Below are 54,121 nucleotides of genomic sequence, written 5' to 3'. Positions count from 1 at the left end.
CCGCCCAGAAGCTGCTGGGAGTCACCCCCCGGACCACAAGCCAGTGGCTGGCCGACATCGGCCTCTGACCACAACCGCTGTCAGCTCCGGCCAAGCCTTCAAGTACTACCGACCGCCCAGGCCGGGACCCGCCCTGACTTCAACACGCTGAACTTGACAGGGAAATCCCGTGGTTCCTGCTGGCCTGCGTTCTCCTGCGGTGGCGCCTGCGTACTCCCTGGAGGTGCGGTGCGGGGGCAGTGCCCGCACCGCACGGTCAGCGTCCGGGCCAGGGGTAGCGGCGGGCGAGGATCGTCCACTCCTCATCCGCCCGGCCCGGTACCAGGCGGCCGTCCGTCTCCCACTGCCCGGCAAGCGCGGTGAAGATGGGCTCCAGTTCGGGGCGCGGAACCGTTTCGCTGACCACCTGCCCGCCGCGTCGAGAACAGCTCAGCTCCCCTGCCGCGCCGCGCTCTGCGGCTGCGTGACGTCCTTGCGGGTCACCGCCAGGTAGACGACCAGGCCGAGGATGACCGCGAGGAACAGCGCGCTGGTGACGACGGTGCCGAGACCGAGGCCGCCGTCGCCGGTCGGCTGGGAGAGGTAGTCGCCGATCGAGGCCCCGAGCGGGCGGGTGAGGACGTAGGCGATCCAGAAGCTCCACACCGCGTCCAGGCCCAGCGTGAAGTGCGCGAGCGCGACGGCCGCGATGGCCAGGGCGAACAGGACGGCCGCGAGCCAATACCCGAGGTTCATACGCTCGGAGACCAGGTCGCCGGCCGCTGTGCCGAGGGCGAACGTGAACAGCACGGCCAGCCAGTAGAACGACTCACGGCTGGTGGTGTCGATGCTGTGGATGGACAGGGTCCGCTCACGCCGGTACCAGACGACGAAGACGACCGCGAGGAGGAGCGCGAAGACCGTGGTGGTCGTCTCCAGCGGTACGCCCATGTTGTCGGTGAGGTTGTCGCTGATCAGCGTGCCGACCACGCTGATCAGGGCGACCGCGAGCCAGTAGACGCCCGCGCGGTAGGCGGTCGTACGGAACTGCACGACAAGGACGACCGCGAGCAGCGCGCTCATCAGGACCGACACACCGGTCAGGCCCAGACCGGCCTTCTCGTTGAGCAGGTCCGCCGCGGTCTCGCCGACCGTCGTGCACAGCACCTTGATGATCCAGAAGTAGGCGGTGACCTCGGGGACCTTGTTCCAGCGCAGGCGGTGCGAAGGGCGGGCGGAGGCACTCGTGCCCGGTTCGGCCTCAGGTGTCTCAGAGAGTTCGTAGGTCATGGGGCGGGACACTGCCAGCGGCTGCCTGAACGCATCCTGACTGCCGCGCGGTTTTCCCGGGCCGCCGGGTCCGGCCTGATCACGATGGGCCGATGCACACCCGCGCCGCGTCCTGGCTGCGGCACCGGCTCGGCCGTGCCGTGGTTCTCGCCTATCTCCTCGCCCTGTTCCTGCCCGGACCCGGCCTGTGGCTGCGCCGACCCCATCTCCTACCGCTGACCCACCTGACGCTCCACACCGCACCGCTCCTGCTGTCCCTGGTGCTGTTCTCGGCCGGGCTCCAGGTGCCCGTCCGCGAGCTGGGCCGCCTGCTGCGGCACCCGAAGGCGCTGCTCGCCGGGCTCGTGCTGCACCTTGCGATCCCGCTGGCGGTCGTGCCGTTCGTCGCGTTCCTGCTGCGGCGCACCCCCGACTCCGACGGCGGCAGCGGGCTGCTCACCGCGATGATCCTCGTCGTGGCGATGCCCGTCGCCGCAGGGGCCACCGTGTGGACCGACAAGGGCGACGGCGACCAGCCGACGATGGTGGGCCTCGTCCTGGCCTCCACCCTCCTCAGCCCGCTCACCACCCCCTTGCTGCTGGAGACGCTGGCGCCGCTGCTGAGTGGCGGCTACGGGCAGGTACTCGTCGACACCGGCAGGCTGGCCCAGGGCGGGTTCGGCCTGGCCACCACCGTGGTCCTGCCCTGCGCGGCCGGCCGCCTGGGTGCTCTCGTCCTGCCCGCGCGGTGGCTGAGCCGTCTGCACAGGACGGTGCTGCCACTGGCCCTGACCGGCTCGCTGTTCCTGACCTACGTCAACGCCAGTGGCGCCCTCGGATCCGTCCTGACCCGGCCCCGCCCGCTGCTGTTCGCCGCCGCCCTGGCCGTGGCCGCCGTGGTCTGTCTGCTGTCCTTCGCTCTCGGCCGGGTCGCCGCCCGCGTCCTGCGGCTGGAGGCGGGTACCGCCTCCTCGCTGACGCTCGCCTGCGGCATGAACAACAGCAGCGCGAGTGCGGTCCTGATCACCGCGTCCCTGCCCGACAAACCGCACCTGCTGCTGCCGGTCCTCGCCTACGGGCTGCTGCAGAAGGCCGCCGCGAGCCGAATCGTCACCCGCCTCAGGCGCGACCGTGCTCCCACACCCACGGCAGGCCCCTGAGCGGGCCTCAGCCGAAGCCCTCTGGCCCGGTGTCCCAGTGTCCCGGCCGGGGCGGGCAGGCTGCCCCGGCCCTCCCAGCCGCAGCTCGTCGGTTCAGTCCACGCTGGGCCGGGCGAGGCCGTGGTCGTAGGCGAAGATCACGGCCTGGATGCGGTCGCGGGCGCCGATCTTGGTCAGGACGCGGCCGACGTGGGTCTTGACGGTGGACTCGGACAGGACGAACCGGGTGGCGATCTCTCCGTTGGTCCAGCCCTTGCCGACGGCGACGAGGATCTCGCGTTCGCGTTCGGTGAGGGAGCCCAGTCCCGGGTCCTCGGGGGAGTCCGCGCGGTGGGCGGGAACGTAGCGGGCGAACTCGTCCAGGAGTCGGCGGGTGAGAGCGGGTGCGATGACCGCGTCGCCGACGGCGACGGCACGGATGCCGGCGAGGAGCTCCTCGGGGCGCGCGTCCTTGAGGAGGAAGCCGCTGGCGCCTGCGCGGAGGGCGGCGTGGACGTATTCGTCGAGGTCGAAGGTGGTGAGCACGAGGACGCGGGAACGCTCCCCGGCGGCGACGATGCGGCGGGTGGCCTCGATGCCGTCCATGCCGGGCATACGGATGTCCATCAGGACGACGTCCGGGCGCAGTTCGGCTGTCTTGCGGACGGCTTCGGCGCCGTGGGCGGCCTCGCCGACGACATCGGTCTCGGGGACGGAGTCCAGGAGCAGGTGGAAGCCGTAGCGTTGCAGCGGCTGGTCGTCCACGATGAGCACGGTGGTCACCGGGCGCCGCCCTGGGGTGTGAGGTCGAGGACGGCCTCGACGCTCCATCCTCCGCCGGCCGCCGGTCCCGCATGGACGGTGCCGCCGTACAGAGCAGCTCTCTCCCGCATGCCCACCAGGCCGTGTCCTTCCTCGTTCGGTGGTCCGGACGGTGTGGCCGGGCCGGTGTCCTGGACCCGGACGGTCAGCCGGGTGTCCTTCTCGACGATCGCCAGACGCACCTGTGTGTCGGTGTCGGCGTGCTTCAGGGTGTTGGTGAGGGCTTCCTGGACGATGCGGTACACCGTCAACTGCACCCCGCTGTCCAGGGCGTCCACGTCACCGGAGGTCCGGTAGACGACCTCCAGCCCGGCGGTGCGCACCTTGGCACACAACGCTTCGATGTCCGCGATGCCTGGCTGCGGACTGAGCTCGGGCCCGCCCGGGGGAACGCCGGTGGCCTCGCGCAGCACGCCGAGCACGCGCCGCAGTTCGCCGAGGGCCTGTCGGCCGGTGTCGCCGATGAGCTGCAGGGCCTCCTTGCCGCGTTCGGGTGCGATGTCGGTGGCGTAGGAGCCGGCGTCGGCGAGCGTGATGATGACGGACAGGTTGTGGCCGACGATGTCGTGCATCTCGCGGGCGACCCGGGTGCGTTCGGTGGCCGTGGCCAGCCTGCTGCGCTGGTCGCGCTCTATCTCCAGCCGGGCTGCCCGTTCCCGCAGTCCGGCGAGCTGGGCCCGGCGGATTCGTACCATCAGGCCGAGCGCGAGGGCCGCGGTCGCCGTGCTCAGCAGGAAGAACAGCGCGTCCCAGACGGACACGGCCGAGGACGCGCGGACCGCGACCAGCGCCATGGCGCCCGCCGTGGTCGCGCAGGCCCACGGCAACTGCCGCAGCCGTCCGTGCAGGGCCAGGCTGTACAGGGCGACGAAGAGGGCGACGTCCGCGCGCAGCGCCGCGCCCAGGGACCACTGGAGGACGAACACCGCCGCGATGACGCCGAAGGCCGCCATCGGCTTGTGGCGCCGCCACAGCAGGGGCAGTACCAGCCCGGCCTGCAGTGCCAGCGTCCCCGCGAGGGGCAGCTGGGTGAAGGCGAGCCGGAACACGGGCGGGCCGTCGCCGTCGCCGTGGCTGTTGTCCACACCGTCGTGGAACAGGTCCGGCAGGCAGAACATCAGGAAGACCACGACGACGACCGCGGTGTCCAGCACCCACGGATGTGTCCGGTCGGCCTGCCTCAGCCGCTGGCCGCCCCGGGACAGACGGGCGACCAGCGGTCCCATTCCGCTGAGGTCATCGGTGGTCACGGGCGTCACCTGTCCATGGTGCGGGTGTCAGACGTCGGAGCGCGCGAGCCGGTACGCCGCGCCGCCCAGCGCCAGCGCCGTCCAGCAGACGAAGACCAGCAGTCCGGCGCCCGGCGACAGGGTCGTGGAGTCGTGGGTCAGCGCGAACATCGACTCCCCCGCACTGGACGGCAGGTAGGGGCTGATGTCGTCCCGCCAGGAGCTCGGCAGTAGGGAGATCAGTCCCGGGATCAGCATCAGGGCAGCCACCAGCACCGAGATCCCGCCGGCCACCGACCTCAGCAGCGCGCCCAGAGCGGTGCCGATCACCCCGACCAGGCCGAGATACAGCCCAGCGCCGAGCAGACTCCGTACGACACCCGCGTGCGAAAGGCCCATGGCCGCCGGCGTGCCCGAAACCATTCCGCTCCCGATCAGGAAGGCGACGAACCCGCCCAGCGTTCCCACGCCCAGCGCGACCAGCCCGAACACGGCCGCCTTGGACCACAGCACGGGCAGCCGTCTGGGCACCGCCGCGAGTGTCGATCGGATCATGCCGGTCGAGTACTCCCCCGCCGTGACCAGCACGCCGAGCACGCCCAGGGCCAGCTGGGCGAAGTTCGTACCGAAGAGGGACAGGCTGACGGCCGTGGACGTGGCGAAGTCCGGGTCCGTCTGGCCGGAGTTGATCCCCGACCTGTAGTGGTTCGCGGAGATCAGGCCGAAGGCCACCAGGAACAACAGGCCGAGGCCCAGGGTGATCCAGGTCGAGCGCAGGGACCACAGCTTGGCCCATTCCGACGAGAGCACGCGCCGACCGGTCAACCGGTAGGCGGGCCGGGCGGGGGTGGTGGTCCGGGGTTCCTCGACGGTTGTGGTGAGGGTGCTCATGCGGACTTCCCGAGGGTCTCGATACCGGTCGTGGAGCCGTGGTACTCCACGGCATCCCTGGTCAGGTCCATGAACGCCTCCTCCAGCGACACGGTCCGCGCGCTCAGCTCGAACAGCGCGATCCCGTGCTCCGCGGCTTTCAGCCCGATCTCGCGGGCGGTCAGCCCGGTCACCTGCAGCTCCTCGGAGCCGATCAGACCGGTGACGTCGACGCCCGGCCCCGCCAGCACGTCCCGCAGCCGCGCCGGGTCCTGCGCCGCCACCTTCACCGTGTCGCCGCCCGCCTCGCGGATCAGGTCTGCCACGGTCGTGTCGGCCAGCAGCCGGCCGCGCCCCACGATGATCAGGTGGTCCGCAACCAGAGCCATCTCGCTCATCAGGTGGGAGGACACGAACACCGTCCGTCCGTCGTCGGCGAGCCCCTTCAGCAGGTTGCGGATCCAGAGCACACCCTCCGGGTCCAGCCCGTTGACCGGCTCGTCCAGCATCACCGTCTGCGGATCGCCCAGCAAAGCCGCCGCGATGCCCAGCCGCTGGCCCATCCCGAGGGAGAAGGCGCCGGCCCGCTTCCTCGCCACGCTGCCCAGGCCGGCGAGGTCGATGACCTCGTCGACCCGGCGGCCCGGAATGCCGTGCGTCAACGCGAGGGATCTGAGGTGGTTGTACGCCGAGCGGCCCGGGTGGATGGACTTCGCCTCCAGCAGGGCACCGACCTCCTGCAGCGGTGCCTGGTGTCGGGCGTAGTGCCGGCCGTTCACGGTGACGGAGCCGCTCGTCGGCGCGTCGAGGCCGACGATCATGCGCATCGTCGTGGACTTGCCCGCGCCGTTGGGCCCCAGAAAGCCCGTCACGGTGCCCGGCTTCACGACGAAGTCCAGCCCGTCGACGGCCGTCTTGTCGCCGTACTTCTTGGTCAGCTGTTGTGCGTCGATCATTCGCGCTCTCCCTGTCGGGCTCCGGCGTGCGTCGCTTCCGACGCCTCACCGGCCACGCTAAGAGCCGAATCACCCCGATTCCGTGGTACCGGGAGGCTGAACCGCGCCGTGCGCGTAGTACCGCGGTACCACGCGACCACCTGCGGTTCCCTCCGTCTTCGTCGCCCCCAAGTCGTCGCAGCAGGCGCCCGGCCGCCGCCTGGGATGCGCTGCGCGCTCGGCACTCTCACCGCGTTGGGCGCCGCCGACGCCACCGGAGACCTGCTCCGGCTGCTGGAGCCCGTCCTCGCCCGATGATGATCACGCGGCGGGCAGGTTGTGGCCCGGGCAGTGGTCCGCCGGGATCAAACCGCTCAGGGACTCGCCTCGCCCTGCGCGATCTCGACCTCGTGGTGGAAGTCGACGACGCCGACTGTTCCGGCCGCGACGGACAGGACCGTGCAGGCCACGAGGAGCAGCGCGGCAGGGCGCGTGGCGCGTGAACACGCCGGGGAGGGGGCGAGGAGGGCGGCGACGCGTTGCGGAACCGGGCCGGTCGTCGCCGCGGGCGCGAAGTCCGGGCGGATGGAGGGAGAGGCGTGGCCGGCAAGGGCGGCGCGGGCGATGGCCGTGGCGATCAGGCGTCGGTCGCCGACGGCGGTGGCGGCGGTCTCGTCGGCGGCCCGTTCGGCGGCGAGCCGGATGGTGTCACGGACGGCGCGCAGGGCGGGGTGGCAGTGGGCGGCCAGTTCGGCGACGACCAGGAAGTAGTGGTGGCCGGCCCGGTTGTGGGCGCGTTCGTGGGCGAAGAGGGCCTCGCGCTCGGCGGGGCCGAGGCTGCGCAGCATCGCGGTGGTGACGACGATGCGGTGGGGCCGTCCGGGCAGGGCGTACGCGTCCGGGTGGGGCGAGTCGACGACGCACAGGTCACCGGCGGCGGGGCGGCGGTCGGCCTGTGTGCGGGCGGTACGAAAGGCGCGGGTCTGCCGGAAGGCCGAGCGCGCGAGGGTCAGCGCGCTGAGGGTGAGCACTCCGGTGGCCGCGGCGGCCACCGGGAGGACGAAGTAGTCCGAGGGGGTACGCAGGGGGTGGACGAGTTCACCGAGGGAGGCGAGGGCGGGGAGTTCGAGCAGTCCGGTCAGGACCAGGGCGCCGAGTGCGGCGACGCAGGTTCCGGCCAGCGCCAGGGCCGATGCGGTGAGGATCCACAGCGCGGTGGCGGGGGCCAGGCGGCCGAGGGTCCTGCGGGCAAGCGTCGGCGCAAGGAAGGGCAGGAGCAGAGGTACGAGCAGGAGGGCGGTCATAGCTCGTCGCCCTCCAGGAGGCGGCGCAGGAGCTGCTCGTCGCCGGGGTTGAGCTGGGCGACGAAGCGGGCCAGGACCGTCTGGCGGTCGGTGTCCCGGTCGAGCTCGGTGTGCATGCGCCGGGCGGTCAGGCCGGGAGCGTCCTGCACGGGGAAGTAGGCGTAGCCCCGGCCCTGCCGCTCACGGCTGACGACACCCTTCTCGTGCAGACGGGTCAGGATCGTCGTCACCGTCGTCCTGGCGAGGCCGGAGCCGAGCTCGATCTGCACGCGCCCCGCGCTGAGCGGCGCTCCGGCCGCCCACAGCGCGGCCATGACAGCGGCCTCCAGCTCACCGGCCGGCCGCCTCTCGTCCTTCGCGTCGGTCATGGAACCTTCCTCACCCCGCTATCGTCTACAGTTCAGTAGACCGTCTACAGAATTGTAGTCAGTCGTCGGGTGTGCCGTTGCGCCGCATCCGACGGTCCGGGAGAAGGATGAAGGATGAGGTGCTCTCGACGATGACCACAGCCGTGCACCTATCGTCGCAGCTCGCCGCCAACGTGCTGGATGCCCGGTCCCTGCTCTCCGCGTTCGGCGTGGTGGGCGTGGGTGTGGTGCTGTTCGCCGAGACCGGGCTGCTGATCGGTTTCTTCCTCCCGGGCGACTCGTTGCTGTTCACCGCAGGGCTGCTGTGCACCGGCGCCGCCGACCGCGGCCTGAAGCTGTCGCTCGCACCGCTCCTGGTCGCCGCGGCGGTCGGGGCACTGGCGGGCTCGCAGTGCGGATATCTCCTGGGCCGAAGAGCCGGCGGCGCCCTGCTCGCCCGCAGCCGTTCGGCCCGCCTGCACGAGGGCGCGAAACGTGCGGAGGAACTACTGGAACGCTACGGGTACGCGAAGGCGATCGTGCTGGCCCGCTTCGTTCCGGTGGTGCGCACAGTCCTGAACCCGATGGCGGGCGCCCTGGGGGTGCCGGTGCGGACATTCACCCTCTGGCAGGTGACCGGCGGGCTGGTGTGGAGCCTGGGTCTCACCCTCGCGGGATACGCGCTGGGCTCCTCCGTACCGAACGTGGACCGGTACCTGCTGCCGATCGTCGCGATCATCGTCGCCCTGTCGCTGATCCCGGTGGCCACCGAGGTGCACCGCTCGCGCCGGGACGCGAAGGCGAAGGCGGCGCGCGGATGATCCTCGCCCTCAACGGCTCGGTGGTCGACGGCCCGGCCTACATCGACGTGGTGCACCTGGCCGGGCACGCTCCCGCGTGGCTGAACGACACGGTGGCCGCGTGGTCGACGTACGGGCTCGCCATGTTCGCGGTGCTCATGACCGTCGGCTGGTGGCAGGCCCGGCGGGAGGGCGCCACCGCGTCGGTGACGGCCCTCGCCGCGCCGTTCGTCGTGGTCCTGGCGTACGGAGTGGACGCGGCGCTGAAACTGCTGGTGCGCGAGGACCGGCCCTGCCAGAGCCTGCGGGTGGCCACGCTGGAGGCGTGTCCGGCGTCCGGTGACTGGTCGTTCCCCAGCAACCACGCGGCCGTCGCCGCCGCCGCGGCCGTCGCCCTGTTGTTCGTCTCCCGCCGGCTCGGCACGGTCGCCGCGGTGGCCGCCGGTGCGATGGCGGCCTCGCGCGTCTGGGTCGGCGCGCACTACCCCCACGATGTGGTGGCGGGGGTCGTGGTGGGCGTTGTCACCGCGCTGCTCGCCGTGCCCGTACTGCGCGGGCGTACGGAAGCCCTGGCCCTGCGGCTCGCGGCCACCCGTCTGCGTCCGCTGCTGGTGGTGGCGTCATGAAGCGCGCCGACGTCGCGGAACTGGCCGGCAGCTGCGGCCTCGGCGCGTGGACCGCCTTCGGTGTCCTGACCATGGTCGTGGTGGGCCACGACGGCATACCGCTGTTCGCGGACGGCGACCTCCTCTCGTGGTCCGCCTCCCACCGGCCGGACGTGGCCCTGGCGTTCGCCCGTGGGCTCACCGCCACCGGGACGGGCGTCGTCCCGTTCGCGCTGGCCGCGCTGGCCGGAGTCATCGCGGGACGCACCCTCCGGCAGCGGGCGCTCGCCGTGGCCCTCTGTCTGGCCTGTCTGGGGGCGGGTCAGGGGCTGCGGTACGCGGTGATGGCGCTCATCGCCCGGCCGCGGCCACCCCTGACGGACTGGAAGACGCATGCCTCGGGATGGGCGTTCCCGTCCGGTCACACCACCACGGCGGCCCTCACCGCAGGGCTGCTGATCGTCGCCGTCCAGGTGCGCGACCCGCGTGGCAGGACAGCGTTCGCCCTGGTCATCGGCGGCTGGGGCGCGCTGGTCGGGCTGACCCGCGTCTACCTGGGAGTGCACTGGTTCACCGATGTCGTCGGCGGCTGGCTGTTCGCCCTCGGCTGGCTGGGCGCGTGTCTGTGCGCCGTGGCCTGCTGGCTGCCCGAGCGTTGGACCGCCGGCAAGAAGGACGCGGACAGGGCACGAGAACAGAGGGAGAACCATGACCATGCGCCAGACGATCCTGATCGTCGAGGACGATCACGCCCTGCGTGATGTGCTGCTGCGCGGGCTGCGCGACGAGGACTTCGACACCGTGCCCGCGCCGGACGGCGCCACCGCTCTGCGGCTGGCCACCGGCGACGTCGCCGCCGCTGTCCTCGACATCGGGCTGCCCGACGCCGACGGGCGGGACGTGTGCCAGGCGATGCGCGCGAACGGATTCCGCTCCCCCGTCATCTTCCTGACCGCCCATCACCGGCTGGCCGACCGGCTGTCCGGGTTCTCCGCCGGGGGCGACGACTACCTGCCCAAGCCGTTCCATCTCGCCGAACTCGCCGCCCGTCTGCGGGCAGCCCTCAAACGGATCGCCCCGCCGCCCGTCGCCACAGCGGGAGACCTGCTCCTGGACGCCGTCCGGCACCTGGTCAGCGTCCGGGGCGTAGGGGTCGATCTGACGCCGACCGAGTTCCGTCTCCTGGCCGCGCTCATGACAGCTTCCGGCGGTGTCGTGCGCCGCCGCGAGCTGGTCCGGGCGGGCTGGCACGAGGGCGCCCAGGTCCACGACAACACCCTCGACCAGTATCTGACCCGGCTGCGCCGCAAACTGCGCGAGGCGGGCAGCGACCGGACGATCGCCACCGCCCGCGGGATCGGCCACCGCCTGTCATGAGCGGCGTCCGCCACCGGCCGCGGCCCACCGTGACCGCCGTCCTCCACCGGCTGGCGCCCCGCACCCTGCGCGGCCGGCTCTCACTCGTGGCCCTCACCACGGCCGCGCTGCTGATGCTGGTCCTCACCGTCGCCTTCAACGCCGTGGCCCAGCGCCGCCTCCAGCACCAGGCGGACGACGAACTGCGCGCCCGCGCCGCCGCCGTCGCGACGACCGTCGACACCAGCGGCACGACCGTTCGCGTGCTGGAGACCTCCCACGACGACCTCCTCGACACCAACGTGTGGATCTACGCCGGCCGCCGACTGCTGGAAGAGCCACCGGCCGCCGGCCCGCTGACCCGCGTCGCCGACGCACTCGCCGGGCGCGGCGGACGACGGTGCGTCACCGCCGACGTCCATGGTCCCCTGCGTCTGTGCTCCCAGCCGGTGCCCGGCGACAGGAGCGAGGCCACGGTGGTCACCGCGCTCGACCTCTCCCCCTATCGCAGTTCGGCCGACACCCTCCTGCTGGGATCGCTCGCCCTGGACGCCGTGATGCTCGCCTGCACCTACGCCCTGACCCGGCTGGCGGTCGGCCGTGCGCTGCGCCCCGTCCGCACGATGACCGACCAGGCCATCCAGTGGAGCGCCGTCGCCTCCGAAGAACGCTTCGGGAGCACCGGGCACCCGGCCGAACTCGCCCGCCTCGGTACGTCGCTGGACGCCATGCTGGACCGCATCCGCACCTTGCTGCGCCACGAGCGGCAGCTCACCGGGGAACTCTCGCACGAGCTGCGTACGCCCCTGAGCCGGATCATCGCCGAACTCGACTGGTGGCAGACCCGCCCCCGCACCACCGGCCAGACCCGCGCCACCCACCGGGTCATCGCGGATGCCGCCGAGTCCATGCGCGCCATCTGCGACACCCTCCTGGACGACGCCCGGGGCGCCACCCTCACCGCACCGGGCACCGCCGAGGTTCTGCCCGCACTGCACCGCCTCACCGAACTCCTGGACGTGCCAAGCCACTTGGCGGTCACAGCGGGCGGCCCACGCCTACAGGCCGGCGTCCCGACCGCCCTCCTCGAACGCATCGTCAGCCCCCTCCTGGCCAACGCCTGCCGCTACGCCCGCACCGGCGTCACCGTCCACGCCTACCGCACACCCGACGGCGTACGCATCGACGTCACCGACGACGGACCCGGCGTACCGCCCCCGTTCGCCGCACGGCTCTTCGAGCCCGGGCAACGCGCGGATCCCGGCGACGGACACCACGGTGCGGGCCTGGGACTGCCGCTGGCGCGACGCCTGGCCCGCTCCGTCGGCGGCGAGGTGACCTACGACCCCGGGCACACGCCCGGAGCACGCTTCGTCGTCAGCCTGCCCGCCGGCTGACAGCAGCCCCGCTCGGCGGCACCCGCGCATCACTGCAAGCGGTCGCGCCGAATGTCCTTGCGAGAGGCGGCCAGATAGCCGACGAAGCCGAGGATGGCCACCGTCCAGGACAGCGTGACCGGCCCCAGGCCCAGGTCCAGCCCACCCCGCTCGTGGCCGACGGCCATCCAGTCGGCGACGGACGCACCGAGTGGGCGGGTGATGACGTACGCCGCCCAGAAAGCGACGACCGCGTTCAGGCCGCCCCAGCGGTGAGCGACAGCCGGAACAGCGATCGCGGCGGCGTACAGGACGGCGGAACCCAGATAACCGAAGCCGACCGTGGCGGTGAGGTCGCCCGCGGCGGTGCCCAGGGCGAAGGTGGCCAGGACGGCGGCCCAGTAGAAGGTCTCGCGGCGCCGGGTGTGGATGCTGTGGATGGACAGGGTGCCTTCGCTGCGGTACCAGAGGGCGAAGACGGCGGCCAGCGCGGCCATGAAGAAGGGGGTCGACAATGTGTACGGCACGCCGAGGCCGACGTGCAGGACATCGGCGGCCATCGTGCCGAACACGCTGACCATGACGATCGCCGTCCAGTAGATCCAGGCCACATACCGGCGGGCGGCGAACTGGACCACCAGGGCGACGACCAGGGCCATGCCACCGAGGCCGACCGCAGGGATCGGGCCGAACAGGCGGGCCAGCCAGTCGGAGGCCGTCTCACCCATACCGGTCGTCAGCACCTTGATGATCCAGAAGTAGACGGTCACCTCCGGCACCTTGCTTGCCACGTGTCGTGCGTGGCGCGGAGGCCGGTTGTCAGTGAGGTGATCTGTCGTCATGGCAGGCACGATGGCACGGGGTTCGGCGGTTGCCCCAGACCCCTTTGCCAGAGTTTTGGCGCTTCCGGTACCCGAGTTGCCCAAGGCCCGCCCGCGCCTGAACACAACCTGAACACAGTGGCCGATCGGCTGGTCAACGGCGCGCGACTGGTGATACCGGTGCTCTCCCGACGTTGCCACAACGGCCGAGAAGCAGGAACGCGACAGCCGACCGCCCGAATGTTCAGGGGGACAGGTGATCCTTCAGTGCGTGGCCGTGGCCTCGTACATCGGCGTCGCCGACTGGTTCACGTCCTCCACGTCCTTCGCCAACCCACACCACTCCACCAGGGATTCACCGGACATCGCATCGGCATGAGCGTCAGGGCCGGGCTCGCCTGGGGCGCCGACGGCCACCTCCCGCTGCTGATCTCCGGCGGCATCGTGTTGGTCCTCGGCGGTGTGCTGCCGGCCGCTGCCCGCTCGCGGACCGCAGCCCTCTGAACCGGCATCCCCGATGAAGGCGCGATGAACCGGTCGGCTTCCGGCCATAGGGAGTGACAGGTTCTAGTCAAAGGCTGTCCAAGTGGCGGACGCCTCCTGCCGCCGGTGGTCGGGTTCTGTGCGACGGCTGTACGACCACCCGTTACCCGTTCTTCGGAGGACCTGGTGTCAGCACCCACCCGTAAGAGACGATGGCTCACGATCTGTGCCATCACCGCATCCGCCGCACTCGTCGCGATACCCGCCGGCGCCGCGCCCGGCGGGAACAGTAGCCCCTTCGGCGCCCGCGCACTCGCCCAACTCGCCGCCGAACGCGCCCAGTCGGTGGGCGCCATCACCCCCAAGGCCAAGGCGGAGGACGATGGCGGCGGTGATGACGGCAACGAGGCCGACGAGATAGCCGAGGGCGCGGACCAGTACGCCGAGGCCCGCACCTCACCCGGCGTCGTCGCACCGGGCGCCTATGGCGCCGCCTGGACGAGTCTGACCAATCTGGCGAGCACCGGCGGCAGTTGGCGCAACATCACCGACCTGCCGTACAACTCCGATGATGCGCGCTACCGCGACTACGACTCCAACTCCAGCGGCGGCTCGGGCAATGTCACCGGCCGGATGGCCGCGATGGCCGCCGACGACGACGGGTACGTGTACGCGGGCAGCGCGGGCGGCGGAGTGTGGCGCTCCCGCACCGGCGGAGGTCACTGGCAGCCGATCAGCGACAGGCTGCCCGCGCAGTCCACCGGCGCCCTCGCCCTGGACGGCGGCGGCCGGCTGTGGCTGGGAACGGGCGAGGCGACCACCAACGCCGACGCCTACCTCGGCAGCGGCGTCTACGTCCTGTCCGACCCGCACCACGGCACGTTCTCCACGCGCAGCCGGGTCGGCGGCGACGAGCTGGAGTCCACCACCATCCGCCAGCTGCGCTTCGGCGGAGGCAAGGTGTGGGCGGCGACCAGCGAGGGGGTGTGGAGCCACTCCACGAAGAAGCTGAGCGGATCCTGGAAGCTGGAGTTCACGCCCAACCCCGACTACCTGCCCGGGGGTTCGAAGGCGAGCGACGCCTCGGCCGCGTACAAGAACATCACCAACGACATCGCCATCGACCCGAAGAACCCCTCCAAGGTGATCCTCGCGATCGGCTGGCGCAGCGGTGACGAATACAACGGCTTCTACACCAAGGTGAACGGCACCTGGACCCGGATCACCAGCGGCTTCGGCGACCTGCCGACCGACGCCGACAACGTCGGCACCGTCACCTTCGCCCGCTCCGCCGACGGCTCGCGCTACTACGCCATCGACGAGTCGCCCGCGCAGATGGCCGCCAACCCCGACAGCGGGCTGGCGGGCATCTACAGCGCCGGCTCGCCGTTCGGTCCCTGGACGAAGGTCGCCGACTACAAGCAACTGGCCGCCGACGGCTCGGCGCTGACCTCCAGCGGCTACATGCCGGGCGTCCAGTCCTGGTACAACCAGTTCCTGACCGTCGACCCGAACGACCCGCAGCACGTGTACGCGGGCCTGGAGGAGGTCCACGAGACCAAGGACGGCGGCGCCACCTGGTCGGCCGTCGGCCCGTACTGGAACTTCGGCTTCCCCTGCTGGAGCATCGACCCCACCAAGCAGACGGGTGACTGCAACCAGACCACCCACCCCGACCAGCACGGCGTCGCGATCGGCAGCTACCACGGCAGGAGTTTCGTCTACGTCGGCAACGACGGCGGCGTCTACAAGCGCCCGCTCCACGGCCGGCAGGACGCCTCCGGGCACGCCACCGACTGGACCTCGCTCAACGACGGCACCATCGACACTCTCCAGTACTACTCCGTGGGCGTCGGCAAGGACCTGACCTACGGCGGCGTCTCGGTCACCGGCGGCCTGCAGGACAACGGCCAGTCCATCCTGCGCAGCAACGACCGCGTGATGGGCTCCAACTTCGGCGGCGACGGCGGCGACACCCTCACCGACCCGGCCAACGGCTGCAACATCGCAGAGGAGTACGTCTACCTCGCCATCCAGGTGACCCAGAACTGCGCCGTCAACGACGGCAGCTGGGTCACCGACCCCAGCAAGATCACGTCGTACAACGTCGCCCCCGCCGACAACGCCACCGGTGAGGCCCGCTTCATCGCCCCGATCACGGCCGACGCCAAGAACAGCTCGACCTGGATCGCCGGCGGCCGCCACATCTGGGTCCAGACCCACGGCTACGCCATCCGCAGCGGCGACGAGTGGACCAACGTGTACGACCTCGGCGCCGGCCGCACCGCCACCGCTGTCGCAGCCTCGGGCGGCAAGGTCTACGCGGCCTGGTGCGGCCCCTGCAACAACCAGGGCTTCGCCCGCGGCATCTCCGTCGGCAACGCGGACGGCACCGGCTGGCACGACATCACGCTCCCCGCCACCGGCACGGACGGCACCGTGCCCAACCGCTACCTCAGCGGCTTCGCCATCGACCCCAAGAACGCCGACCACGTCTACCTCGCCGTCAACGGCTTCTCCCGGCACTGGACCGAAGGCCCCGGCGCCGGGATCGGCCATGTCTTCGAGTCCACCGACGGCGGCACCACCTGGAAGGACGTCTCGAAGAACCTCCCCGACGTACCGACCGACTCCGCGGTCGTCACACCGAACGGCGGCCTCGCCGTCGCCACCGACCTCGGCGTCGTCTACCGCGCGCCGGGCCGTACGACCTGGCAGCGCGTCGGGAACCTCCCGGCCGTCGCCGTCCTCCAGCTGAAACTGAGCCCCGACGGCAGGACGCTGTACGCGGCCACCCACGGCCGCGGCATCTACACGATCAACGTGCGCGACTGCCACTGACTCAGCGACATCGGATGGGGTGATCCCGGGATTTTCTCGGGATCACCCCTGCGACGTGTACGGCACCACACTCACGTCCAACGTGAACGCGACGCGCGCCGCGCCCGCCACATCCGGTGCCTTCGCGAGCGCGGTGATCTTGGCGGTACCGCCCCGGGTACCCGCGCAGCGCAGCGAAGCGCGGGCCGAGCCGTCCGCCGCCACCTCCCATCCGGACGCCAGGACGAAGACCGGCGCTGAACTCAGCACACCCGTCCACCGCTTGTCGTCGTTCCGCGGCCGGAGGACGAGAGACACCACCGTCCCGGGCCGAACACACAGGTCGTGAGCAGAGGCGTCTCCCGGACGGTGGGAGACGGTGGTGGAGCCCGCGACGCACCCTGGAGGCGTGGAGGCTGTCCCATGAGGGGCCGAGGCTCGTGTCGACGGCGTCGACAGGGACGTTGCCGACCTTGTCACCGAAGGGGTGCCGGTGGATGGACCGGCAGAAGGACGGGGCGGCACCGAGTCCGCCTCCGAATCGTCGCCATTGCCTCCGCAGGCGGTCAGAAGACAGGAGACAGCCACCAGGGCGGCCACGAGCAAGGTCCAGGATCCTCGACCCCGTCTGCAGTCCTCCATCATCATGACCACTCCCTTTACGCCACCGAACATCACTGCGACGCCCTCGGTCACAGTTCGGTTCCCGTCGCCAGAGGAGAAGCGGAGGGTCTCACCGTATGCCCGAGCCGACCCGAGCCGAAGGGGCTGGAGCTTGTCATACGCGTCGCCGACCGATCCGATGGATGCCGCGATGCCGTCTCGGTCCAGATGTTCGGCGAGCGTGAATGATGTGTATTTGCCCGGACTCACATCCGAGTGATGGACCGGTTCCCCGCGTCGCGGCGGAGTGCCCGTCCTGTCGCGCTGCCAGAGCGCCATCTCCAGGGCGGCCGGGACGAGTTCGGCGTGTTTGGTGGTTGCCGCGAACCAGCCGACGATGCGGCGGGAGAAGGTGTCCACGACGAAGGCGACGAAGGCGACGTAGACGACCGGAGGTGCGGTTTGGCGCGTCGGCCCGATCGGCTGAAGTGGGGTGCCCCGGCTGCGTCCGAGCCGGGGTTGGTCAGTCTTCGAGTTCGTGGCGGACGCGTCGGGACGGGCTGAACGTGTAGAGGTCGAGGATGCCGGGTGCCTCGGCGAGGCCGGGGCCGCCGTTTTTGACCCAGGTGGTGATGTCGGCAGCGGCTTCGGGGTCGTTGACCTGCCCGAGCCAGACCGGGCGTCCGCCGGCTCTGCGGCCTTCGGCGGAGGGCTGGATGACGATGACGTTGGCGCGCTCGCACGCGTCCAGACAGTCGGTACGCCGCACCATCGCGACTCCGGCCAGTTGGGTGCGCAGGTCGGTGAGCTGGGCTTCGTGGTCCAGCCGTGGAACCTTGGCAGGCGTGCCGCAGCAGCAGCCGCGGCAGACGGTGACGATGGGCCGGGGCGCTCCTGTTTCGGGGGTGGCCTTCTTGCTGTGGCGGCTCATCGCGTGTCCTGGGTGGTGCGGTTCCAGGCGGCGTCGCGCAGCAGGCGCAGGCCGTTGAGGCCGACGATGACGGTCGATCCCTCGTGCCCCAGTACGCCGAGGGGCAGCGGGAGATGACCGGCAAGGTCCCAGATGACCAGGCCGGAGATGAACACTCCGGCGATGACCAGGTTCTGCACCACCAGGCGGCGGGCCGCCCGCGAGAGGGCGATGAGCTTGGGGACGGTGGCGAGTTCGTCGCGGACGATGACGGCGTCGGCGGTTTCCAGGGCGAGGTCGGAGCCGGCGCGGCCCATGGCGATGCCGGTGTGGGCGGCGGCCAGCGCGGGGGCGTCGTTGACACCGTCGCCGATGACCAGCACCTTGCGGCCGCGGGCCTCCAGGCGGCGTACTGTCTCGACCTTGTCCTGGGGCAGGAGGCCGGCGTGGACGTCGTCCGCGGAGATGCCGGCCTCAGCGGCCAGGCGGGCGGCGGCGCGGGGGTTGTCGCCGGTGACCAGCATCGGGGTACTGCCGGTCAGCGCGGTCAGGGAAGCGACCGTGGTGGCGGCGTCGGGACGCAGCCGGTCGGCGATGCCCAGCACCCCGACCGGGATGCTGTCGCGCAGGACCAGGACGGCGGTGTGGCCGCCGTCCTCCAGGTCCGCCGCGGTCTCGGCGGCGCGGGCCCAGAGGGTGTGGTTGGTGTCGTCGTTGGCGTCGCGGAGGCGGGCGGGGGCACCGACCGCGACCGTGTGTCCGTCGACTGTGGCGGTGACGCCGATACCGGGGGCGGAGGTGAAGTCCCCTACGTCCGCGACGGCCAGGTGGCGGGCACGGGCAGCGTCGACGATCGCGCGGGCCAGGGGGTGTTCGCTGGGGTGCTCGGCGGCAGCCGCCAGCGCCAGCAGGGCGTCCTTTGCCAGGCCGGAGCCGGGCAGGGGGCGGATGCCGGTGACGCGAGGGGTGCCCTCGGTCAGGGTGCCCGTCTTGTCCAGGGCGACCGCGTCGACCTGCCCGAGACGCTCCATGACCACGGCGGACTTCACCAGGACGCCGTGGCGTCCGGCGTTGGCGATCGCCGACAGCAGCGGCGGCATCGTCGCCAGGACCACCGCGCACGGCGAGGCCACGATCATGAAGGTCATCGCCCGCAGCAGCGAGGCGGTCGGATCCCCGCCGAACGCGAGGGGGACCAGAAAAACGGCAAGGGTCGCGAAGACCATGCCCAGGCTGTAGCGCTGCTCGACCTTCTCGATGAACAGCTGGGTGGGTGCCTTGGTCCCGGAAGCCTCCTCGACCATGGCCACGATCCGGGCGATCACCGAGTGCGAGGCGTCCCGCCCGACCTTGACCCGCAGGGCACCGGTGCCGTTGAGAGTGCCGGCGAAGACCTCGTCACCGGTCTCCTTCGCGACCGGCAACGGCTCCCCGGTGATGGTGGCCTGGTCCACCTCGCTCGCCCCGTCCAGGACACGGCCGTCCGCGCCGACCCGCTCTCCGGGACGCACCAGGACGGTGTCCCCGACCACCAGGTCCTCGGTCGGGACCGTCGACTCGCCGCCGTCGGCGGCCAGCCGTGTGGCGGTGGCCGGGGCCAGGTCGAGCAGACCGCGGACCGCGTCCTGGGTACGGGCGGTCGCCAGAGCTTCCAAAGCGCCGGAAGTGGCGAAGATGACGATCAGCAGAGCGCCGTCCATCACCTGCCCGATCGAGGCCGCGCCGACCGCGGCCACGATCATCAGCAGGTCCACATCCAGCGTCTTGCCCCGCAGCGCCGTCAGCCCAGCCCAGGCCGGCTCCCACCCGCCGGTGACGTAGGCGGCGGCGTAGACAGGGCCCCACGACCAGGCGGGTGCGCCGGCCAGCTGGAGCGACAGCGCGATCAGGAACAGCATCAGCGCCGCAATGGCCCAGCGCGCCTCGGCCAGGGCGAACACGCGCGTACGGCGCACCCGCGTACGGCGCTTCGGCGCTGCGGGAGAGGCGGCCGGAGCTGCCCGTTCGGGCCGTGTGATCAGGTCGGAAGGCACGACGAAGCAACCCTTCAGGGCGGAAGACGGCGACACATCCCACCGTACATGAACATCTGAACAGGTCTTCATGTGTGACGGGTAGGATGGGCGTCATGGGTCACGGAGCCGCCGACGAGAACCACGCAACGCCCCGCGAGCGCCTGGACGCGGCGGGAGCCACCGACGTCGCCGCCACCCTCCAGGCCCTGGCCACCCCTTCGCGGCTGTACATCCTGGCCCGCCTCCAGGAAGGCCCCTGCGCGGTCGGCGACCTCGCCGAGGCCGTGGGAATGGAAGCCTCCGCCTGCTCCCACCAGCTCCGCCTGCTGCGCAATCTCGGGCTCGTCACCGGAGAACGCCGGGGCCGTTCCATCGTCTACGCCCTCTACGACAACCATGTCGCCGAGCTGCTGGAACAGGCCCTCTTCCACGTCGAACACCTGCGACTCGGCCTGCGCGACGCCCACGCCGCCGAAGCGGTACCGGCCGCGGTCCGGCGGTAGGTCACGTTCCACCTCTCGCAGGCACCAGAGTCGTCACCGTCCCGCCGAACGCCCCGCCGCTACAGCTCGAAACCGGATCCATAGGCGCGCAGGGTGGTGGTACAGCAACAGTTACGTGGTGGTGGCGACCCGTCAGGCGCCGCGCCGCGCCGGGGTGGCCCCGTCCGGGCGCTGGAGCAGTTTCGCGAGGAGCCCGTGGCGGGGAGCCAGGCACCAGGTGAGAACGAACAGGCCGGTGAGGACCACGACCACCGAGCCGCCTGCCGCGAGGTCGTAGGTGTACGAGACGTACAGACCCGCGATGCTGCCCGCGCAGCCGATGAGCGAGGCCAGGAGGGTCATGGCCCACAGCCGTTCGGTGAGCATGCGGGCGGTGGCGGCGGGGGTGATGAGCAGGGCGAGGACGAGGATGTTGCCGACCGCCTCCAGGGACATCACGATCGTCGTGGTGACGAGGACGTACAGGGTCAGATCGAGGCGGAACACCGGCAGACCCGCCGCGCGCGCCGTCTCGCGGTCGAGGCTGACGGCGACCAGTTCCTTGCCGATCGCCAGCACGACGAGGACGAGTACGGCGCCGATGGCGGCCACGGTCCACACGTCCGACGCGCTCACCGCCAGCACCTGGCCGAACAGGAAGGACGACAGGTCTGTCGTCCAGCTGTCCCTGGTGGAGACCAGGACGATGCCCAGACCGAAGGCGAAGGCGAAGAAGACGCCGATGACGGTGTCCTCCTTCAGCCGCCGGTTCTGGGAGACGAAGGCGATCAGCACGGCCGTGATGATGCCGGCCGTGGCTCCGCCGAGCAGGAGGTTGCCCTCGAAGGCGTAGGCGAGGGCGACGCCCGGGAAGGCCGAGTGGGCGACCGCGTCGCCGATGAACGCCATGCCGCGCAGCACGACGTACACGCCGACGACGCCGCATACCAGGCCGATGATCGCGGCGACGGCGAACGCCCTTTGCATGAAGGGCAGTTGCCAGGGGTCGGTGAAGAACTCGATCATGCTCCGGCTCCGATCGCGTGGTCGAGGCCGAAGGCCCGCAGCATCTGGTCGGGGTCGGCGAGGAGCTCGGGGCCGCCCTCGGCGACGACCGTACGGTTGATCAGCGCCACCCGGTGGCAGGTGCGGGCGGCGGCAGCGAGGTCGTGGGTGGTCATCAGGAGCGCCCTGCCTTCCGCCGCCAGCCGGCCGAACAGTTCGTTCAGCAGCTCCTGGGTGGGGACGTCGACGCCGGTGAACGGCTCGTCGAGGAGCAGGATGCGCGGGCCGGCGGCCAGGGCTCGGGCCACCAGGACCCGCTGCCGCTGGCCGCCGGACAGCTCGCCGATCGGGCGTCGGCGGAGCTGGGTGAGCCCGGTCAGCTCCAGCGTCTCGTCCACCGTCGCGCGGTCCACCGCGCCCGGGCGGCGTAGCCAGCCCAGCTGCCGGGTGCGGCCGGTGAGGACCGCGCCCGCGACGTCGATGGGGAAGTCCCAGGCGAACTCGTGCCGTTGGGGCACGTAGCCGATGCTTCGCCCGGCCGGCCGGCCGGTCCTGCCCTCGACGGCCACCTCGCCTCCGGCCAGCGGAACCAGGCCGACGAGGAACGTTTTACAGGCCCGTACCAGGGATGCGCGCCTCGTGATGGCTGGTCCGACGAGTTGCTGTGCCGCAGGACTGTTCGGCTCAGCGGTAGGCGGTGTCACCGCGGGGTGGGTCGGACAGCGCGATGCGGGCCGTGATGCGTTTGCCGACCGGTTCCCGCTCGATGAAAAGGTCCTCGGCGACGGCCTTGACGATCTCCAGGCCGTGCTGGCCGATCCTGCCGGGATCGGTGGTCCGGGCCGCAGGCGCGGTGGGCTCGCTGTCCCATACAACGACGTCCACGGCGTGGGCGTTGATGCGCAGCTCCATCAGAACGGGGCCGGGGGCGTACTTGAGGGCGTTGGTGACCAGCTCGCTGACCACCAGCTGGGTGAGATCCTTCGCGCGCTCGGACACCGGCAGGTGATGGTCGGTGCTGGCCTGGTCGAGGAAGGCGATGGCGTGGTGGCGGGCGTCAGCGATGCAGCCGTCCTCTCCGTCCAGGGCGTAGCCCGCGCGCATCAGATGCTCACTATTGTCACCATCGGCCTGGGACCCCACGCGTCGCCCTCACTCCCCCATTCACGCACGCAACTACCCGCGACAACATCATGCATGCCACAAGGACTGGCGTCCGCCAGCAGGTGCGTCCCCAGCCTGGCGGTGGGGCAGAATCGTTCTCGCACGGGGCAGGACCTAGTGTCCTGCGCCAGTAGTTGGCGAGCTGCGGTCTGGTGACTGTGAGTTGTGGTGTCCTGTACGGCGATACGTGCACGCCTTGGTGTTGGCTGGTGCCGTGAGACCACAGGTAGAGGCACGTATCCGGCGGACGTCCCTGATGGTCCTGCCGTGAGGCAAATGACAAAGTCACAGTCCGTATTGACTGGCTGGCGAACATGACGGCATGGCACAGGATCAACAGCCCTTGGTCCAAGGCAATCTGCGGGCCAGCAGCATGACTTGGAGCCGGAGGTACCCCGCTCGTGGCGGCGAACAGCAATCCCAGCGTCAGAAGGCGCCGCCTGGGAGCCGAGCTCCGCCGGCTCCGCCACGCCAATGGGCTGACGAGCGCAGAGGTGGCCAAGCGGCTCATGGTCTCCCAGCCCAAGATCAGTCACCTGGAGAACGGCCGCCGCGCCATCAGCCCCCGCGACGTATGCGATCTGTGCGCGATCTACGGAGTGACGGACCAGCAGGTCATCGACCCGCTCATGCGGATGGCCAAGGAATCCGGACAGCAGGGCTGGTGGAGCGTCTACGGCGACATTCCCCAGAGCGTCTATGTCGGCCTGGAGGCAGACGCCGCCGTCATCCATGCCTACGAGCCCATGGTGATCCCCGGCCTGTTGCAGACCCCGCCTACGCCCACGCCGTCATCGGGGAAACCGTTCCTCTGCTCACCGCCGAACAGGGCGCCACGCGCCTCAAGGTGCGGCTACGCCGTCAGCATCGGATCTACGAGCCGGCCTGCCCGCTGCACCTGTGGGTCGTCCTGGACGAATCGGCACTGCGCCGCGTCGTCGGCAGCCCTGAAATCATGCGCGAACAACTGGAGCACTTGAACGAGATCAGCGCCGAGCCGCACGTCATGGTGCAGGTCCTTCCCTATGCGGCGGGTGCTCACCCGGGCCTGTCAGGACAGTTCTCCATCCTGCAGTCCGCCGACAGCGGCAGCCCTGTGGCAAGGGTGGTGTACCTGGAGCGGTTCACCAGCGATCTCTACCTGGAGAAACCCTGCGCCGTGCAGCACTACAGCGCGATGTACGACCACCTCCGGGTCCAGGCCCTCGACCCTGGCAGCAGCTGCGGCTTCATCACCGACGCCACCAAGACGTACATCGACGCGGCGAGCCGCCCCCGTAGCTCCGCGACAGACCGTGACCACCGCCCAGCCGTGCCCGCCAACTAGCCCTCAGCAAACCCGCCAACAACGAATCAACGAACCGCTGCCACCTGGATCTTCGAGCTACCAGCCTCGCCACCCATCGATCAAAGCGCGTCGGCCGGGCCGATGCGCAACGCCCCCACACAAGCGCAGCGATGGCCTCCGGCTGTCTGGCCGGGCTCGCCATCAAACGCCCAGGGTCATCGCCTGGGAGTGGTCCGTCCCGTTCCTGACGGTCGTGAGGCGTCGGTGAGGTTGGCGCCGGTGTCGGCGTCCCGCTGGGAGTGGTTGGTGCCGTGCCAGTCCAGGCACATGACGGTCGCGTCGTCCTGGAGGTGGCCGTCGTTGGCGTCGACGATCGCCGCGATGAGGGTGCGGGCGGCCTCGCGGGGGTGCAGCGCGCGGGTGCGCACGATCAGGTCGGACAGGTTGAGGCTGCCTGGGTTGTGCTCCAGCATGCCGTCGGTGAGCATCACCAGCCGGTCGCCCGGCCGCAGGTCCAGCGACTGGACCTGGTAGTTATGAGGGGCGTCGAAGCCGAACGGCATATCGACCGTCGGAGTGATCTCCCGCACCTTGCCGTCCCGCATCCGCAGCGGCCAGGGGTGCCCGGCGTTGATGAACTCGGTCTTGCCGTCGATCAGGTTGATGCGCAGGAGCTGGCCGGTGACGTAGCCCTTGTTACCGTGCTCGCGCATGGCCTGGTCGGCCTGGCGGGCCTGTTCGGCGAGATCGGCACCGGCCCGCCGGGCCCTGCGCAGGGCGCCCACCGCAATGGTGGCCAGCAGCGCGGCGTCGACGTCGTGCCCCATGGCGTCGGTGACGGAGAGCTGGACACTGTCCCGGTCGATGACGTAGTCGAAGGTGTCACCGCCGACGTGGTCGGCCGGTTCCAGCGCCCCGGCGACCGCGAACTGCGCGGCCTCGCACGCCAGCGAGTCCGGGAGCAGCCGGTGCTGGATCTCCGCGGCCAGGCTCAGCGGGGTGGTACGGCGGCCCCACTGGTACACGTCGGTGTAGGACCGGTTCGCGATGACGATGTACGCCAGCGCGTGCGCGGTCTCGCCGATCTCCCGCATCACCTCCTCGCCGGGCGCGGCGGGCAGGAACAGTTCGAGGAGTCCGATGGCGTCCCCGCGGTTGGTCACCGGGGCGACGACCCGCACCAGCGCGCCCTCGCCCTTGTCCTCCACGCCCGGCCGCTGGGTACGGATCACATCGTCGTACAGGGTGCCCCGCAGCTTGATCCGCCGGGCGGGCTCACCAGTGTCGACGCTGCCCGCCGCCCCCAGCCGTACGACTGAGCTACCGGTGAAGTCGGTGATCAGGAACGACACCGACACGGCCCCGATGTGCTCCTTGAGCATGCGCGCGACCACGTCGAGCGACTCCACCGGCGCCGCGGCCTCCGCCGCCTCCAGCGTCCCCGCCAGAGTCATCGCCCGGCCCAGGCGACTCTCGTCCCCGGGAGGACGAGCGGCCCGGCCGCCGTTCGGCCTTCCTACGGTCATGCGACTCCTCCATTGCTGGATGACGCTCGGGACTTCGCCCAGAAAGACGCGGAAAACCTGTTCCGAGCCCGGTACCCGGACAGGTCACATGCACCACCGGACTCGACTTCTGCCCGCTACGTACACCGTCATGTCGCTGCGAGGAGGATGGCAGTGTAATGCGCGGTGAAGGCGGCGATGGTCAGGGCGTGAAAGACCTCGTGGAAGCCGAACCAGGCCGGTGAGGGGTCGGGGCGCTTGAGTCCGTAGACCACGGCGCCCGCTGTGTAGAGCAGACCGCCAGTCAGCACCGTCGCCGCCGTTTGGGCTGGGGCGGGTTGATCCCGCCGTGCACCCTCTACAGGCATGTCGGCCGTGACCCCATCGTGATCAATGGAGGGAAGGAGATTTCCACCCTCCCGGCGGCTGGACTCCGTCCACAGGGCGGGGCCCACCGTAGGGCGATCGGCCGGGCGCAGCAGGCACCCGGCCGGCGAACAGGCAGGGAGCCGTGTCGAGGAGCGAGCCGGCCGAGGATCCCGCCGTCGCCCCCACCCCCGGGGCCGGGCCCGAGCATCAAACTCCATGGTGCGCCAGAGGGGCGGCGGAACAGGGGGCGCAGTGCGCCTATGCCGGGTCTTCAGCAGTCAGCTGGCGTTTGGTGAGCCGGTGCCACCAGTGGCGGCGTCGGGGATGCACTGCGAGACCCATCCGGCGGCCGATCAGCAGGTAACCGATGAGGGCACCCGTGGTGTTGAGCAGTACATCATCGACGTCGAAGGCGCGCCCGGTAATGAGGGCACCCTGGACGAGTTCGACGAAGATCATCACAAAGGCGGTGGCCGCCGCTACGCGGAGCAGTCCTCGCGTTCGGGGCACCAGTACCGGCAACAGCACACCGAACGGTATCCCCATCACGATATTGCCGCCGAGCTGCTTGACCGTGTCAGGAGCCATGGGCTGCGCGAGGTACGCACGGATGGAGTCACCAGGGCGCAGGTTATTGTGCGTCAGCGGCACGGATGCTGCCGAGGGTTCCAGAGTCAGCCGGGCCAGAACCACCGCGAATACGACCGTCCCCGCGAAAGCCAGCATCATGGCCAGCACCCGACCGAACATGGGCAGAGGAGGTTTTCCGGGAACCCACTCCCCACGATCCTCAGCGGTCTTGTCACGCAGGACTATCCGCGCCATTACGAGCTCCCAGCCAGGGGTAGTTTGCTTGGACGTTCCGATACCCGAGCTGTGGAGCGGCCCGCTGGGCGGCGGTTCACGCAGGGACCGTACGTGTCCGTACAGTCGCCTCGCCCAGAAGACGGTGAGCATGGGCCGCAACAGCGCGTCGTCGGGTACCTCAGCGACCGCGGCGGACATGACCACGGATCAGTTCTGATTGTGTCATGGCCGGGTTCGGCGCGATGCCGGGTTGCTTTAGTGCCTCAGGCACTGACGACCTCCAGGCCGTGCTGGCCGATCCTGCCGGGTGTCGACTGGCGCTCCTGCTCCTGGCGCTCGCGTTCGTCCACGGGTGCCTGCTGCTCCGCTTCGAGCATCCGGTACTTGCAGTCGTCACACAGATGCGGGTGGCTGTCCCCGCGATCCCATTCGACCGCGGTGATGGCCTCCCACCGGTCGTCGGTGAACTTCTGCCCGCAGTCCCCGCACACCGGGCGCTGCACCTCGCGTTCGGCGGCTTCCTCCGCTTGGCGGCGCCGCGCGTCTTCCGCGCGGCGGGCGAGGAACATCCCGGCGGGGATTGCCGATCGCGTCCCACAGGTTCTGTCGGCCCTCACGGCCGAAACGCCAGAACACGGGCCCGGCCGGGCCGTGCTCGCGCAGCGGCTCCAGGGCGGTCGCCACGATCGGCATCTTCCCGTCGTAGACGCGGAACCCACCTTCGGCCCACCGGCCCTGCCAGTGCTCGCGGGTGAGGCCGGCGGCTGCCTGCCCGGCAGCCCGGCCAGCCGCGCCAGCAGGCGCATCAGCCGCGGGGGTACGCAAGGTGCCGAGCGGGGTGCCGGGCGGGAGGCGAACTCCCGTCCCGTACCGGCAGCTGGGCATCTTCGGCGATCATGCCCATACTCTTGAAATCGGCGGAAGAGTACGGTCCGGCGCGTCGCCGTGCAGTGCGGGTCAGACGCCGGCCGTGTACAGCGATGCGGTGCGGCGGTATGCGGCGTTGATGCGCTGGGCTTCCTCGAGCTGGTCCTCGAGGGCGATGATGCGGCAGGCGGCCTCGATGGGGTTCCCGTGGTCGACGAGTTCCCGGGCACGGGCGGCGATGCGCAACTGGTAATGGGAGTAGCGACGGTGCCCGCCCTCGGAACGCAGCGGGGTGACGAGGCGGGCTTCCCCGATGGCACGCAGGAAGCTCTGGGTGGTGCCGAGCAGTTCGGCAGCCCGGCCCATCGTGTAGGCGGGGTAATCGTCGTCGTCCAGACGGCCGTAGGAGTCGTCCGCTGTCATCTCACCTCTCCGTGGAACACGGGGAGGGGCCCTGGTGCCATTGGCACCAGGGCCCGAAGGAACTGCTACACCATCTGCCGGCCCTGGTTACCGCGCCGGCCTTCTGTTTCCGCACGCCCGACCGGACTGCTGCCGGGAATGCTGGGATCGCGGTTGCTCGACCGGAGACCACCTCACTGTCGATGTCCTGCGGTACCCGGACTCAAGACGTCCACCCGGGCGATCCTGATGGCGCTCGGCCCCTCCGTTCTTCCCTCTGGGATCAACTCGCTTTAAAGCGGGGGAATGCGCACTGCTGGTGATACGAACTGCTCAGTGGCCTGAGAGAGCGCCACTCTTCGGCAGCCAGCCCCGTTCGCCTGTCCTGCGTCTGCTCTGGCTTGGAACCCCACTGCCGAACCTCCCGGTGCGCGCGCCCGCAGCCGACGCCTTCACCGAGGTACTGCTTACCGACTTCACTGCTACATGTTGCGAACTGCGTTTACCGGTACTGCTCACGGCGGCCCCTGATCACTGCGGGCCACCCGGTCCGGCCGTCAGTCCCGTCGCCTTCCTGCAACAACCCTGGCTTCGAAACTCCACCACCGCACCGCCCTGCGCACTGCAACTACATGTACTGCCGCCCGGCAGTTCGTGTCTGCCAGGCCCTGCTGTCTCTCTGGGCTACGAGAGAAACCATAACCAGACCCACCACCGAATGTCTACTTCAGACAGCATAGATTTCCGCGCACTCAACAGTGAGATAAGCGGCGGGGCAGGAGTAAGGCACTATCGCTGTCCCCTCCGAGCGGGACGGCCAACTCCGGATCGCCGCTACCCGAGTGGAGCTGCCCAAATGCGCGCCTCGTCATGGCTGGTCCGACGGGCTGCTGTGCCACCGGCTCGTCGGCTCAGCGGTGGGCAGTGTCGCCGCGGGGTGGGTCGGACAACAGGGCGATGCGGGCCGTGACGCGTTTGCCGACCGGTTCCCGCTCGATGAGCAGTTCCTCGGTGATGGCTTTGACGACCTCCAGTCCGTGCTGGCCGATCCTGCCGGGATCGGCGGCCCGGGCCGCGGGCATGACGGGGTCGCTGTCCCGCACGACGATGTCCACGGCGTGGGCATTGATGCGCAGTTCCATCCGGACGGGGCCGGGGGCGTACTTGACGGCGTTGGTGACCAGCTCGCTGACCACCAGCTGGGTAATATCTCTGGCGCGCTGGGACACTGGCAGGTCATGGTCGGTGCGGGCCTGGTCGAGGAAGGCGATGGTGTGGCGGCGGGCGTCTGCGATGCAGGGCGAAGCCGGCGCGCATGAGGTACTCGTCATTGTGACCGTCGGCATGGGATCTCACGTGACGCCCCCATTCCCCCGTTCACGCTGGCCAATACCCGCGACAACATCATCCACGCCACAGGGAGTTGTCGTCCGGCGCCGGGTGCATCCCCGCCATGGCGGTGGGGCAGAATCCTCCGCGTGATCCCTGTCCGGGCAGGCCTTGGCGCAGTTGAGGAGACGGTGGCCGACAATCAGAAGTCCCCCGGCTCTCCGTCGAGCGCGAAGTAGTCGACGGCGTCCGCGTCGTGACCGTGTGCGGCGAGATCGACCACCACGTCAAGGACATCCTCAGCGACGCCCTGCTCTCCGAGGACGGCACGGCGCGGCCGCAGCGGATCGTGGTGGACCTCAGCGGTGTGACCTTCTCGGAGTCGAAGCCCGAAAGCTGTCGTGGTCCCAGCACGTTGAGGCGCGTGTTGAGGGTTTTTCCTTCCAAGGAAGCCGCCTCGCTGTCTCGACGTGACTGTGTCGGCGTTCGCCCGGGCGGCCAGGGTTCAGGGCCGGTAGATCATCTCGATGAGACCGGCCGCGATCAGAGCCCAGGCGGCGAGCCCCAGTAGCAACATCGACTCAGTGAGGATCCCGGCCGTTGCCAGGGCGGCCATGAGCGAGAGCAGGAGGTACTGGGTACGCCGGAGACTGCGGTCAGGATCGCCTGAATGCGTCATTACGCCTGCTCCCTTTCAGTCGGCGGACCGCCGCGATCAGGCGGAGAAAACAGGCTCAGGCTCCGACGTGGATACCGGGGCGGCGGTCGGGGTCGGGTTCGTTGCTGCGGATGATCTCGCGGGTGACCGGGGCGGTGTCGCCGCGGCCGAGGAGGAAGTAGCGGATCATGTGCACCAGGGGGCTGCCTTCGGCCCAGGCGAAGTAGCAGTGCGGCCGCACGCCGGTGGCGTCGCGCAAGGCGAGAAGGATGGCGGCGATGGCGTTGGGGGCGGCCGGCGCCTCGGCGCGCAGGATGCGGTAGCCGTCGACTTCGACGCCGTGGACAGTGAGGGTTTCACTGAAGTCGGAGGGGTCCACCACGTCGATCTCCAGGAAGAGCACGTCAGCGAGGCCCGGTACCGGGTTGGTGCCGCGTTGCTCGCGCTCCTTGGCGCTGTACTCGGCTTCGTCGCCGGCCTGGCGGCGGTTGGCGATGATGTTGATGGATTCGTCGTGTGCGAGGGTGTCGGCGATGAACCGGCGGGCGGCCTCGTCGAAGACGAGGCGGTCGGCGCGCAGTTCGGTGGTGCGGGCGACTCGGGAGATCAGCGACACGATGATGATGCCCAGGATGAAGAAGCCGGAGATGGCGATGCCGTCGGGCTTGTCGATGATGTTGGCGCCCAGGGCGTAGAACAGGACCGCGGTGAGCAGGGCGAAGCCGATGGTGGCCGCGCGCCGGCGGCTGCGTGCGACGAAGACGGTCACGGCGAAGGCTCCGGAGACCATCATCGCCAGGATTCCGGTGGCGTAGGCACCGGCCTGGGCGTCGACGTCGGCGTCGAAGGCGATGGTGATCAGAATGCACAGGGCCGTGTAGACGATGACCACCGGTCGCACCGCGCGTCCCCACTCGGGGGCCATGCCGTAGCCGGGCAGGTAGCGGGGAACGATGTTGATCAACCCTGCCATGGCGGAAGCACCGGCGAACCACAGGATGAGGATCGTACTGATGTCGTAGATGGTGCCGAACGCCTCACCGAAGCGTTCGTGGGCCAGCCATGCCAGCGCCCTGCCGTTGGCGGCGCCCCCGGGCTCGAACTCCTTCTCCGGAATAAGGACCGTGGTCGCGAAGCTGGCGGCCAGCAGGTAGACGCTCATGATCACAGCAGCCGTGGTCAGAAGCCGACGGGTGTTGCGGATCCTGGCGCGCAGCCGCTCCTCGGCGTCGGCGCCGTCGGCCGCCACGAGCGGCATCATGCTCACACCGGTCTCGAAGCCCGACAGGCCCAGCACCAGCAAAGGGAAGGCCAGCAGCGCCGGACCGGCAAGGTCGCCGAAGCCGCCTCCGCCGTCGACGAGCGCGTCGGTCCAGGCCGACAGCGCGCCGTCCGTCGTGAACACATCGACCAGGCCCACAGCGATGACAACCGCGTTGAGCGCCAGGAACACCGCGACCAACGGGATGGCGACACTGACCGCCTCGCTGAACCCGAGCAGGAAAACCCCTCCCAGGACCAGCAGCAGCCCCACGGTCAGGGCAACCTCGTGACCGTGGAGTACGGAGGGGAAGAAGGGGTTCTCGACCACATGCACGGAGGCGTCCGCCGTGGACAGGGTGATCGTGATGATCCACGAGGTGGCCACGAACCCGAGCAGGACCAGAACGAACAGCTTGCCCCACCAGAACGGCAGCAAATCCTCCAGCATGGCCACCGATCCCGCACCGTGCGGGCTCTGCCTGGCCACCTTCCGGTACATCGGAAGCATCCCCAGCAACGTCAACGCCACGATCAGCAGCGTCGCCAGAGGAGAGACGGCCCCCGCGGCCAACGCGGCGATCGCCGGCACATAGGCCAGACTGGAGAAGTAGTCGACCCCGGTCAGGCACATCACCTTCCACCAGGAATGCGGCTCGGCATGACTCTCACCGGCCGCCGGCCCCACCGGCTGCACTTGATGCCGCAGCAGCCACCGCGCTGCCTTGCCTGTCGGCTGTGTCCGCAACGCGGGACTGTCCACGACCTCCGGCATTATCGGCCGACCTGTATCACTCATATCCCCCATGACCTTCCCTGTCTGACCACGAATCGGTCGCCACAGCCACCACCCTGACGGCAGCGCAACGATCACCGAGTATGCGGCCTCCCGGCACCGGTACCCAGCACCAAGACACGTATGAGCCACTCCGGTGGTGACTTGCACGTCGCGGTGCACCCGCAAGGTCGACCGAGCCCGCACGCAGCCGCAAGACGATGGGGAGCAGCTCAGGCAGCACTCCAATGGTGCGCGCGACCGCCGCGCCACTCGATCCAGCGGTCGTCGTCCAGGATGCTGTCGGGATCCTGGATGCCCGCGCCCTCGAGGAAGACCACCAAATCGTGATCGCTGTAAGCGGTGCCGAGGATTTCGTCCCGGCCCTGGGAGTGCACGGTGACTCTCCGGCCGACCGTGTTGGAAGGCGGGTGTACGACGATCGGCGCACTGCTCACGCTTCCCAGCGTGCCCTCGGTTGGCCTGCCCGGCGACCGAGCCCATCGCCCGCGTACCGGCCGAGGAGCAGATCTTCGTCGACGACCTCGGGTACAGCGACGACGGGATCATCCACGTCACCGCCTGGTTCGGCTACATGGAGACCCCGGACGCGCCCGGCGCACTGGCCATGACCCGGCCGAAAACGAAGGCCCGCTCCGACTCGACCAGGCGTCCTACTTCCTGTCGAAGATCGAGCTGCGCCGCGGGAAAGCCCCGACGATGGCGCGCCTTGGCGCAAGCAGCTGTTCATCGCCACCTCCTGCATCACGTCCGACGCCGCCGAGTACTTCAGCCTGCCCCGCGACCGCACGGTCATCATGGGCTCGCACATCGAGGTGTAGGCGCGTGGAGCCGTAAGCCGACGAATGGGTGCGACATGGATGACCCCGCAGCCGTAGGTTCCTCAGCCGGCAGAGGGCCGGATCGGCGTGCGTGGACGGTCAGTTGCAGCAGGCGCAACCAGGGCCGCAGCCGCATTCGTCGGCGACCTCGGGGCCGGCGGCCGGCACCGCAGCAGCGGTCGCGGGCGCGCAGCAGCCCTTGCCCTGCCAGGCGTCGCGGCCTTCTTTTACAGCGACGGCGGCGATGACGAGGGCGGCGAAGGGGTCGGCCCAGGACCAGCCGAGGGTGGCGTTGAGGACCAGGCCGACCAGGAGCACGGCGGAGAGGTAGGTGCACAGCAGGGTCTGTTTGGAGTCGGCGACCGCGCTGGCGGAGCCGAGTTCGCGGCCGGCGCGGCGCTGGGCGGCGGACAGGAACGGCATGATCGCGAGGGAGAGGGCGGCGAGCACGATGCCGGGCAGCGAGCGTTCGGCCTCGCCGGTGCCGGTCAGGGCGCGTACGGCGTCGACGGTGACGTAGGCGGCGAGCACCAAGAACGACAGCGCGATGATCCGCAGGGTGGTCTTCTCCCGGGCTTCGCGTACGGCGTGCTCGCGGGCGGAGAACTGCCAGGCGACCGCTGCAGCCGAGGTGACCTCGATGACGGAGTCCAGACCGAAGCCGATCAGGGCGGTGGACGAGGCGAGGGTGCCGGCGGTGAGGGCGACGATCGCCTCGATGACGTTGTAGGTGATGGTCGCGGTGACCAGCAGGCGTATCCGGCGGGTGAGCACATCGCGGCGGACCGGGGAAACACCGCGGGATATCGACATCTCGGCGGTCATGGTCAGCAACAGCCCTTCTCGTCGGCGTCGACACAGGTGCGGTCGGTCTCGACGGCGACCACCACACTGCGAAGGCCGTCCAGCGCTTGGCCGAGGCGTTCGTCGGCGAGTTCGTAGCGGGTGCGGCGGCCGTCGGGATCGCTGACATGATCCGGGGCCATGACCGCCCTCGAACGGGCTGCCCACCCAGACCTCCTCGTCGCGATCCCCTCGTCCGCACCGAGATCAAGATCGGATACTGCACAGGTACCGACCGGCGGGCAGAGGCTGGAAAGCCATATCGACACCCTCGCCGTCGCCAGGTGCAGGAAGATCTTCGCGAGCAAGAAGTCCGGCAAGACCGCCCTCCGCCCCGAGCTCAAGGCGTGCCACGCCTTCCTCGACCCCTGCGACACCCTCACGGTCCCCTCACTCGACCGCTTCGGCCACAGCCTCCAGGACGTCATCAACATGTTCGCCGAACTACGCGAGCGCTGCGTCGCGTTCGACGACGAGGCGCGCGGAGCGCTCCGGGTTCGTGGACTGTGGGAACTCCTGCCTGACGGTGACCGCGTACGCGAAGCCGTCGACGATCACGTCGACTCCGCCTTCGCGCCGGGAGTAGTACAACCGTCCGCGCCTGACCTCGTACCCTCGCCGCACCGCCTCGGCAGCCAGCGCATGCAGCATCAGGAGCGACCGGCGACGGAGCACAGGCGGAATCACCAGCTGCCCCTCGTCGTCCTTGAGCGCAACCACAGCCGGATGGAGGGCGCTCGGTCGCGCGGGTACCGGGACCACCGACGCGTCGTCTTTCGGCCGCTGGCTCCGTGAATTGGGATGCGAGCCCTCTACGAGGCGCAACTCCAACCCACGTGCGCCGAAGCCCGCCTTCTCGATGCGTTTGCCCGGCGGTTCCAAGCCGTGTCGCTTCGCGCAATCGACGACGCGCCGCCACTCCGCGACCTCGTCGTCACCGGGGTCGACAAGACGGACACGCCCCTCGGCAACCAGCCGCTCGATCAACTCCCGCGCCTTCGCCTGTCGAGCGCGTGCGACGGGCCGCTCGCTGTAAGGCGTCAGGCTGCGCTTTCGGCTCGTAACCCCGCGCTGCCCTCCCCCTTTCGCCGGCGCCACAGGTTCGGCGGACACTCCGTGAACACCGACGTCCGCGACCGCCGGGTCGTCTGGATGATGTCCATGCCGAAGGTAGAACCGTCCAGCCTCAGTGACCTCGATACGTACGTCACCGCCACTGCGGCTGATCGTCAGCAGCCCGCGATCACGCAGGGCATGAGCCGAGCGCCATTCACCCGGCGCCCAGGCTCCGGGCTCCTCTCCGGCCGCGAGCCGTTCGAGAAGCACGCGTTCCCGTTCGTTCAGGACCGACCACCGATGCACGAACACCAGCCGACACCGCACCCGCACACTCTGCATAGAGCCGAAAGAGTGACAGCGGACGGTGGGAGTCTCCTGGGACTTTTCTGGGACTTCCGGCCGCATCAACAGGCATGAGCGTGAAACAGCAGAAAGGACATTAACGCAGGTCAGCAGCCAGGAGACACCCATCGCGGCAGGTCACAGGACTCGCTGGTCTCTTCCGGGTCATCTGAGGAGTGGATACCGTCGCTCCGGTGGCGGTTTGTGTGGACGGTTTCCGTTCCTCTCCCCGGCAACTGCCTACGGCCCTGCACCGTTCCCCCGCGCACCCTGGGTCCGTTTGTCAGTCCCCGCCGCCTTCTCCCCCGGCACCTCCGGTCCCAGCAGCCGGGACTTCTCCACCGTGAACCCCACCTCCGCGCCCCCGCCCGCCCGGGTCCGGGCGAAGACCGTGCCTCCGTGGGCCTCGGCGACATCGCGGACGATGGCCAGGCCGAGCCCGGAGCCGGGCAGGGCGCGGGCGGTGCCGGCGCGGTAGAAGCGGTCGAACACGCGCACGGTGTCGGCCGCGGCGATGCCCGGACCGTGGTCGGCGACGGTGATCTCCCCCTGCCGGATGCGCACTTCGACCGGGGAGTCGCTGTCGGCGTCGAACTTGGCGGCGTTCTCCAGCAGGTTGCCCACCGCCCGTTCGAGCCCCTGGCGGCGGCCCCTGATCACGGAGTCGTCGACGTCGAGCAGCACGAAACGTCCGGTGCGCCGGTGGACGCGCTGCGCCACGCACCGGGCGAGCGCGGCCAGTTCCACCGGTTCCTCGGCCTCCTTCCGATCCCTGGCCATGGCCAACTCGACCAGTTCGTCGACCAGTTGGCCGAGTTCTTCGGTCTCGCCCTCCACATCGTCGAGGAGCCGGTCACGGGCGTACGGGGAGAGTTCGTTGACCCGGCGGAGCACAGTGGCGTTCGTACGCAGGCTGGTCAGCGGGGTGCGCAGTTCGTGCGCGGCGTCCTGCACCAGCCGCTCCTGGGCCTCACGGGCGGCGGCGAGCCGGCCGAGCATCCGACTCAGGGAGGCCGAGAGCCGCCCCACCTCGTCGCGTCCGTCCACCAGTCCCGAGCCGTCGAACCGGTCTCCGACGCTGACCTCTTCGGCGACCCCGGCCAACCGTTCCAGGCGTCGGGTGATGCGCCGGGCGAGCAGCCATCCGGCGCACGCCGCCGCGAGCATGACCGTGAGGCTCGCCGCGGCGATCTCCCGGGCCATGCCGCCGAGCACGTAGTGGGTCTGGTCGACCGGTACGGCCACCTGCAGGGCCCCGCGGTCGCCGCCGAGCGCGGTGGTCAGCAGGCGGAACGCGTGGGAGTCGGCGACGACTTCGGTGGTGTCCGCCTGTCCGGCGGTGCCGGAGGCGGCGAGCGTCCGCGCGATGCCGGACACGGGCAACCGCACGGCTGGGCCGCCCAGTTGGGTGACGCTGCCATCCTTGGCCACGGCCCGCGCGATGACGATCCGCGCGCCCTCGTCACCGGGACCGGGCAGGTCCGGGCCCGGATAGAGGTCCGGGGCGCGTTCGACCGCCTCGGACAGGGACAGCGCCTGGTCGGGATTCTGGGCCACGGCCACCGTGGCCGACCGCAGCGTCCGGTCGATCTCCGCCATGACCCGGTCGGAGGCGGCACCATAGCTGAGCAGCCCGACGAGTACGGCGACCACGGCGCCCACGACAGCGAAGGCGAGCGCGAACCGCGTACGCAGACTCAGTACGAAGGTGGCCCGCGGCCCCGAACCCTTCAGCCCCCGCGCCACCCCCACCACCCGTGACAGCGGCAGCGGCAGCGATCGTCGCCGTGCCCGCAGACGCGTGACCAGCCCTGACCGTGTGCTCATGGCCGCCGCACCGCATAACCCACGCCCCGCACGGTGTGGATGAGGTCGGGCGCGCCGGCGTCACCCAGTTTGCGCCGCAGATAGCCGATGTATCCGGCGAGGTTCTTGCCGTCCACGGCGAAGTCCTCGCCCCATATCTCCCGGTAGACGCTCGCGTGGCCGAGCACGATGCCCTCGTTGCGCACGAGCAGCTCCAGCAGGTCGAACTCGGTCTTGGACAGCCGCAGTTCGTCCCCGCCCCACCAGGCCCGCCGCCCGGAGGGGTCGATCCGCAGTGAGGAGATCCGCAGTTCGGCGCGGAACGCGTCGGCTTCCTCGTCGGCGTCGGGTGTCAGTGCGGCCCGGCGCAGCAACGCCCGTAGCCTGGCCAGGAGTTCGGGCACCGCGAAGGGCTTGGCCAGATAGTCGTCGGCGCCCGCGTCCAGGCCGGTGATGCGGTCCGGCGTCCCGGCCCGCGCGGTGAGCATCAGCACCGGGGTACGGTCACCGTCTGCGCGCAGTACCCGGCACACCCCGACGCCGTCGACGTGGGGCATCATCACGTCCACGACGAGCGCGTGGAAGTCACCCCGGCGGGCCTGGGTCAGCGCCTCCACGCCGTCGGCGGCGGTGACGACCTCGTAGCCCTCCAGCTCCAGGGCGCGTTCCAGGGATTCACGGATCGCACGATCGTCGTCGGCTATGAGGACACGGTTCGGCATGCGCTTCATGATGGCCCACGGACGGGCGACAGCCCACGTGCTGCCGGCGGACATCGTCCTCGGTTCTCATCCAATTCCCGAACAGCTCCCGCCGGGGTCCAAGGACGGCCGCACACCATGGGATCTCCTGATCACCCCCTCCACAGGAGTCTCCATGCGCCGCACCATGACAGCTCTGGCCGTATGCGTCAGCCTGGGCGTCACCGGTTGTTCCGCCGCGACCACCGCGTCCTCGGTCGCACCGGCGGCCCTGAACGCGGCCCAGGTCGCGAAGAAGGTCAAGGGCGTGGGAGGCGCGAACACGGCCAAGGTCGTGGCCGCCGCCAACGCGTTCCTGGCGACGCTCTCCGCCGAGCAGCAGGACACCGTCCTGTACGACTTCGACGACGCTGCCAAGAAGACCGGCTGGTCCAACTTCCCGACCCCCGTTGTGGAGCGCAACGGCCTCAAGCTGGGTGACCTCACCGACGAGCAGGAGGCCGCGGCCCTGAAGGTCATGGAGGCCGCGCTCAGCAAGCAGGGGTACGAGGAACTCGTCGAGATCCGCAAGGCCGACGACTACCTCGCCTCGCTGACGGCCGACGACGGGACCAGCACCCCGTCGGCCACCCCGAGCACGACCCCGAGCACGACCCCGACCGGCACTCCGAGCGGCACTCCCACCGGAGGCGGCACCCGTCCCCCGGGTGGCGGCGGGGGCGGTGGCGGTGGCGGTGGCGGTGGCGCCAACTTCGGCTCGGAGTGGTACTACATCTCCTTCTTCGGGCAGCCCAGCAAAACCGGCCAGTTCACGCTCCAGTACGGCGGCCACCACGCGGCGTACAACCTCACCTACGCCGGCCAGAACGTGTCCATCTCCCCGACCCTGACCGCCGTCGAGCCGATGGAGTTCGACTGGGAGGAGATGTTCTACGCCCCGCTGGAGGACAAGCGGACCGCCACCATCGGCGCGATCCAGTCCCTGACCGCGACCGAGCTGACCTCCGCGGAGATCGACGGCAGCTTCGACGACCTGTTCCTGGGCCCGGGCAACGACGGCCCCTTCCCGACGAATCCCGAGGGCGTGCTCGTCAGCTCCCTCACCAAGAAGCAGCAGGCCAAGGTCACCGCGATGCTGAAGGCATGGGTGGACGACCTCGACGAGGCGGCCGCCAAGCGGCTCCTCGCCAAGTACGTCTCCGAGTACAACAAGACGTACATCGGGTGGAGCGGCGGCACGACCCTCGACAACGACCAGACATACGTACGCCTCGACGGCCCGTCCGCCTGGATCGAGTTCTCCAACCAGCCCGGCGCCTCGACCGACGAGATCCACCAGCACACGATCTTCCGGGACGAGACGGCCGACTACGGCTGGAACTGACGGAGCAGAAGCCGCGCGGAGGAGCACGGGACACCGGACACGGGAACGTAGGGACACAGGACAGATCATGAGCAAACCGGCGTACCGTCTGCTGCCCGCGCTCCTCCTCGCGGCCTTCTTCCTGACCAGCCTCCTGGCGCCGACGGCCGAGGCGCACCCGATGGCCACCTCGGCGGTTCTCCTGGACATCGGCGACGACAGCGTGACCGGCGAGATCCAGCTCCCCCTGGACCGTCTGTCCATCGCGGTGGACCGCGACCTGACCGGAGCCCGCGTCCTGGGCACCGACCGGGCGTTCCTGAAGAGCTACACGGCCCAGCACATCAGCGCTGTCGGCAAGGACGGCAAGCCCTGGACGGTGGAACTCGGCACGGGAACGGTCAGGTCGATCGACGCGTCACCCCACCTCGTCTACCCCCTGGAGATCCGTCCGCCCGACGGCGACGTCACCGCCTTCGACCTGCAGTACGACGTCATCGTCGAGGAACTGCTCACGCACAAGGTCATCGTCACCGTCGGGTACGACTTCGACCGGGGCATCCTGAAGACGGACGACGCCGAGACCCTGGGTGTCTTCGACCACGCGACGAAGACCCTCACGGTCCCGGCGGACGAGGGTTCCTGGCTACGGGGCTTCGCCGCGACGGCCGCCCTCGGCATCGAGCACATCGGCGAAGGCGCCGACCATCTGCTCTTCCTGCTCATGCTGCTGATCCCGGCACCCCTGGTGGCGGCCGGTGGCAGCTGGCGCCCGGCGGCGTCACGGCGGCGGGCGATCATGCGGGTCGTGCATGTGGTGTCGGCGTTCGCGGTGGGCCATTCGCTCACCCTGGCCCTGGCGGCGACGGGAGTGATCGACCTTCCGACCCGCCCGGTGGAGACGTTGATCGCGCTCTCGATCGCGGTGTCGGCGATCCACGCGATCCGCCCTCTGGTGGCGCACGGCGAAGTCGTGATCGCATCCGGCTTCGGCCTGATCCACGGCCTGGCCTTCGCCTCCCTGATCACCGACCTCGGTCTGGACCGGGGCTCCCTGGTGACCACCCTGCTCGGGTTCAACCTGGGTATCGAACTGACCCAGCTGCTGGTCGTGGCCCTGCTGATGCCGTCGCTGCTCGTCCTGGCCCGCACCCGCTTCTACCCGGCCTTCCGCATCACCGTGGCGGTCGTCGGCCTGCTCTTCTCGTCGTCCTGGATGCTCGAACGCGCGACCCTCACCTCCACCGACCCCTTCGAGGGCGTGCAGACCTGGCTGGTGGGTCATCCTCTGTGGGTCGCGACGACGGTCGCCTGCCTGGCGGCAGCCGCCCACGGAGCCGGAACGCGGACGCACCGGACAGCACAGGAGCACTGACCAGCACATCCACATCCACATTCACATCCGCGTCACCGTGCTCATCCACGTCCACGTCCACGTCCACGAGGAATCGCGATGACGACCAGGTCAGTGGGCCATGGCGTCGCGGACGAGGGCGGTGTCGACGAACTGTTCGAAGCGGACGATGAGTCCACCGCGTACGACGAAGTGGTGGGCGACACGGACGTCGATCGGCTTGCCGGTGGCCTTGTTGGCCGCGGTGTAGCGGGCCAGGACCACGACGTTCTCCCCGTCCACGACATACGTGTCGTCGTGCGCCGCCCAGCCCTCCCACTCCTTGCCCAGCTGCTCCATCACATTGGCGGTGACGCCCTCGGGAGTCCGGTAGGTGCCGGCCAGCGGGAAGCCCGCCATCTCCGTCCACTCCACATCCGGAGCGAGAGTCGCGCGCAGAGCGTCCAGGTCACCGGCCGCGGAGGCGAGGTACTGACGGCGCACGACGTCCGCGGGCGCCGCGGAAGTCTCGAACTCGGTCATGGTCAGCCCCACTTCATCTCACCCTTGGCGACCTTCGCACCGATCTGCGCGGCGATCAGCATCCCGTTGTCCGGGTAACGCTTGACCAGCGCCTCCGTCAGCGCCGCACCGTCCGCAGCCGTGGCCAGTTCCTCCTCGAACGCGACCAGGTACTCCCGCGTCGCCGTGATCGCGGACGCGTCGGCCGCTGTCCCGGGCAGCCGGTGACCGGGGACGACCAACTCCGGGTCGAGCGCGGCCATCTCGTCGAGCAGGGTGATCCAGGCGGCGCGGTCACCCGGGGTGGCGGTGTCGGCGACCCAGACGTGCTCCTGCTGGAAGAGCAGCACACCGCCCAGCAGGGCACGCGCCTCGGCCTGCCACAGGTAGTGGCGATCGGGCAGCGTGGCCGGGCCGCCCTTCACCTCGAAACGGTGACCCTCCAGAGTGAGGTCACCCGTCAGCGGGGCGATCTCCACCAGGCGGGTGGGCAGGTTCGGGCCGAGCGCCGCCCAAGCCTTGAGCTTGCCCTCGTAGGAGTCCCGGATGTGCTCGATCACCAGCGGCGTCGCCACGAACACCGCGTCGGGGAAAGCGTCCGCGATCACCTCGGCGCCGAAGTAGAAGTCGGGGTCCGCGTGGCTGACGAAGACCGTGGTCAGCGTCTTGCCCGAGTCGAGGACCTCGGCGGCCAGGCGGTGACCGTCGGCGCGGGTGAACGCCGCGTCGACCAGCAGGGCCTCGTTCTCGCCGGTGACGAGGGTCGCCGTCTTGTTCTTGCTGCCGGCCGGGAAGTCCAGGTCCAGGACCTTGAAGGACAGGGCACTCATCGAAAGCTCCTTGCGGGTGAGGGGGGTTGAGCGGGGGACGGGGAGGGCGGGGACGGGGAGGGCAGGTTCAGGGGGTACGGAGGGTCGCGAGCCGCCGGTCGACCTCGTCGGCGGTGGCATGCCCCCGGGCCAGCACAGTGACCCGGTCACCGTTGACGGCCAGGAGCGTCGGGAAGCCGGTGACACCCAGCGAGGCGGCCCGGTGGAAGTCGGCCCCGGCCGCGACCCGCACCCCGGGCCCCTCGAAGGCGGCCACCACCGCGTCGGCGTCCAGACCGGCCGCCTCGGCGACCTTCCGGTAGGTCGCCGGGTCGGACAGGCTGAGGCCCTCGACATAGAAAGCATGCTGCAACGCGGCGGCCAGTTCCGCCGCTCGGGCGGGCGCGGCCTGACGCAGGGCGGCGATCCCGCGCGCGGCGACCTCGGAGTCCATCACGAACGAACCGTCGGCGATCAGACCCTCGTACGCCGCACCGAACTCCGCGCCGGTCAGCTCCGCGATCTGCGCGTTCGCACCCTGGACGTACCCGAATTCCCGCACCGGCACCCGACGCGGCCCCGTGAAGAGACCGCCGGAAACCACCTCCACCGGCACGTCCGGGTGACGGGAGACGACCTCACCCAGCGTTCCGGAGAAACCGTGCGACCAGCCGCAGTAGGCATCGAAGACGTAGACGAGCTTCATGGGGGACCTCGGCAGTGGTGTGGCGCCCACCGGGTGCGAGCGCTTCACCTGAGAGAACAGTAACTGACGCGTCAGACATTTCCTCGGACCCGTCCCTCACATGTGACACCCGGCACACCCTCTCCCGCGACCTCAGGGCAGGCGGGGCAACTCGTCCCGTGCGGAATGACTGAGGATGCGCAGGTCTTCGGCGAACCGCTCCCGGTCCTCGGGCGGCAGTGGCGCCATGAAATAGCGGCGTATGTTCTCCACGTGCAGCCGGGCCGCCCGCACGGCGGTCTCCTCCCCCAGCCGGGTCAGACGCACCAGCCGGCCACGCCGGTCGTCCGGATCCTCGGCGCGCTCGACCAGTCCGGCCGCCGCCATCCGGTCCACCAGACGCGTCGCACCGCCCGTGGTCAGCACCTGCTCCTGGGCGACGGCCCGCATGGACAGCCCGGGCTCACCCGCCCGGCCCAGGATGAGCAGTACCTCGAACATGAGGTGACTGATGCCGCACTCCTGCTCCAGCGACCGGCCGAGGATGTACTCCAGCCGGTTCGCCGCGCCCTGCAACCGCCCGAACGCCAGCACCAGCGCGTTGTTCGCGGCTTCCAGCGGCGACGAGATCTCCGCCTGCCCGGCCGCGTTGCCGCCACCACTCTCGCCCTCTACAGCTGCCATCCACCGATCATGCCGTGTCTACAGATTTAGCAGAGTGCAAAATTTAGCCTGCGCAATGATTGAAAGTCGCCTCCTTCCCGTACCTCCTGGCGTACGAGCCGCTCACATCAGGAGGCCCTCATGCCCATCTCGGCCAAAGTGGCGGGAAACGTGTTCGTGTTCGGCGCCATGGGTCTGACCCTCGCCGCGCTCGCCTATCCCGCCATGCTCGGGGTGCAGAACACGACGAGTTCGCCGGACCGCGTGATCGCCAACACCCGCTACGGACCGCTGACCGAGGCCGACCGGGACTTCGTGGTCAAGGTGCGCGCGGCGGGGCTGTGGGAGTACCCGTTGGGCGAGATGGCGATGGATCGGGGCACGACCGTGGAGATGAGGGAGGCCGGCAAGCACCTGATCGTCGGTCACGCCGGACTCGACGACATGTGCCGCAGGATCGCGCCCGAACTCGGGGTCGTCCTGCCCAACGTGGCGTCGCCGCAACAGCAGCAGTTCGTGGCCACCGCGGACGCGGCCGCCGGCAGGGAGTTCGACTCCACCGCGGTCACCATCATGCGGGTGACCCACGGCCAGATCTTCCCGGTCATCGCCAAGACCCGCGCCACCACCAGGAACGTCATGGTCCGCGCCCTGGCCGACCTGGCCAACGACACCGTCCTCGACCACATCACCGTGCTGGAGAACACCGGTCTGGTCAACATCGACCAGGTCAACTTCCAGCAGAGCACACCGCCGAAACTGCCCAAGGACGACACGACCCCGCCGCCGCCCCTGCAGGGCGCACCGATGGTCGCACTCACCCCGCGCCCGGACCTGAACATCCGCACGGCCGCCCCGGCACCCACGGGACCGTCCGGTACGTCGACGTCAGCGGGCTGAGAGCCCTCCGCCCGGCGCCCGGATCCCGTCCGCCGTGGACAGCGTCAGACGATCGCGCTGTCCGCCCAGCCGAGTGGGTGCGGCTCCGTGTCGCCCACCGCCGGGGCCGGGGGCTCGCCGCCCGCCTCGCTGAAGACGGTGAGTGCCTCGACGAGCGCTGCCCGCTGGGCCGGGGCCAGGCGTGACACGATCCCGGAGATCTCGGTCCGCCGTCGCGCCGTGACGTCCTCGACCGTACGACGTCCCTCCTCGGTGAGGCCGAGCTGCGTCTCACGGCGGTTGTCGGGGTTGAGGTGCCGTTCGGCGAGGCCTGCCGCGATCAGCCGGTCGATCATGCGCATAGCGGTGGACGGGGCCACCTGGAGCTGATCGGCCAGCGTGACCAACTTGGTGTCGCCGCGCGTGGACAGGACGACCAGCATCCGGAACTGCGGGAGCGTCACGCGTTCCTCGACCTCGGCGAGGGAACGGGCGGAGACCGCCACCAGCAACCGCGACGCGGTCAGCACCGCACGGGTCACCGCGTCAACATCGTCCATGTCCCCCGCGGGGGTCTCGCGCTCCGCCATGGGTCCTTTCTACCGTGCCGAAGTGAACCTTCCCGCCCGCGCTGGGAACAGATTTCCTTGCCCAGGACCGCGGCGGCGACGCTGGAGCATCGCGCCGCCGCAGGTGGGCGCCTTCCGGCGGTGATCGTGCGGTTGTAGCGTGACCGGGTGCCGGAGAGCGATGCAAGCGACGTGAAGAGTTCGTACGACGGGTACCGGGAACTGGGCGAGGCCGCCTGGTCGTGGGTGCTGGACCAGGTCCGCGAGGACGACGGCCCGTGGCTGCCGGAGACGGTGTCCGAGGACGCGGCGGAGGACAGTCCGGACCCCGTACCCGCGAAGGACCGCGACTGTCTGTACGCGGGGATCGCCGGCCTGGCCCCCGTGCTGGCCGAGATCGCCCGCCACCGCGAACCGACCGAGCGGGAGCGGTCGTTGGCGGCCGGGATCGTGACCAGACTGTCGGCGGCGGCGGAGACCCGGACGGAACCCTCGCTGTACGACGGCCTGTCCGGTGACGTGACGGCGCTGAGGCTGCTCGCAGCGGGCACGGAGTCGGTCGCGCTGCGGCGGCTGGCCGAGCTGGCGGCTCCCGACGGCTGGCGGACCACCGTCGACTTCGAAGCCGGATCGGACGCGCCCCTCAACGACATCATCATGGGCACCGCGGGCGTGGTGCTGACCGCCGTCTGGGCGGGCGGCGAGTTCGCGGAGCCGATCGCGACGACGGGCTGCGAGGCGCTGCTGCGGGTGGCGCACCGTACGGAGGCGGGCCTGGACTGGGGCATCGGGGCGACCACGGAATGGCGGGCGCCGAACTACTCCCACGGCACCGCCGGAGTGGCCTCGGCGCTGGCCGTGGCGGGAGCGGCACTGGGCCGGCAGGACTTCGTCGAGGCGGCCTCTCTGGGGGCCCAACACGTCTTGTCCGTCGGCCAGTTGGACGACGGCGGCTTCGTCGTTCCGCACACGATCCCGCCGTCGAAGCGCGAGGTCGAGCCGGTGACGTACACCTGGTGCCACGGTCCGGCGGGCACCTCGCACCTGTTCTCGGCGCTGACACACGCCGGCGTGGCGGAGGTGTCGGGCCTGGGCGTCGGCGAGCTGCGGCAGCGCTGCATGACCTCGCTCCTCACCTCGGGCGTCCCGCAGCGGCTGCGCCCCGGCTTCTGGGACAACGACGGCCGCTGCTGCGGCACGGCGGGTGTGGGCGACGTACTCCTGGACGCGGCACAGGACTGCGGGGACACGGACACCGCGGACAGGCTGGTGCGGGCGGCGCTCGTGATGGGCGACGCGCTGGTGGAGCGGGCGATCAGGGACGAGGCGGGCGCCCGCTGGCGTTTCCTCGAACACCGTCAGGAGCACCCGCTGCTGCCGCCGGGCACCTCGTGGATGCAGGGCGCGGCGGGCATCGCGGCGTATCTCTTCCGGCTCGCCCGGTTCGTCGAGACCGGGCCGGACGCAGCGGTGGTGGACCGGCCGGACCAGTGGTGGGCGGTACCGGAGCGGCTGCGCACGACGGGCGGTACGGCTGTTTCCTGAGCCCCCGGCGGATTGGGTCAGTTCAGCGCCTGTTCCGCCCAGATCGTCTTGCCGGTCCTGGTGTGCCGGGTGCCCCAGCTGGTGGTGAGCTGGGCGACCAGGAGGAGACCCCGGCCGCCCTCGTCGAAGATCCTGGCCCGGCGCAGGTGCGGGGAGGTCGAGCTGCCGTCGGAGACCTCGCAGATGAGCGTACGGTCGTGGATCAGCCGGAGCTGGATCGGGTCGGCGCCGTAGCGGATCGCGTTGGTGACGAGTTCGCTGACGACCAGCTCGGTGACGAAGGCGGCATCCTCCAGGCCCCACTGCTCCAACTGGGCGACGGCGCGTCTGCGGGCCTCGGCGACCACCTCGAAGTCGGCGGGCAGGTCCCAGACGCGGACGTGCCCGGCGTCCAGGGCGCGGGTGCGGGCCAGCACCAGGGCGACGTCGTCGCCGGGGTTCTTCGGCAGCAGGGCGGACAGGACCCGGTCGCAGCGGTCCTCCAGCGAGGCGTGCGCGTCGTGACCGTCCGCGAGGGTCCGGGCCAGCAGGGCGATTCCGAGGTCCGGGTCGCCCTCGGTGGGCTCGACCAGCCCGTCCGTGAACAGGGCGACGAGGCTGCCCTCCGGCAGCTGGATCTCGGTGGTCTCGAAGGGCAGGCCGCCCACTCCGAGCACCGGCCCGACGCTGACGTCCACGACCTGGGTCCTGCCGTCCGGCAGGACCAGTACGGGCGGCGGGTGCCCGGCGCTGGCGACGGCCAGTTCGCGGGAGACCGGGTCGTAGACCGCGTACAGGCAGGTCGCCCCGGTGGCGCCGACGGCCACCCGGTCGCCGCCGGTGGCACTGTCGTCGTCCGCGGCGAGGCGCAGGACCAGGTCGTCGAGGTGGGCCAGCAGCTCGTCGGGCGGCAGGTCGACGTCGGCGAGTGTCTGGACCGCCGTACGCAGTCTGCCCATGGTCGCCGACGCCTGGATGCCGTGGCCGACCACGTCTCCGACGACGAGGCCGACGCGCGCGCCCGAGAGGGGGATGACGTCGAACCAGTCGCCGCCGACGCCGGCGCGTGAGTCGGTGGGCAGATAGCGGGAGGCGACGTCCACCGCCGACTGCCGGGAGGGGCCGCGCGGCAGCAGGCTCTCCTGGAGGGCGAGGGCGGTGGTGCGCTCGCGGGTGTAGCGGCGGGCGTTGTCGACGCAGAGCGCGGCGCGGCTCGCCAGCTCCTTCGCCAGGACGAAGTCGTCCTCGTTGAAGACGTCGGGCCGGGTGCGCAGCAGGACGGCGACCCCGAGTGTCGTACCGCGCGCGATGAGCGGCACCGCCACCAGTGAGGTGACAACGACTCCGCGCAGGCTCCGGGCCCGTTCGGCCGCGCTCGCCATCCAGTGGTCGAAGTCGGGGGCGCCGCTGCGGCTGAGCACCGGCTGTCCCGTGCGCAGCGCCCGGGCGGGCGGGGAGTACGGCGGGTACGTGTCGGTGGCCCCCGGGCCGAGCACAGCCCCGGGCGCCCCGACCTTCTCGGCCGCGTGGGCGAGGCGACGCAGCACGACCTCGTCGTCCGGGCCGGCCTCGGGGGGCTCGTCGCCGCGCATGACCGCCTCCAGCAGGTCGACGCTGGCGAAGTCGGCGAACCGAGGAACGGCCAGGTCGGCGAGTTCCTGGGCGGTGCGGTCGAGGTCGAGGCTGGTGCCGATGGAGACGGCCGCCTCGTCGAGGACCGCCAGCCGCTGCCGCGCCCAGTGCTGCTCACTGCTGTCGAACGCGGCCATCCCGACCGCGCACACCTCGCCCGAGGCGTCCCGGACGGGCCACAGCTCCATGTTCCAGGCGTGCTCGCGGATCCCGGAGGGCGCCCGTGAGAAGGCCTCGTAGTGCGTGGGCTCGCCCGTGGCGGCCACGTCCCGCATGGCTTTCAGCAGGCCGCGCTGCGGGACGTCCTCCGGTACGCCGTACGGGAAGACCTGGCCGAGCAGCACGTCCTCCCCTACGCCCATCACCTGGCAGGCCACGTCGTTGAGCCCCCGGTACCGCAGCTCGATGTCGAAGACGGACATCGAGAACGACGCCTGCCGAAACGCCTGTTCCACCAGGTCAGGTCCGTCCTGGTGGTCGTCGTCAGCGCGCGCGGAGGCCATGGATTCAGTGTCCTCCCCCTCCCGGACGGCAACAACCGAACATGTCCGAACGCGCACGCGGAGTTCGTGTACGCCATTCGTGGAAGAGGTTCAGCGGATCAGCGGTTCAGTTCAGTGGTTCAGCAGGGGTGGGTGGGGCTCAGTGGGCCCAGTCGCCCCGGACATGGCCCAGGTGCCGGGTCATCACGGTCCGTACCCGCTCCGCGTCCCGGGCGAGGAGCGCGTCGAGGATCTCCAGGTGCTCCTCGGCGGTCGACTTCAGCAGGCCACGTTCGGCCAGTGCGGTGAGCCCGTACAGCCGGGACCGCTTGCGCAGGTCGCCGACGACCTCGACCAGGTGCTGGTTGCCGGCCAGCGCGAGCAGACCGAGGTGGAAGCGGCGGTCGGCCTCGACGTGCGCGATGAGATCGCCGCTGTCCGCCGCGGCGACACTCTCCTCCGCGTGCGTGCGCAGCGCCTCCAGCGCGACCGGGTCGGCGGTCGCGGCGAGACCGACGGTGGTCGGGATCTCGATCAGCGACCGGATGTGGGTGTACTCGTCGAGTTGCCCCTCCGAGACCGTGGTGACCCGGAAACCCTTGTTGGGTACGGGATCGACCATGCCCTCCTTCACCAGATCGAGCATGGCCTCGCGCACCGGGGTCGCCGAGACGCCGAAGCGGGCGGCGAGCGAGGGCGCCGAGTAGACCTCGCCGGGCCGCAGTTCACCGGCGACGAGCGCGGCCCTCAGCGCGTCGGCGACGCTCGCCCGGTAACTGGGCCGCGGCCCGCCGATGCTGGGCAGGGCGGGGCCGGTGCGCTGAACGGCCATGGGTTCTCCTGGTGGATCTGGTGGATCTCGGGTCGGGCGGTGTCAGAGTACGAAGCCGGCCGGGAACGGGTCGTCCGGGTCCAGCAGGTACTGGGCGGTGCCCGTGATCCAGGCGCGGCCGGTGATCGTGGGCACCACGGCGGGGCGTCCGGCGACCTCCGTGCTCTCGACGAGCCGCCCGGTGAACGACGTACCGATGAAGGACTCGTTCAGGAAGTCCTGGTGCAGCGGGAGTTCACCGCGCGCGTGCAGCTGGGCCATCCGGGCGGAGGTGCCGGTACCGCAGGGCGAGCGGTCGAACCAGCCCGGGTGGATGGCCATCGCGTGCCGGGAGCGGGTCGCGTTCGAGCCGGGGGCCGCGAGGTAGACGTGGTGGACGCCGTTGATGGTCGGGTTCTCCGGGTGTACGGGTGGACTGTCGGCGTTGATCGCGTCCATCAGGGCGAGTCCGGCGGCGAGGATGTCGTCCTTCCGCTCGCGCTCGAAGGGCAGGCCGAACTCGTCGAGGGGCAGGATGGCGTAGAAGTTGCCGCCGAAGGCGAGGTCGTACGTCACCGTGCGGCCGTCGGCGAGGGTCGCCTTGCGGTCCAACTCCACCGCGAACGAAGGTACGTTGCGGATCGTGACCGCCTTCGCCACGCCGTCCTCCACGGCCACCTCGGCGACGACGAGCCCGGCCGGGGTGTCGAGGCGGATGGTGGTGACCGGCTCGACGACCGGGACCATGCCGGTCTCGACGAGCACGGTCGCCACGCCGATCGTGCCGTGACCGCACATCGGCAGATAGCCGGAGACCTCGATGTAGACGACGCCGTAGTCGCAGTCGGGCCGGGTCGGCGGCTGGAGGATCGCCCCGCTCATGGCGGGGTGCCCGCGCGGCTCGTTCATCAGGAAGTGCCGTACGTCGTCCCGGTGTTCGCGGAACCACAGCCGGCGTTCGTTCATGGTGTCGCCGGGGATCGTGCCGATTCCGCCGGTGACGACCCGGGTCGGCATGCCCTCGGTGTGCGAGTCGACGGCGTGCAGGACGAGCTTGCTGCGCATGATCGCGATCCTCTCAGGTCAACTCGGGCCGACGCGGGTCGGCCTGCTCTCGGCGTGCTGTCGGCTCAGGCGAGGCCGAGGGCGACGGCCTGCTCGGTGGCCTCCCGGACCGCCTTCTCCTGTTCCGGCAGCAGCGGCATACGCGGCGGGCGGACGGGACCGCCGTGCCGGCCGACGATGTCCATCGACAGCTTGATCGCCTGTACGAACTCGACCTTGGAGTCCCAGCGGTGGAGCGCGTGCAGCTTCCGGTAGAGCGGCAGGGCGGTGGCCAGGTCGCCCGCCACGGCCGCGCGGTACAGCTCGACCGTCGCCCGGGGCAGGGCGTTGGGGTAACCGGCGACCCAGCCCACCGCTCCGGCCGTGGCCAGCTCCAGCAGGACGTCGTCGGCGCCGATCAACACGTCCAGTTCCGGGGCGAGTTCCTGGATCTGGTAGATCCTCCGGGTGTCCCCGGAGAACTCCTTCACGCCCTTGATGAGTCCGGCCGCGTGCAGTTGGGCGAGCAGTTCGGGGGTGAGGTCGATCTTGGTGTCGATCGGGTTGTTGTACGCCACGATGTCGATACCGGCCTCGGCGACGGCCGCGTAGTGCGCGAGCACCGAACGCTCGTCGCCGCGGTAGGCGTTGGGCGGCAGCAGCATGACGGCGGCGCAGCCGGCGTCCCTGGCCTGCGCGGCCCAGCGGGCGGACTCGGCGGAGCCGTAGGCGGCCACGCCCGGCATCACCCGGTCCCCGCCGATCGCGGCGACCGCGGTCTCGACGACCTTCGCCCGCTCCTCGGCGGTGAGCACCTGGTACTCACCGAGCGAGCCGTTCGGTACGACGCCGTCGCAGCCGTTCTCGACGAGCCAGCGGCAATGGTCGGCGTAAGCCTCGAAGTTGACGCTCAGGTCGTCGTTCAAGGGCAATGCGGTGGCGACGAGGACGCCTCGCCAGACGGGGGTGGGGGTGCTACTCATGGAGACCTCTGCTTTCAAATCGCGGGGAGGAGGGGGCGCCCCCGAAGGGGCGCGGGGCTGTGTCAATTTGCGGCTCCGCCGCGTGGGCGCGACCAGCCACAACGGACCCGCGGACAACACACAGTCATGAGCGCTCGGGCTCCTTCGCCAGCACACCCAGCGGCACCGGCCGGGCGAACGGCCGCTTGGCCGGACCCACCGGGCAACCCGCGACCCCGGCAACGCCGGGCGCGCAGATCCGCCCCTGGCACCAGCCCATCCCGGCGCGGGTGAGGAGCTTGACGGTCCGCAGATCAGTCGCGCCCAACTCCTCGACCGCCTCGCGGACTTCCGCTGCCGTCACCTCCTCGCAGCGGCAGACGACGGTGTCGTCTGCGACCTGTTCCGCCCAGTGCGCGGGCGGGGCGTAGGCGGTGTCGAGGGCGGCGAAGAACTTCCGCAGCCGGGTACGGGTCCGGACGGCCGTCGCCCGGTCGGCGGGGTGCGGCTCGGCTCCCCTCAGCCGGGCGGCGATCGAGTGTCCGGCGATCTCGCCCTCGGCCAGCGCGAGCACCGCTCCCCCGATGCCGGTGGCCTCGCCCGCCGCCCAGACCCGCTCGACGTCGGTGCGCTGCTCGGCGTCGGTGACGACGAAGGGGGCCCCGGTGGCGTCGATCGCGCACCCCAGGGTCTCGGCGAGGTCGGTGTGCGCGAGCATGCCGTGCCCGACGGCCAGGGTGTCGCAGGCGATCCGCCGCCTGGTGGCCGGCCGCACCCGGCCGTGGGTGTCCAGGGCGGCGACGGTGACGGCCTCGACGTGGTCGGTGCCGTGCGCCGCGACGACGGTGTGCCGTACCGTCACCGGCACTTTGTGGCGCAGCAGTTGGGCCGCGTACCGGGCTGCCTCGGCGACCTTCGCCGGGTTGGCGGCGAGCGTCGCCGCATGCCGTACGAAGTCGGCGGGGTGCGTGGACTCGACGTACGCGACGACTTCGGCGCCCGCCGCGGCGAGGCCTGCCGCGACCGGCATCAGCAGCGGCCCGGTCCCGGCGACGACTGCCGTACGGCCCGGCAGGACGAGGCCACCTTTGAGCATCGCCTGCGCGCCGCCCGCGGTGACCACACCCGGGAGGGTCCAGCCGGGGAAGGGCAGCACCTTCTCGTAGCCACCAGTGGCGAGGAGGACTGCGTCGGCGGTGACGGTCTGCGACCCGGTCTGCCCGGGACCGGTGAGGGCGTGCACGCCGAAGCCGCTGCCCCCTGCGAACTCTCTTTCCACGAGCCATACATGACGATCGGTCAGATGAGTGATCCGACCCGCCACGACATGCGCCGCCAGTCGGTTCCGCAGCTTCTTCCAGGTGCCCCAGGCGTGGTGCAGGGCCTGCGGCCTGCGTGCCCTCAGTGCCGCCGCGGGCTGCCGGTAGAACTGCCCGCCCGCCTGCGCGCCGGCGTCGAGCAGCACGACCCGGACGCCCCGGTCGGCCGCCGCCAGCGCGGCGGCGAGGCCCGCCGGACCTGCGCCGACCACCGCGAGAACGGGCCTAGCCGAGTTCGTCATGGCCGGTGCCCTCCTGGGTCCGGATCGCGTCACCGGGTGCGGCCGGGACGAGGCAAGCCCGTTGGTTGGGGCGGTCGTTGACGGTGACGAGGCAGTCGAAGCAAACCCCGATGCCGCAGAAGATCCCGCGTGGCGCACCGCTGCCCCGGGTGCGGCGCCAGGAGGTGATGCCTACGGACCAGAGCACGGCGGCGACCGTCCGACCGGGCAGCGCGTCGGTCTCGTCCCCGTCCACGGTGACGGTGAACGGGGTTCCGGGCCGGGCCCTGGCCAGCTCCAGCGGAGTCACTTCCTGTACCTTCTTCACCTTATCGACCTTCTTCACCCGCTTCGTCCTCTGCATGTTCCTCACCGCTCCTCCCCCGCGAACCTGTCCGGGCGGAACGGCGTCAGATCGAGGTCGGGCGGCCGGCCTGTCAGCGACTGTGCGATCAGGTGCCCCGTGCCGACCGCGAGCCCGATCCCCGCCCCCTCGTGACCGCACGCGTGATAGAGCCCCGGCGCCCGCGGATCGGCCCCTATGGCAGGCAGGTGGTCCGGCAGATAGGGGCGGAAGCCCAGGTAGGCGCGCATCGCGTGGACCGTGCCGAGGACCGGGAAGAGCGCCGTCGCCTGGGCGGCCAGTCGGCGTACGACGGGGAGGGAGAAGGTCCGGTCGAAGCCGACCCGTTCGCGGCTGGCCCCGATCAGCACCGGGCCGGCGGCCGTGCTCTCGACGACCGCGGAGGACTGGAGCCCGGCGTCGCCGCTGGCGACATCGGCGACGTAGTCGGCGGCGTACACCTTGTGCCGGACGGTGCCGGGCGGCAGTGGTTCGGTGACCAGGACGAAGCCGCGGCGCGGCAGCACTGGCAGGCGCACCCCGGCCAGCGCGGCGACCTCGCCGCCCCAGGTGCCGGCCGCGTTGATGACGACCGGGGCGTGGATGTCACCGTGCCCCGCCGTCCGTACGCCGTGCACGGAACCGTCCGGCGCGCGCAGGATGTCCGTAACGGCCGTGCCGGTGCGCAGCTCGGCTCCGGCCCGCCGGGCCGCCCGGACGACCTGGGCGGCGGCGAGGGAGGGCATCACCTGGCAGTCCTGCGGGTACCGCACGCCGCCCGCGAGGCCGGGGGCCAGGTGCGGTTCCAGGTCGGCGAGTCGGTCGGCGTCGACCACCTCGGCCTCGACGCCCGCCGCCCGCTGTCTGTCGGCGAAGCCGGTCAGCGCGGCCATGCCCTCGGCGTCGGAGGCGACGACGATCCCGCCCTTCGCCTCGAACTCGACGGTGCCGCCGATGCCCGGCTCGGCGGCGAGTTCGTGCCAGAGGCGGGCGGAGAGCAGCGCGAGGTCCAGCTCCGGCCCCGGCTCCTTGTCGGAGACGAGCAGGTTGCCCTCACCGGCGCCGGTGGTGCCGCCGGCCACCGGTCCCCGGTCGAGGACGAGGGTCACGAGGCCCGCCCGGGCGAGATACAGGGCGCAGGCGGCGCCGACCATTCCGGCACCGATGACCACAACGTCGCAGGTCAGTCGCTTACTCACATCAGTACAATGTCACATGTTTCTATTCTCGCCAAGGGCGCCTAGGCTCGACCCGCCGGCCGAGCCGCCCGCCCCGGCCGCGTCGCCCGTCGCCGGCGCGGCCGTGCCGGCGCCAAAGCCGCCGCCTCGGTACTGCGATGGGGTGTGAGGCCGTTCGGCACCCCACGTCCAGGCCGTCGGCAGAACGCGGGTTGTTCGCATCGATCACGGCGGGAGTATCGGCCTGCCTCGGGGGCACCGGAATCAAACTTCCTGCGGATACCCGTTGAAGTGCGGTGTTACCGGACCTGGCGAACCTGTGCCGCCTGCGCGCAGGCGGCACACACCCGGTCTTCGACTCCGCGCCGGCCCCGCCCCCGCGGCACACCGCGCCCGTCAGGCCAGGACCTGGCCGCTGCCCGCGACGATCTCGGGGCGTAGCAGGTCGGCGAGGCGTTCGGCGGGCAGCAGGCCTTTTTCCAGGACGAGTTCGGCGACGCCCCGGCCGCTGACGAGCGCCTCCTTGGCGATGTCGGTGGCGGCCGTGTATCCGATGTACGGGTTGAGGGCGGTGACCAGGCCGATGGAGTTCTCC

The 54,121-nt window shown here is 70.6% G+C and carries 56 protein-coding genes and 5 pseudogenes (1 of these 61 cut by a window edge); 19 read left to right on the top strand and 42 right to left on the bottom strand.

Annotation, left to right across the window (positions count from 1 at the left end; translation table 11 throughout):
• Positions 1-68, top strand: the end of a protein-coding gene (locus G3I56_RS29470; RefSeq protein ID WP_164414205.1) for an NmrA family NAD(P)-binding protein. The gene continues 778 nt to the left of window position 1, outside the view; only the last 68 of its 846 coding nucleotides appear in the window; the start codon falls outside the window, past its left edge; its stop codon occupies positions 66-68.
• Between the two features lie 188 nt (positions 69-256).
• On the opposite strand, the gene G3I56_RS29465 is transcribed toward G3I56_RS29470, so the two are convergent.
• Both G3I56_RS29465 and G3I56_RS29460 read right to left on the bottom strand, forming a co-directional pair.
• Complete coding sequence (locus G3I56_RS29465) at positions 257-406, bottom strand: hypothetical protein (protein WP_164321687.1); 150 nt, start codon at positions 404-406, stop codon at positions 257-259.
• Between the two features lie 23 nt (positions 407-429).
• Entirely contained in the window at positions 430-1,269 is an 840-nt protein-coding gene (locus tag G3I56_RS29460; RefSeq protein ID WP_164414203.1) for a hypothetical protein, read from the bottom strand.
• 92 nt (positions 1,270-1,361) lie between these two features.
• Here G3I56_RS29460 and G3I56_RS29455 point away from each other — a divergent pair, with 92 nt between their 5' ends.
• Positions 1,362-2,408 (top strand): sodium-dependent transporter, encoded by a 1,047-nt coding sequence (locus tag G3I56_RS29455; RefSeq protein WP_164414201.1) that lies wholly within the window; start codon positions 1,362-1,364, stop codon positions 2,406-2,408.
• A gap of 93 nt (positions 2,409-2,501) precedes the next feature.
• On the opposite strand, the gene G3I56_RS29450 is transcribed toward G3I56_RS29455, so the two are convergent.
• From G3I56_RS29450 to G3I56_RS29435, 4 genes are read right to left on the bottom strand one after another with little or no spacing between them, the layout of a single operon-like run.
• Positions 2,502-3,170, bottom strand: coding sequence for a response regulator transcription factor (locus G3I56_RS29450; RefSeq protein ID WP_164414199.1), 669 nt, complete (start codon positions 3,168-3,170; stop codon positions 2,502-2,504).
• Entirely contained in the window at positions 3,167-4,459 is a 1,293-nt protein-coding gene (locus G3I56_RS29445) for a sensor histidine kinase (RefSeq protein ID WP_164414197.1), read from the bottom strand. Before G3I56_RS29445 ends, G3I56_RS29450 begins: the two co-directional genes overlap by 4 nt.
• Before the next feature lie 27 nt (positions 4,460-4,486).
• Positions 4,487-5,329, bottom strand: a complete 843-nt coding sequence (locus G3I56_RS29440; protein WP_164414195.1) for an ABC transporter permease — start codon at positions 5,327-5,329, stop codon at positions 4,487-4,489.
• On the bottom strand, positions 5,326-6,264 hold the full coding sequence (locus tag G3I56_RS29435) for an ATP-binding cassette domain-containing protein (protein WP_164414193.1): 939 nt from the start codon (positions 6,262-6,264) through the stop codon (positions 5,326-5,328). The genes G3I56_RS29440 and G3I56_RS29435 overlap by 4 nt, the downstream gene beginning before the upstream one ends.
• 108 nt (positions 6,265-6,372) lie before the next feature.
• On the opposite strand from G3I56_RS29435, the gene G3I56_RS29430 reads away from it, so the two are divergent.
• A complete protein-coding gene (locus tag G3I56_RS29430; RefSeq protein WP_164414191.1) occupies positions 6,373-6,561 on the top strand; it encodes a hypothetical protein in 189 nt (62 codons plus the stop codon).
• Between the two features lie 56 nt (positions 6,562-6,617).
• Here G3I56_RS29430 and G3I56_RS29425 read toward each other — a convergent pair whose 3' ends face one another.
• On the bottom strand, positions 6,618-7,547 hold the full coding sequence (locus G3I56_RS29425) for a M56 family metallopeptidase (protein WP_164414189.1): 930 nt from the start codon (positions 7,545-7,547) through the stop codon (positions 6,618-6,620).
• Positions 7,544-7,915 carry a BlaI/MecI/CopY family transcriptional regulator gene (locus tag G3I56_RS29420; protein WP_164414187.1) on the bottom strand — a complete coding sequence of 124 codons (372 nt, stop codon included), beginning with the start codon at positions 7,913-7,915 and terminating at the stop codon, positions 7,544-7,546. The genes G3I56_RS29425 and G3I56_RS29420 overlap by 4 nt, the downstream gene beginning before the upstream one ends.
• 131 nt (positions 7,916-8,046) lie before the next feature.
• Here G3I56_RS29420 and G3I56_RS29415 point away from each other — a divergent pair, with 131 nt between their 5' ends.
• The 5 genes from G3I56_RS29415 to G3I56_RS29395 are packed head-to-tail and all read left to right on the top strand — an operon-like array spanning position 8,047 to position 12,052.
• Positions 8,047-8,715 carry a DedA family protein gene (locus tag G3I56_RS29415; RefSeq protein ID WP_164414185.1) on the top strand — a complete coding sequence of 223 codons (669 nt, stop codon included), beginning with the start codon at positions 8,047-8,049 and terminating at the stop codon, positions 8,713-8,715.
• On the top strand, positions 8,712-9,320 hold the full coding sequence (locus tag G3I56_RS29410; RefSeq protein WP_164414183.1) for a phosphatase PAP2 family protein: 609 nt from the start codon (positions 8,712-8,714) through the stop codon (positions 9,318-9,320). Before G3I56_RS29415 ends, G3I56_RS29410 begins: the two co-directional genes overlap by 4 nt.
• Entirely contained in the window at positions 9,317-10,060 is a 744-nt protein-coding gene (locus tag G3I56_RS29405; protein ID WP_164414181.1) for a phosphatase PAP2 family protein, read from the top strand. The genes G3I56_RS29410 and G3I56_RS29405 overlap by 4 nt, the downstream gene beginning before the upstream one ends.
• Positions 10,014-10,676, top strand: a complete 663-nt coding sequence (locus G3I56_RS29400; RefSeq protein ID WP_164414179.1) for a response regulator transcription factor — start codon at positions 10,014-10,016, stop codon at positions 10,674-10,676. The genes G3I56_RS29405 and G3I56_RS29400 overlap by 47 nt, the downstream gene beginning before the upstream one ends.
• Entirely contained in the window at positions 10,673-12,052 is a 1,380-nt protein-coding gene (locus tag G3I56_RS29395; protein WP_164414177.1) for a HAMP domain-containing sensor histidine kinase, read from the top strand. Before G3I56_RS29400 ends, G3I56_RS29395 begins: the two co-directional genes overlap by 4 nt.
• Positions 12,053-12,081: 29 nt before the next feature.
• On the opposite strand, the gene G3I56_RS29390 is transcribed toward G3I56_RS29395, so the two are convergent.
• Positions 12,082-12,873 (bottom strand): hypothetical protein, encoded by a 792-nt coding sequence (locus G3I56_RS29390; protein ID WP_164414175.1) that lies wholly within the window; start codon positions 12,871-12,873, stop codon positions 12,082-12,084.
• 250 nt (positions 12,874-13,123) lie between these two features.
• Between G3I56_RS29390 and G3I56_RS44155 the strand changes: the two are divergent.
• The 3 genes and pseudogenes from G3I56_RS44155 to G3I56_RS29380 all read left to right on the top strand — a co-directional run.
• A pseudogene (locus G3I56_RS44155) lies at positions 13,124-13,189 on the top strand (antitoxin); the annotation flags it as partial.
• 38 nt (positions 13,190-13,227) lie between these two features.
• Positions 13,228-13,356, top strand: a complete 129-nt coding sequence (locus G3I56_RS44830) for a hypothetical protein (protein WP_275406864.1) — start codon at positions 13,228-13,230, stop codon at positions 13,354-13,356.
• Positions 13,357-13,521: 165 nt separating this feature from the next.
• Positions 13,522-16,176: a glycosyl hydrolase gene (locus tag G3I56_RS29380; protein WP_164414173.1), complete on the top strand. Its 2,655-nt coding sequence runs from the start codon at positions 13,522-13,524 to the stop codon at positions 16,174-16,176.
• Between the two features lie 42 nt (positions 16,177-16,218).
• Here the strand turns inward: G3I56_RS29380 and G3I56_RS29375 are convergent, their stop codons facing one another.
• From G3I56_RS29375 to G3I56_RS29365, 3 genes are all read right to left on the bottom strand, one after another.
• Positions 16,219-16,425, bottom strand: a complete 207-nt coding sequence (locus G3I56_RS29375) for an acetyl-CoA synthetase (RefSeq protein WP_343240087.1) — start codon at positions 16,423-16,425, stop codon at positions 16,219-16,221.
• 856 nt (positions 16,426-17,281) lie between these two features.
• A complete protein-coding gene (locus G3I56_RS29370; protein ID WP_164414171.1) occupies positions 17,282-17,689 on the bottom strand; it encodes a (2Fe-2S) ferredoxin domain-containing protein in 408 nt (135 codons plus the stop codon).
• The gene (locus G3I56_RS29365; protein WP_343240086.1) at positions 17,686-19,701 is read right to left on the bottom strand and encodes a heavy metal translocating P-type ATPase; all 2,016 of its coding nucleotides are present in this window, start codon (positions 19,699-19,701) and stop codon (positions 17,686-17,688) included. Before G3I56_RS29365 ends, G3I56_RS29370 begins: the two co-directional genes overlap by 4 nt.
• A gap of 95 nt (positions 19,702-19,796) precedes the next feature.
• On the opposite strand from G3I56_RS29365, the gene G3I56_RS29360 reads away from it, so the two are divergent.
• Positions 19,797-20,186 (top strand): metalloregulator ArsR/SmtB family transcription factor, encoded by a 390-nt coding sequence (locus tag G3I56_RS29360; RefSeq protein WP_164414167.1) that lies wholly within the window; start codon positions 19,797-19,799, stop codon positions 20,184-20,186.
• A gap of 132 nt (positions 20,187-20,318) precedes the next feature.
• On the opposite strand, the gene G3I56_RS29355 is transcribed toward G3I56_RS29360, so the two are convergent.
• Genes G3I56_RS29355 through G3I56_RS29345 form a run of 3 tightly spaced genes read right to left on the bottom strand, consistent with a single transcriptional unit; the run spans position 20,319 to position 22,274 of the window.
• Positions 20,319-21,191 (bottom strand): anchored repeat-type ABC transporter permease subunit, encoded by an 873-nt coding sequence (locus G3I56_RS29355; protein ID WP_164414166.1) that lies wholly within the window; start codon positions 21,189-21,191, stop codon positions 20,319-20,321.
• Complete coding sequence (locus tag G3I56_RS29350; RefSeq protein ID WP_164414164.1) at positions 21,188-21,874, bottom strand: anchored repeat-type ABC transporter ATP-binding subunit; 687 nt, start codon at positions 21,872-21,874, stop codon at positions 21,188-21,190. The genes G3I56_RS29355 and G3I56_RS29350 overlap by 4 nt, the downstream gene beginning before the upstream one ends.
• Positions 21,855-22,274, bottom strand: a complete 420-nt coding sequence (locus G3I56_RS29345) for an ATP-binding protein (RefSeq protein ID WP_164414162.1) — start codon at positions 22,272-22,274, stop codon at positions 21,855-21,857. The genes G3I56_RS29350 and G3I56_RS29345 overlap by 20 nt, the downstream gene beginning before the upstream one ends.
• 461 nt (positions 22,275-22,735) lie before the next feature.
• Here G3I56_RS29345 and G3I56_RS29340 point away from each other — a divergent pair.
• Positions 22,736-23,661, top strand: a pseudogene (locus G3I56_RS29340) (helix-turn-helix transcriptional regulator).
• A gap of 176 nt (positions 23,662-23,837) precedes the next feature.
• Here G3I56_RS29340 and G3I56_RS29335 read toward each other — a convergent pair.
• From G3I56_RS29335 to G3I56_RS29310, 6 genes and pseudogenes are all read right to left on the bottom strand, one after another.
• A complete protein-coding gene (locus G3I56_RS29335) occupies positions 23,838-25,076 on the bottom strand; it encodes a PP2C family protein-serine/threonine phosphatase (RefSeq protein WP_164414361.1) in 1,239 nt (412 codons plus the stop codon).
• A 200-nt stretch (positions 25,077-25,276) separates the two neighbouring features.
• Positions 25,277-25,444, bottom strand: a pseudogene (locus tag G3I56_RS29330) (hemolysin III family protein); the annotation flags it as partial.
• Between the two features lie 310 nt (positions 25,445-25,754).
• A complete protein-coding gene (locus G3I56_RS29325; RefSeq protein ID WP_239135174.1) occupies positions 25,755-26,321 on the bottom strand; it encodes a VanZ family protein in 567 nt (188 codons plus the stop codon).
• 245 nt (positions 26,322-26,566) lie between these two features.
• Entirely contained in the window at positions 26,567-26,872 is a 306-nt protein-coding gene (locus tag G3I56_RS29320) for a hypothetical protein (RefSeq protein ID WP_164414160.1), read from the bottom strand.
• A 388-nt stretch (positions 26,873-27,260) separates the two neighbouring features.
• Positions 27,261-27,593 carry a MerR family transcriptional regulator gene (locus G3I56_RS29315; RefSeq protein ID WP_164414158.1) on the bottom strand — a complete coding sequence of 111 codons (333 nt, stop codon included), beginning with the start codon at positions 27,591-27,593 and terminating at the stop codon, positions 27,261-27,263.
• An 890-nt stretch (positions 27,594-28,483) separates the two neighbouring features.
• Positions 28,484-28,918 (bottom strand): ATP-binding protein, encoded by a 435-nt coding sequence (locus G3I56_RS29310; protein WP_203690922.1) that lies wholly within the window; start codon positions 28,916-28,918, stop codon positions 28,484-28,486.
• 239 nt (positions 28,919-29,157) lie between these two features.
• Here G3I56_RS29310 and G3I56_RS45125 point away from each other — a divergent pair, with 239 nt between their 5' ends.
• A complete protein-coding gene (locus tag G3I56_RS45125; protein WP_343240085.1) occupies positions 29,158-29,472 on the top strand; it encodes a hypothetical protein in 315 nt (104 codons plus the stop codon).
• Here G3I56_RS45125 and G3I56_RS29305 read toward each other — a convergent pair.
• The 5 genes from G3I56_RS29305 to G3I56_RS44150 all read right to left on the bottom strand — a co-directional run bounded on the left by G3I56_RS29305 (position 29,407) and on the right by G3I56_RS44150 (position 33,599).
• Entirely contained in the window at positions 29,407-29,580 is a 174-nt protein-coding gene (locus tag G3I56_RS29305) for a hypothetical protein (RefSeq protein ID WP_164414156.1), read from the bottom strand. The genes G3I56_RS45125 and G3I56_RS29305 overlap by 66 nt on opposite strands.
• Before the next feature lie 55 nt (positions 29,581-29,635).
• Positions 29,636-31,594 carry an amino acid transporter gene (locus G3I56_RS29300; protein WP_239135173.1) on the bottom strand — a complete coding sequence of 653 codons (1,959 nt, stop codon included), beginning with the start codon at positions 31,592-31,594 and terminating at the stop codon, positions 29,636-29,638.
• 233 nt (positions 31,595-31,827) lie between these two features.
• Positions 31,828-32,052 carry a hypothetical protein gene (locus tag G3I56_RS29295; protein ID WP_164414152.1) on the bottom strand — a complete coding sequence of 75 codons (225 nt, stop codon included), beginning with the start codon at positions 32,050-32,052 and terminating at the stop codon, positions 31,828-31,830.
• A gap of 483 nt (positions 32,053-32,535) precedes the next feature.
• Complete coding sequence (locus tag G3I56_RS29285; protein ID WP_164414150.1) at positions 32,536-33,261, bottom strand: cation transporter; 726 nt, start codon at positions 33,259-33,261, stop codon at positions 32,536-32,538.
• Between the two features lie 2 nt (positions 33,262-33,263).
• A complete protein-coding gene (locus G3I56_RS44150) occupies positions 33,264-33,599 on the bottom strand; it encodes a hypothetical protein (RefSeq protein WP_239135172.1) in 336 nt (111 codons plus the stop codon).
• On the opposite strand from G3I56_RS44150, the pseudogene G3I56_RS45120 reads away from it, so the two are divergent.
• Positions 33,529-33,687: pseudogene (locus tag G3I56_RS45120) on the top strand (recombinase family protein); the annotation flags it as partial. The gene G3I56_RS44150 and the pseudogene G3I56_RS45120 overlap by 71 nt on opposite strands.
• A gap of 36 nt (positions 33,688-33,723) precedes the next feature.
• On the opposite strand, the gene G3I56_RS45115 reads toward G3I56_RS45120, so the two are convergent.
• From G3I56_RS45115 to G3I56_RS29260, 3 genes are all read right to left on the bottom strand, one after another.
• On the bottom strand, positions 33,724-34,647 hold the full coding sequence (locus G3I56_RS45115; protein ID WP_343240084.1) for a hypothetical protein: 924 nt from the start codon (positions 34,645-34,647) through the stop codon (positions 33,724-33,726).
• A 273-nt stretch (positions 34,648-34,920) separates the two neighbouring features.
• Entirely contained in the window at positions 34,921-36,507 is a 1,587-nt protein-coding gene (locus G3I56_RS29265; protein WP_203690919.1) for a HAMP domain-containing sensor histidine kinase, read from the bottom strand.
• A complete protein-coding gene (locus G3I56_RS29260) occupies positions 36,504-37,208 on the bottom strand; it encodes a response regulator transcription factor (protein WP_203690917.1) in 705 nt (234 codons plus the stop codon). Before G3I56_RS29260 ends, G3I56_RS29265 begins: the two co-directional genes overlap by 4 nt.
• Between G3I56_RS29260 and G3I56_RS29255 the strand changes: the two genes are divergently transcribed.
• Both G3I56_RS29255 and G3I56_RS29250 read left to right on the top strand, forming a co-directional pair.
• Complete coding sequence (locus G3I56_RS29255; protein WP_239135171.1) at positions 37,207-38,571, top strand: DUF3500 domain-containing protein; 1,365 nt, start codon at positions 37,207-37,209, stop codon at positions 38,569-38,571. The two genes, G3I56_RS29260 and G3I56_RS29255, sit on opposite strands and share 2 nt — an antisense overlap.
• Before the next feature lie 67 nt (positions 38,572-38,638).
• On the top strand, positions 38,639-39,925 hold the full coding sequence (locus G3I56_RS29250) for a HupE/UreJ family protein (RefSeq protein ID WP_164414144.1): 1,287 nt from the start codon (positions 38,639-38,641) through the stop codon (positions 39,923-39,925).
• Positions 39,926-40,015: 90 nt separating this feature from the next.
• Here G3I56_RS29250 and G3I56_RS29245 read toward each other — a convergent pair whose 3' ends face one another.
• From G3I56_RS29245 to G3I56_RS29230, 4 genes are all read right to left on the bottom strand, one after another.
• Positions 40,016-40,426, bottom strand: coding sequence for a nuclear transport factor 2 family protein (locus G3I56_RS29245; RefSeq protein WP_203690915.1), 411 nt, complete (start codon positions 40,424-40,426; stop codon positions 40,016-40,018).
• Positions 40,427-40,428: 2 nt separating this feature from the next.
• The gene (locus tag G3I56_RS29240) at positions 40,429-41,235 is read right to left on the bottom strand and encodes an MBL fold metallo-hydrolase (protein ID WP_164414140.1); all 807 of its coding nucleotides are present in this window, start codon (positions 41,233-41,235) and stop codon (positions 40,429-40,431) included.
• 67 nt (positions 41,236-41,302) lie between these two features.
• Positions 41,303-41,920 (bottom strand): DsbA family protein, encoded by a 618-nt coding sequence (locus tag G3I56_RS29235; RefSeq protein ID WP_164414354.1) that lies wholly within the window; start codon positions 41,918-41,920, stop codon positions 41,303-41,305.
• A gap of 132 nt (positions 41,921-42,052) precedes the next feature.
• Entirely contained in the window at positions 42,053-42,583 is a 531-nt protein-coding gene (locus tag G3I56_RS29230) for a MarR family transcriptional regulator (RefSeq protein ID WP_164414137.1), read from the bottom strand.
• A gap of 120 nt (positions 42,584-42,703) precedes the next feature.
• Here G3I56_RS29230 and G3I56_RS29225 point away from each other — a divergent pair, with 120 nt between their 5' ends.
• Positions 42,704-43,462: a DUF4142 domain-containing protein gene (locus G3I56_RS29225; RefSeq protein ID WP_164414135.1), complete on the top strand. Its 759-nt coding sequence runs from the start codon at positions 42,704-42,706 to the stop codon at positions 43,460-43,462.
• A gap of 44 nt (positions 43,463-43,506) precedes the next feature.
• Here the strand turns inward: G3I56_RS29225 and G3I56_RS29220 are convergent, their stop codons facing one another.
• Positions 43,507-44,031 (bottom strand): MarR family transcriptional regulator, encoded by a 525-nt coding sequence (locus G3I56_RS29220; RefSeq protein ID WP_164414133.1) that lies wholly within the window; start codon positions 44,029-44,031, stop codon positions 43,507-43,509.
• A 147-nt stretch (positions 44,032-44,178) separates the two neighbouring features.
• Between G3I56_RS29220 and G3I56_RS29215 the strand changes: the two genes are divergently transcribed.
• A complete protein-coding gene (locus G3I56_RS29215; protein ID WP_164414131.1) occupies positions 44,179-45,555 on the top strand; it encodes a lanthionine synthetase LanC family protein in 1,377 nt (458 codons plus the stop codon).
• A 17-nt stretch (positions 45,556-45,572) separates the two neighbouring features.
• Here G3I56_RS29215 and G3I56_RS29210 read toward each other — a convergent pair whose 3' ends face one another.
• The 8 genes and pseudogenes from G3I56_RS29210 to aspA form a co-directional block, all read right to left on the bottom strand.
• Positions 45,573-47,669: a SpoIIE family protein phosphatase gene (locus G3I56_RS29210; protein ID WP_164414129.1), complete on the bottom strand. Its 2,097-nt coding sequence runs from the start codon at positions 47,667-47,669 to the stop codon at positions 45,573-45,575.
• A 139-nt stretch (positions 47,670-47,808) separates the two neighbouring features.
• Positions 47,809-48,480 carry a GntR family transcriptional regulator gene (locus G3I56_RS29205; RefSeq protein ID WP_164414127.1) on the bottom strand — a complete coding sequence of 224 codons (672 nt, stop codon included), beginning with the start codon at positions 48,478-48,480 and terminating at the stop codon, positions 47,809-47,811.
• A 42-nt stretch (positions 48,481-48,522) separates the two neighbouring features.
• Complete coding sequence (locus tag G3I56_RS29200) at positions 48,523-49,524, bottom strand: proline racemase family protein (RefSeq protein ID WP_164414125.1); 1,002 nt, start codon at positions 49,522-49,524, stop codon at positions 48,523-48,525.
• A gap of 65 nt (positions 49,525-49,589) precedes the next feature.
• Positions 49,590-50,486: a dihydrodipicolinate synthase family protein gene (locus G3I56_RS29195; RefSeq protein ID WP_164414122.1), complete on the bottom strand. Its 897-nt coding sequence runs from the start codon at positions 50,484-50,486 to the stop codon at positions 49,590-49,592.
• A gap of 124 nt (positions 50,487-50,610) precedes the next feature.
• Positions 50,611-52,026 (bottom strand): NAD(P)/FAD-dependent oxidoreductase, encoded by a 1,416-nt coding sequence (locus G3I56_RS29190; RefSeq protein WP_164414120.1) that lies wholly within the window; start codon positions 52,024-52,026, stop codon positions 50,611-50,613.
• Positions 52,010-52,315, bottom strand: a complete 306-nt coding sequence (locus tag G3I56_RS29185; RefSeq protein WP_343240091.1) for a (2Fe-2S)-binding protein — start codon at positions 52,313-52,315, stop codon at positions 52,010-52,012. The genes G3I56_RS29190 and G3I56_RS29185 overlap by 17 nt, the downstream gene beginning before the upstream one ends.
• Positions 52,316-52,374: 59 nt before the next feature.
• Positions 52,375-53,547, bottom strand: a complete 1,173-nt coding sequence (locus G3I56_RS29180; protein ID WP_164414116.1) for an FAD-dependent oxidoreductase — start codon at positions 53,545-53,547, stop codon at positions 52,375-52,377.
• A gap of 375 nt (positions 53,548-53,922) precedes the next feature.
• Positions 53,923-54,121 (bottom strand): annotated as a pseudogene (gene aspA / locus G3I56_RS29175) (aspartate ammonia-lyase); the annotation flags it as partial.

This window comes from Streptomyces sp. SID12488 (assembly GCF_010548275.1).
In the GTDB taxonomy this organism is placed as follows: domain Bacteria; phylum Actinomycetota; class Actinomycetes; order Streptomycetales; family Streptomycetaceae; genus Streptomyces.
Note: the sequence above shows the minus strand (reverse complement) of the source record. Positions and strands in the feature narration are given on the sequence as shown.

Excerpts from the sequence above, each read along its gene's own strand:
- G3I56_RS29460 (WP_164414203.1), bottom strand. The coding sequence starts at position 1,269 with ATGACCTACGAACTCTCTGAGACACCTGAGGCCGAACCGGGCACGAGT.
- G3I56_RS29455 (WP_164414201.1), top strand. The coding sequence starts at position 1,362 with ATGCACACCCGCGCCGCGTCCTGGCTGCGGCACCGGCTCGGCCGTGCC.
- G3I56_RS29440 (WP_164414195.1), bottom strand. The coding sequence starts at position 5,329 with ATGAGCACCCTCACCACAACCGTCGAGGAACCCCGGACCACCACCCCC.
- G3I56_RS29435 (WP_164414193.1), bottom strand. The coding sequence starts at position 6,264 with ATGATCGACGCACAACAGCTGACCAAGAAGTACGGCGACAAGACGGCC.
- G3I56_RS29425 (WP_164414189.1), bottom strand. The coding sequence starts at position 7,547 with ATGACCGCCCTCCTGCTCGTACCTCTGCTCCTGCCCTTCCTTGCGCCG.
- G3I56_RS29420 (WP_164414187.1), bottom strand. The coding sequence starts at position 7,915 with ATGACCGACGCGAAGGACGAGAGGCGGCCGGCCGGTGAGCTGGAGGCC.
- G3I56_RS29415 (WP_164414185.1), top strand. The coding sequence starts at position 8,047 with ATGACCACAGCCGTGCACCTATCGTCGCAGCTCGCCGCCAACGTGCTG.
- G3I56_RS29410 (WP_164414183.1), top strand. The coding sequence starts at position 8,712 with ATGATCCTCGCCCTCAACGGCTCGGTGGTCGACGGCCCGGCCTACATC.
- G3I56_RS29405 (WP_164414181.1), top strand. The coding sequence starts at position 9,317 with ATGAAGCGCGCCGACGTCGCGGAACTGGCCGGCAGCTGCGGCCTCGGC.
- G3I56_RS29400 (WP_164414179.1), top strand. The coding sequence starts at position 10,014 with ATGCGCCAGACGATCCTGATCGTCGAGGACGATCACGCCCTGCGTGAT.
- G3I56_RS29395 (WP_164414177.1), top strand. The coding sequence starts at position 10,673 with ATGAGCGGCGTCCGCCACCGGCCGCGGCCCACCGTGACCGCCGTCCTC.
- G3I56_RS29390 (WP_164414175.1), bottom strand. The coding sequence starts at position 12,873 with ATGACGACAGATCACCTCACTGACAACCGGCCTCCGCGCCACGCACGA.
- G3I56_RS44830 (WP_275406864.1), top strand. The coding sequence starts at position 13,228 with ATGAGCGTCAGGGCCGGGCTCGCCTGGGGCGCCGACGGCCACCTCCCG.
- G3I56_RS29370 (WP_164414171.1), bottom strand. The coding sequence starts at position 17,689 with ATGAGCCGCCACAGCAAGAAGGCCACCCCCGAAACAGGAGCGCCCCGG.
- G3I56_RS29360 (WP_164414167.1), top strand. The coding sequence starts at position 19,797 with ATGGGTCACGGAGCCGCCGACGAGAACCACGCAACGCCCCGCGAGCGC.
- G3I56_RS29355 (WP_164414166.1), bottom strand. The coding sequence starts at position 21,191 with ATGATCGAGTTCTTCACCGACCCCTGGCAACTGCCCTTCATGCAAAGG.
- G3I56_RS29345 (WP_164414162.1), bottom strand. The coding sequence starts at position 22,274 with ATGCGCGCGGGCTACGCCCTGGACGGAGAGGACGGCTGCATCGCTGAC.
- G3I56_RS29335 (WP_164414361.1), bottom strand. The coding sequence starts at position 25,076 with ATGACTCTGGCGGGGACGCTGGAGGCGGCGGAGGCCGCGGCGCCGGTG.
- G3I56_RS29325 (WP_239135174.1), bottom strand. The coding sequence starts at position 26,321 with ATGGCGCGGATAGTCCTGCGTGACAAGACCGCTGAGGATCGTGGGGAG.
- G3I56_RS29320 (WP_164414160.1), bottom strand. The coding sequence starts at position 26,872 with ATGTTCCTCGCCCGCCGCGCGGAAGACGCGCGGCGCCGCCAAGCGGAG.
- G3I56_RS29315 (WP_164414158.1), bottom strand. The coding sequence starts at position 27,593 with ATGACAGCGGACGACTCCTACGGCCGTCTGGACGACGACGATTACCCC.
- G3I56_RS29310 (WP_203690922.1), bottom strand. The coding sequence starts at position 28,918 with ATGCCGACGGTCACAATGACGAGTACCTCATGCGCGCCGGCTTCGCCC.
- G3I56_RS29305 (WP_164414156.1), bottom strand. The coding sequence starts at position 29,580 with ATGACGCATTCAGGCGATCCTGACCGCAGTCTCCGGCGTACCCAGTAC.
- G3I56_RS29300 (WP_239135173.1), bottom strand. The coding sequence starts at position 31,594 with ATGCCGGAGGTCGTGGACAGTCCCGCGTTGCGGACACAGCCGACAGGC.
- G3I56_RS29285 (WP_164414150.1), bottom strand. The coding sequence starts at position 33,261 with ATGACCGCCGAGATGTCGATATCCCGCGGTGTTTCCCCGGTCCGCCGC.
- G3I56_RS29265 (WP_203690919.1), bottom strand. The coding sequence starts at position 36,507 with ATGAGCACACGGTCAGGGCTGGTCACGCGTCTGCGGGCACGGCGACGA.
- G3I56_RS29255 (WP_239135171.1), top strand. The coding sequence starts at position 37,207 with ATGCGCTTCATGATGGCCCACGGACGGGCGACAGCCCACGTGCTGCCG.
- G3I56_RS29260 (WP_203690917.1), bottom strand. The coding sequence starts at position 37,208 with ATGCCGAACCGTGTCCTCATAGCCGACGACGATCGTGCGATCCGTGAA.
- G3I56_RS29250 (WP_164414144.1), top strand. The coding sequence starts at position 38,639 with ATGAGCAAACCGGCGTACCGTCTGCTGCCCGCGCTCCTCCTCGCGGCC.
- G3I56_RS29245 (WP_203690915.1), bottom strand. The coding sequence starts at position 40,426 with ATGACCGAGTTCGAGACTTCCGCGGCGCCCGCGGACGTCGTGCGCCGT.
- G3I56_RS29240 (WP_164414140.1), bottom strand. The coding sequence starts at position 41,235 with ATGAGTGCCCTGTCCTTCAAGGTCCTGGACCTGGACTTCCCGGCCGGC.
- G3I56_RS29235 (WP_164414354.1), bottom strand. The coding sequence starts at position 41,920 with ATGAAGCTCGTCTACGTCTTCGATGCCTACTGCGGCTGGTCGCACGGT.
- G3I56_RS29230 (WP_164414137.1), bottom strand. The coding sequence starts at position 42,583 with ATGGCAGCTGTAGAGGGCGAGAGTGGTGGCGGCAACGCGGCCGGGCAG.
- G3I56_RS29225 (WP_164414135.1), top strand. The coding sequence starts at position 42,704 with ATGCCCATCTCGGCCAAAGTGGCGGGAAACGTGTTCGTGTTCGGCGCC.
- G3I56_RS29220 (WP_164414133.1), bottom strand. The coding sequence starts at position 44,031 with ATGGCGGAGCGCGAGACCCCCGCGGGGGACATGGACGATGTTGACGCG.
- G3I56_RS29210 (WP_164414129.1), bottom strand. The coding sequence starts at position 47,669 with ATGGCCTCCGCGCGCGCTGACGACGACCACCAGGACGGACCTGACCTG.
- G3I56_RS29205 (WP_164414127.1), bottom strand. The coding sequence starts at position 48,480 with ATGGCCGTTCAGCGCACCGGCCCCGCCCTGCCCAGCATCGGCGGGCCG.
- G3I56_RS29200 (WP_164414125.1), bottom strand. The coding sequence starts at position 49,524 with ATGCGCAGCAAGCTCGTCCTGCACGCCGTCGACTCGCACACCGAGGGC.
- G3I56_RS29195 (WP_164414122.1), bottom strand. The coding sequence starts at position 50,486 with ATGAGTAGCACCCCCACCCCCGTCTGGCGAGGCGTCCTCGTCGCCACC.
- G3I56_RS29190 (WP_164414120.1), bottom strand. The coding sequence starts at position 52,026 with ATGACGAACTCGGCTAGGCCCGTTCTCGCGGTGGTCGGCGCAGGTCCG.